This window comes from Bacillus paramobilis (genome assembly GCF_038096195.1).
Classification (GTDB): domain Bacteria; phylum Bacillota; class Bacilli; order Bacillales; family Bacillaceae_G; genus Bacillus_A; species Bacillus_A mobilis.
Map to the genome: position 1 here is coordinate 3595609 of NZ_CP151108.1, position 57671 is coordinate 3653279.

Sequence of the window (57671 nt, forward strand, 5' to 3'; positions counted from 1 at the left end):
ATACAACTTCATCATGGCTCGTTAATGCGTGGAACTTATTTGGTGCAGAAATAAATTGCTTACCTGTAAATTGGCTAATTTCCTCTGACACCATCTCACCAAATTTAGGATGAGCATTAATACCTGTTCCAACTGCAGTACCACCAATTGCAAGCTCTTTCATATATGTATTGCTCTCTGCGATCATACGCTCTGTTTTTTCAAGCATACGATGCCATCCGCTAATTTCTTGTCCTAATGTTAAAGGCGTTGCATCTTGTAAATGTGTACGACCAATTTTTATAATATGTTCAAATGCAGTTACTTTTTCTGCTAACGTTTCTTTTAATTTCGTAATTGCTGGTAAGACGTGATTTTCTACTGCGATTACACATGCTACATGAAGCGCTGTTGGAAATGTATCATTTGAACTTTGAGACATGTTCACATCATCGTTCGGATGAATATGTACGTCAGATCCCTTCTCTTTCAAAATTTGATTCCCTCGATTTGCAATTACTTCATTTACATTCATGTTTGACTGTGTACCACTACCTGTTTGCCATACGACAAGTGGAAAATGTTCATTCCATTTCCCTGCAATTACTTCGTCAGCTGCTGCCACAATTGCTTCTGCTTTTTCTTCTGATAGCTTTCCTAATTTTTGATTGCTAAGTGCTGCACTCTTTTTTAAAATCGCAAATGCTTTTACAATTTCAAGCGGCATTTGCTCTGTTCCAATCGGGAAGTTTTCTTTACTGCGTTGCGTTTGTGCTGCCCATAATTTATCAGCTGGAACTTTTATTTCTCCTATTGTATCTCTTTCAATTCTGTACTCCATTTTTTCATCCCCTTGAAAATAAAATACCTACATTTCTCATTTTAACAGACTTCCGCTCTGATGATAAGGATTCTCACTCGTATATATAAAAAAAATACCTCCTGCCATCGCAGAAGGTATTTTTTTATGATACTTGCTTTCCTTTTTCAACGTCATCTACATACCAGATGAATTTGCCTGTATATCCGTAAATAACCGCTAAAATTAAAGATACGAAGCTTAACCACATAAACGGAACGTATGAGAACGTTGCTACACCTAAAATACCAGCCATAAAAATACCATTATCCGACCATGGAACCATACCAGAAGTTAACGTTCCACCTACTTCTGAGTTACGCGCTAATACGCGGCGGTCTATTTTTAATTTATCATAGCTATCTTCCATAATTTTCGGGGTTAAAATTAGTGATACGTACATCGCACAACCAAATATATTCGCTAAAAATGCCACGATTAATGTAGACAATGTTACATTACCAGCAGAATTTAATTTCTTCTCGAATTTTGATACGATTACTTTTAAAACACCTAGTTTTTCAAGTAATCCACCAAATCCTAAACCGAAAATAATAACGGCCACTGATCCAAGCATACCGTTAATTCCACCACGGTTTAATAACTTGTCAACAAACTCAACACCAGATTGAATTGAGAATCCGTTATACGCTGTTCCAATCGCCTCTCCAAAGTTCATTCCTTGGAAAAGAGTTGCCCAAATTGCACCAATTAAAGCTCCCATTGCAATTGTTGGCATAGACGGTTTCTTCATCGCTAATAGAACAATAACAATGACCGCTGGAACAAGCATCCATATTTTAATATCAAATTGCTTTAATAAAGCTTCTTTTAAAAACTCTACTCGATTCAAATCTACATTATCGCCGCCATACATCCAACCAGCTACAGTAAACATAATGCTAGTAATAATGTAAGCCGGAACATCTAATACGAGCATAGCTCGAACGTGAGCAATAACATCTACTTTTGCCATAGAAGCTGCAAGAACTGTACTATCAGAAAGTGGTGATAATTTGTCGCCGAAATAAGCTCCTGAAAGAACTGCACCAGCAACAAGTGGAAGTGGTAATCCAAGCCCTTCACCAATCGCCATCATAGCAATACCTGCTGTTCCAACTGTTCCCCATGATGTTCCTGTCGCGATAGAAGTTATCGAACAAATAATTAATGTTGCCAGTAAGAATATGCTAGGGTGAATAAACTCTAATCCATAATAGATTAATGTTGGTACTACGCCACCAGCAATCCAAGTTCCAATTAAAGCACCTACTGCAACTAAAATCAGTATTGCTTCTAATCCGTTAGAAATCCCTTTCGTAATTGCATCTTGCAATTCTTGATAACGAAATCCTAATCTTAATCCAAGCGCAATTACTAAAAACCATGAAATAAATAGCGCTAATTGAATTGGGAGATCAAAAATCGTTTGGAAGGAAAAGACAACAGCAAGAAATAGTAATAAAAGAACTATGATTTCTAGCATCGATGGTAATCTTACACTTTTCATTTTTTTCTCTCCTTACAAGTCGATAACATGACATATGTCGTCTTACATGTATGTAATATACAATTAGCGAAGACAAAACAAAATTTTCATATTATTTCGATTTATTTTTCCAGTATAATATAACACCTTTTCTATTGTAAAAGTAGATGTTACTTTTCGCAATGGAAAATATAAAAAATGTTACATTTTTATATAGAACAATCCAAAAATAACTTTTTTAATATTTGTTATAACAAATTTTGTTACTATTATCCTCACTTTTAAGGAGTACCATTTTTTCCACAAAAAAAGCACACATCATTAAAATGATGCATGCTCCACTTTTATTTATACATATCTTGTATTTCTTCTTTATTTTTAAGTATTTCCACAAACTTATCGCTACACCCTTTCGGAAACAATACTCCGAGTCCATATGAATGCTCAAACTGAAAATGAGGGTACTTCGCCTTGACCTCATCCCAAAATTTATACACGCCGAAATTTCGACCTTTCACCTCAATATCGTGAAATAATACGATACCGTTATTCGCAAGTTTCGGTAACCATGTTTTATAGTCATGAGAAACTGCTTCATACGTATGATAGCCATCAATATGCAACAAATTTATCGTTCCATCTTGAAACTGATCCACAGCCTCGTCAAAAGTAGACCGAATTAAATTCCCTATATGGGGGTAACTCATATCCGTGTATTTACTCACTATTTGAAAAACACCTTCCCCATATGGACCTGTATGTTCATCCCCTGCCCAAGTATCTACAGCAAAGCATTTTGTAGATAAGCCTCCATCTTTTACCCCTTGGCAAAAACTGAAAAAAGAAGCTCCTAAATGTGTACCTAACTCAACTAATATTTCTGGCTTTTCAAATCGTACTAAATCATAAGCAAAGTTTAAGTGTCCCACCCACGCAGAATTCATTCGAATATATGGACTATATTGATCAAATTCAAATGTTGGTTTATGAGTAACCCAGCTCATCACATTTCTCCTTCTACACATATTTTTAACAAATCAAATTACTCTTATCTTTATTTTTTTATCCTCTTGATTATGATTTAATTTTATAATTTTACCTCGTTTTATTTAACCTACTTACTTGTATCGTAAAAATAACTGGAACTACTAAAATTCCCATCGTACAAAACAGAAATTTCAGTTTATTTTTTATGCATTTCGTGATATATTGCATATTGTATTCAAAACTTATTGTTAGAGAAAGGAAATAAAACTATATGGATCCAAATCGTTTAAAAGGAATCATTATGGTTGTAATTGGTGCTTGTTTATGGGGATTGTCCGGGACAGCTGCACAACAACTTTTCCAATATGAACACGTTTCTACTGAATGGTTAGTTACAATTCGATTGCTTATATCCGGCGTTATCTTGCTCATTATTTCGTCATTCGGAACGAGAAAAAAAGAAATATTCGGCATATGGAAACAAAAATCTGATGCTATTAAAATGATTTTGTTTGGCCTATTCGGTATGCTTGCTGTACAGTACACGTATTTTGCTTCTATTAAAGAAGGAAATGCCGCCGTCGCAACATTATTACAATATTTAGCCCCTGTATTCATCACTGTATACTTACTTTTCAAATGGAACGTTCGTCCATCAAAAATTGATTTCATTTCAATTGCCCTTTCACTAGTAGGAACTTTTCTCTTACTAACAAACGGGTCTGTTCATAACTTGGCTGTTTCTACACCAGCTATTATTTGGGGGATTTTATCTGGATTATCTCTTGCTTTTTATAGTTTATATTCAAAGGGATTACTAGAAAGATGGTCTTCCTCTGTTATCGTTGGATGGGGCATGATTATTGGGGGTATTGGTGTAACGATTGTACAATTTATTTCTACGAAAGAATTCATTTTATTATCAACTATGAAGTATGTAAAACTAAGTACCCTACCGCTTATCACATTTGTCGTCATTTTCGGGACACTTATTGCATTTTATTTATACTTAGACAGCATACGATACTTGACTCCGAAAGAAACGACACTATTCGGATGTACAGAACCACTCGCAGCTATTATTTCTTCTGTACTTATATTACACGTACCGTTTCAATCTTTTCAGCTACTAGGGGCTCTTTGTGTCATTGTAATGGTGCTTATCTTAAGCCAAAAACCAGATAAAGGGAAACCCAAATTAAAACTTATTCATGAGAAAAAGGAAAATATACAATGAAAGGATTGAATTCACTATGCCTATCCCTCAAAATTATAAAAAACAAGGAAGAGTTTCGGCAAAATCACTCGTTTTAAATCAACTACAAGATTGGATTATTGAAGGTGTATTGCAGCCTGATGAAAAAATTAATGATGGGGAATTGGCTGAAGCACTAGGCGTAAGCAGAACGCCTGTAAGAGAAGCACTTCAAATATTAGAACTTTCTGGATTAGTGGAAATGGTACCTGGGCAAAAAACAAAAATTGCTCCTATTAAGTTAGATGACATACCTATCATTTATGAAACGATGGCCGGTCTTCACTCTATTATAGGAAAGCAAGCACTTCAAAATATTACAGACGCTGATCTGAAACTACTTTCTGAAATAAATGATGATTTTCAGCACTCTATAGAGAAGAAAAACGCAAAACAAGCTTTAGAGCTAGATATACAATTTCACAATACAATTTCTTCTATTGCTAAAAACCAATATATTGAACCATTTCTAGAAAATATGCAACTTCACGTTTTACGTCTTGAATACTTGTTTTTCCAAAACTTTGTTCCAGCAAGTCAATCTATTGAAGAACATCACTCTATCATTGAAGCACTGCAGGAGCAGGACGAAAAACAAATGGAACAAATGATGTCTCAAAACTGGCTCCGTCCAATGAAAGAAATACAGAAAATAATTTCTATGAAATAAGAATAGAGCTGGTTACACAAAATCGTAACCAGCTCACCTTTTATTAATCTATATAGCTATGCCTGAATATCTGCATAATCTTCCATATCTTCGTACTCTTTTTCCAATTCCTCTAAAGACAGCTCGTATAATTGTCGGTCGCGAATTTTAAACACACCTGCTCCAATTAACTCATCGATTATATGCCTCTTACGATTTTCAACAGCAAAACGGAGTTGACTACTCATCTTTTAAAAAACTCCTTTCTACGATCATTGAAAATGATAATCTTTATCAATTACCACTTCTGATTATAAAAGATGACTCTTTATAAGTAAAGTAATTTCATGAAATATTTACCTTACAAAGTATTTGTGGCCACATTATATATATGTATGCCGTGCGAAAAATGTTATGACACATTTTCTTATCCTTTTTCTTTCATACTTTGCAAGTTGTCTCACTATGATTAAATTCACCATCTATTTCTACTTGAATGGTGACATGTTCTACATGAAACTTCTCCTTTAATACATCCGTAGCCTCTTTTAATACACTTTGCGTTTCATTATCTTTAATAATCAGATGGCAAGTTAATACTTGAAAATCAGATGTGACAGACCATATATGTAAATCATGAACTTCCTTTACAATCGTAATATTTAATAATGTAGTTTTTACCTCTTCAACATTTATGTGCTGTGGTGCACCTTCCATTAATATATGGACCGTATCACGTGTTACACGCCATCCACTAATAATGACTAAAATAGACACAAGAATACTAGCAATCGCATCTGCAGCAGTCCATCCGAAAAATTTAATACATAGCGCTGCAATAATCGCTCCGACTGATCCTAATAGATCGCCTAATACGTGTAAGAAAGCACTTCTTAAATTCAAATTACCTTTCACATCTCCGCCTCTCATTAATATCCAAGCTGATAAAATATTAACAAGCAGACCAAGTACAGCAATAATGAGCATCCCATTACTAGCAATCTCAACTGGTTCTGTAAAACGGCGAATTGCTTCAATAAAAATGTACACTGAAATGACAATAAGAACGACACCGTTACATAATGCCGCTAACATTTCGACTCGCTTATACCCGTATGTTTTCGCAGCTGTTGCTGTTTTTTCTCCAAGCTTGAACGCAAGTAAACTTAAAGCTAAAGATACCGCATCACTTAACATATGCCCCGCGTCAGATAGTAGTGCTAAGCTATTTGTTACAAATCCTCCAATTACTTCAGCAATCATAAAACTCGTTGTTAGTACGAAAGCAATTAGTAGCGCCTTTTTATTGTTAGAATGACCGTGATCATGTGAATGTCCCATACGAATACTCCTTTAAGTGCAATATCTGTATGTTAGTATGAAACAAACTCCCCATCTTTATCCCGAATTAACGCCCGATTAGTGTAAGCTAATAATCAGTGAAAATGCCCACACACACTGATTAAAGTCTCACTTTATCCCACTTCCTCTGTATACACACTTCGCTATTTTTCAAACAAGTCCTTTTTCTCAACAAAAAATAAGACTACTTCTTTTTCAGCTTCATATTGTTTACTAATGAAAGAAATTTGAGGAGGTTACTAATATGAAACGTTTATTTCTCTGTATGGAGCGTGAACTTGTTGTTGTAAAAGAACGATATGGTAACTATGAAGCATCCTATCACTTACAAAATATGCAGCCTACTTGTATTGCAGTTGATCCATTCCAACAAAACCGTGTATATTGCGGAACATTTGGACGAGGTTTATGGTTAAGCGACGATGGTGGAGATTCGTGGAGACCGATTGGAGATTCCTATCGTTACTTTGATTTCCCTAAAGAAGATGGTATTCTGCACTCCTCTATCACTTCCATAACGATAAGCTCAAATGAACAAGTTAATAGCTATGGCGTCGTTTATGTCGGCACAGAACCGAGCGCTTTATTCCGTTCAGAAAATGGTGGTGAAACGTGGACTGAACTTAAAAATATGAAATCATTATTATCTTCTTATACGTGGGCTTTTCCGCCTAGACCTTTCACCCATCACGTTCGCTGGATTACAGTTGATCCAAACACTCCAAAGACAATCCATGTTTCAATTGAAGCAGGTGCTGTTATTCAAAGTAATGATAGAGGGCATACATGGATGGATAAAAAATTCGGTGCTCCTATCGATGCGCATCAATTGCTTATGCACCCTGAAGCTCCAAATCGCCTTTATGCATCATGTGGTGATGGCTTTATGGGCGGACCTGATCGCGCATACCTTGAAAGTTATAACAGCGGAAACAGCTGGATCTCATGCAGTGAAGGACTTGAACACCATTATTTATATAGCATGGCTATCGATCCGGCTGATTGTGATACAATTCTCGTTTCTGCCGCACCGAGTGCTGACCTCGCTCATCACCGTATTCCTTATGAATCTTATATTTATCGAAAAACGAAAGATACTCCTTTCCAGCAAGTACAGCAAGGACTACCATCTGCAATCGGTACAGTCATTTCGATGTTTGCGACAAACGAAGCCGAACCACATACATTTTACACTTTAAATAACAATGGCGTGTTTCAATCCAATGATAGCGGCGAATCTTGGGAACAACTAAACATTCCGTGGAAAGATGAGTATAAAACGCAGCATCCGCATGCATTAATCGTTACTAGTTCTTAACGAAAAAAAGACTGCCTAACGGTTTTAGGCAGTCTCTCTTCTATTTCTTTAAATCAATTACGATATCATCTAGAACAATATCTTTGCTCTTCGCTTCTTTATTCGGCACTTCAATTTTCTTCTCTTTTCCATTCACATACTCCACTCCACCATGATTTTCAGGTGTATGAACTCGTAAGTGTACGCGAGGTGTAACGATAAGTTTTGTTGCATTTTCGTTTAATTTTTGGAATGTGGAACTCCAACTACTTTTATGCGGTTCTGCTACTGTACTAGTTCCGCCATTTCCTTCACCTGCATATTTATTTCCTAAATCATCTTTTATTTCTAATTCTACATCAGCGCTATCCCATATACTTCGTAATGCCTTAGATTCTTCCTGATTGTAAAAAACGATAAAGGACATAGGTGTTACTTCCATTTTGTCTATATTTACTTTTATACCTTCTTTTTCGGAAACCCCATTAACCTTTACTTCCTTACTATCCATCGCCTTTAAAGTAAGAGCAAAATTCCAATTCCCTTTTATAGATTTCTTTTCCTCATACATATTTATTGCCTCTATATCCCACCAAACATTTGCAACATCTAACCTTTCACTACCATGACCACTCATCGTAGTCATACCTACATATTTTCCCTCTCCAACTTTTGTCACGTCTGAACTACCTCCTCCGCCATTAAAGCCCATCACTTGCGGACTTCCAAATGGGAACGGTTTCTCTCCTAAATCTTTTTCGCTTTCAATAGAATATGTTATTGTAATTGTTCTACCATCGAACACAGCATCATTAATTGTAACCTTAACCCCATTACTCTCCCTCGTCATATTCAATTCAGTCGAAAACTCTTTATAATTTTCATATAACCCTGTTCTACCATCATCTAAAAATCGGAATATATCTCCTACTATAGGAAGACCTCCCGCATAGGTTGGAAAACCGATACCAAGCGTTGCAACTGATAATCCTACTAAAATAGATGCAACAGCAACGCCTTTTTTCCAACTTTTCATCTTTTTCTTCGTTCGTATCGATTGTTTTAAGTTACGCTTCACTTTTTCTTTTTCAATTTCAGAAGCCTCAATTCCCTCAAGTTCTTTCTCATCTATATCAATATCATTTAATAGTTCATAAATGTCTTTCATATGGCACTACCTCCAAAACTAATATTCGTAGCATTTTGTTGTAACTTCTTTTTCCCACGGTACACACGATTATCGATCGCTGCCCGAGTTAACCCTAACTTATCTCCTATTTCTTCTGTCTTCATACCGAGAAGATATTTCATAATGAACACCTTTTGATCTAACGGTTCTAATTGATTAATAAGCTTCAATAACTCTTCCCTATCTTCCATAACGATTAATTCATCTTCCGCTGACTTTTCCGTACTAATATGAAACTCATCTGAAATAATTTCTACTTTTCTAGTCGCTTTCCGGTAATAATCAATCGCTTTAAATTTCGCAATCGCCGCAATCCATTTTTTAAAATCACTCGGCTCTCCATGAAATTTATTTGCGTTATTCCAAATGGAAAGAAATATATCGTTTACACATTCCTCTATGAGTCCATCATTTTGAACTGGAAGAAGAACTTTGTGCGTTATTCCTTTTATGAGTGGTAAATATGTATCGACAACAAATTCTAGCGCATCTTCTTTTTGCCGTTGTAATCTTTTTATAAAATTTTTCTCATTTGATTTCATGTAGTGATTCCCCTTATTTTTTTGTAAAAGCTTTTACACCCTATATAACGTCTTACAAAAAATTTTCTCTCATCTTTTTTATTTTTTGTATGTTATGGAATACTTTCCCTAAGCCATTGTCTCACATAACTATGTATTCAAAGAAAATTTTCTCAAGTCTGCCTTTTAATTCATGTAGTACACTATTTATGTAGTAACTTTTTAACTTAGTGTACATTTTATTTCATTAATCTACTTTTCAACATTTTAAATTAGGAGATGAGATGTGTATGTGTGGAATTACAGGTTGGGTAGATTGGAAGGAAGATCTTTCAAATCAACATGTTATTTTAGAAAAGATGGCAAATAGTATTCAGCATCGTGGTCCTGATGCTGAAGGATTTTGGTTTTCACCTCGTGCGGCCTTTGCACACCGACGTTTAATTGTTATTGATCCAGAAGGCGGGACGCAGCCGAAGACATTTCGTGCTGGTGATTATACGTATGCTCTTACTTATAATGGAGAAATTTATAATTTCCGTGAACTGAGAGAGCAACTCGGGAAATGTGGTCATGCATTTGAAACGCATTCAGATACAGAAGTGTTACTACATGCTTATTTAGAGTGGAAAGAAGATTGCGTACAACATTTGAATGGAATTTTCGCTTTTGCCTTATGGGATGAGCAGAAACAACAATTATTTTTAGCGCGTGATCATTTAGGCGTAAAGCCACTTTTTTATACAGAAAGAAATGACAGCATTATTTTCGGATCTGAAATAAAAGCATTATTAGCGCATCCATCTGTCCCTGCTGAAATTGATGCGGATGGCATAAATGAAATATTTGGGTTAGGCTTATTTCGAACTCCAGGGTGTGGCGTCTTTAAACATATTCAAGAAGTGCGTGCTGGACATTGTATAACGTTTACACGTGATAAAAAAGTAGTTACGAAGTATTGGAATTTAGAAAGTAAAGCTCATACAGACTCTACTGAAGATACAGCATCACATATTTTATCTATTTTACAAGATACAGTAAAAAGACAATTAATTGCCGATGTTCCTCTCGTCTGTATGTTATCAGGAGGACTAGATTCTAGCGGGATTACTGCACTAGCGGGGAAAGAATTTGCTGCTGAAAATAAAACACTTCATACGTATTCTGTTGATTTTGTAAATAGCGCAAAAGATTTCGAGCTAACATTTGCTCGCACTGGTTTAGACGCTCCTTGGGTAAAGCGCGTTTCTAAACATGTAGGGACATCTCATCATGATATTATTGTGAATGCTGAAGAATTAGCAAATCACTTATTCGTTCCCCTCCGTGCAAAAGATTTGCCGAGTGCTGGTGAAGTGGAAACTTCACTATATTTACTATTTTGCGAAATGAAAAAAGATGCAACTGTAGCTTTATCTGGAGAATCTGCTGATGAAGTATTCGGCGGGTATCCTTGGTTTCATCAAGAAGAATTACTATATGTAGATAAGTTTCCTTGGCTAACAAATTGGAAAAATACATCTCCTCTTCTACTAAATGAAGTAAGTAACCAATGTAATCTAGAAAACTATATTGATACACGATTCCAAGAAGCGATACTTGAAGTACCTACTCTTGAAGGCGAAATTAAAAAATCTGCGAAACAACGCCAAATGTTTTATTTATTTTTAACGAGATTTCTTCCATTCTTACTTGACCGGAAAGACCGTATGAGTATGGCTGTAGGATTTGAAGTTCGTGTACCGTTTTGCGATTATCGATTAGTTGAATATTTATGGAACGTTCCTTTCAACATAAAAAGCATTGATAATATTGAAAAAGGCATTTTACGTAGAGCACTGAAATCTGCTTTGCCTGATGATGTACGGAATAGAAGAAAAAGTGCTTATCCAACTTCACAAGATCCACATTATTTACAAACAATCCGTCATTTATCACTCGACATGTGCAGTAATAAAAACAATCCTATTTTCTCACTTATTAATCATTCCACATTACTTGCCATTGCCGATCAAAGTAATAAAGACATTAACAATTTTGAAGCAAGAAGTGCTATGGAATATATGCTTCAAGTAAATGAATGGTTAAAAACGTATCACATCCATATCGCTTAACAAAAAGGAGCTCAAGGATAAAAACCTTGAACTCCTTTTCATATTAATTAGCGCATCGTTTATTTTCAGTATCGATAGACCATCCAATAATTGTGGCACAATCTCTACCTTTCCACTGCAGTACATTTGTTAATACTGGCTCAATCTGCAAACTATTTCCGTCGTGCAATATTTCTACTAAAGATTGATCATCATCAAACCTTCGTTTATCACACTCTAAAATACCGTCCGTTGCCATTACAATGTGATTTATTCCTTTTTCTAATCCTCTTACACCTGACGTAAAACAAGGGGTATTTGCTGCGAAAATATTTTTCCTACCGATATATTCGTAATTCTTCCGTTTATTTAATCGCCCTTTACCATTCTTCGTTTTCTCAGAATGGAATAAATATGCGAAGCAATCACCAACTGATAACCAATATAAAAATTCATCTTTTCGCAAACAAATTAAGCATGCAAGTTCTTCATCATCTTGATCACATTTTTCAATAAACAACTCATCTGTAAATAGCGCTAATAAGTACATATGTGTATGATGAAAAGCTAAATGTATCGGGTAGGAAAATAACTCTTTTAGTTTCTCTTTTCTTTCTGAAATGGCTTCTATTATATAATCAATATTTTTTGTTTTGTGATGTGTATCAAAAATCATAACAAATTCAAATTGCAATTCAGGATCCCACCAAGCAAGTACCGCATCTCCTCGTTCATATGCATCACTTTCTTGATTTCCCCCATATACGCCGACTGAAAGAGGACCACATTTTTCAACATGTATTTCATCTACATACATCTGTTCATGACTCATCCATTTGAATGTATTCACAGCTATCATCCTCTCTCTTGCTAAATGTATACCTTTACACATAGATTACCTTATATTTCAATAAAAATAAACTTTTTCAACATTTTCCATCCAAATAAAAGGATTTTACTTCTATACTCACGAATATATCTTATTATACGATATAAAAACAGGAGGATTTATCATTATGAAAGACATGAATCAACATTGGGAGAGTATTTATTATCACTTACGATATGAGTATGAAGACAACCTTTCTCATCAAGCTATTCGTATTTTACAACTCATTTCTCGTGAGAAAGATATAACAATTGGAAAATTGGCTACTGGGCTTAGTCTCTCCCATAACACAGCGTCTGAACACGTAAAGCGCCTTATTCAAAAAGGATTTATCATGAAAGAAAGAAATAAACAAGATGAAAGGGTTGTAAACCTTACATTAACAAAAGAAGGCATTGAAGGATTAGAAAAGCATACTTTACTAGATAAAGAAAAGATAAAAATATTAGAATCGCAGTTATCGAAAGAAGAACAACAATTAATCGAAAAAGCCTTTTCTTTATTAGCGAAGGAGGCAAAATATGCATTTCCTCGTTAAGGTAATCGTTTCCGCACTTATTATCGGCGTTATTACTGAAGTCGCTAAACATTATAGTACGATAGGTGGCTTTATCGCTGCCCTTCCACTCGTTAGTTTACTAAGCCTATTTTGGATTTCTTTCGAAGGCGGGAACAAGCAAGAATTAAGTCAATTTGCTATAGGTGTATTATATGGATTTCCTGCATCCGCACTACTATTATTTATCGTCTATATTGGGTTAAGAAACTCATTTTCACTTAGTGTATCTGTCCTGTTCGGTATAGGTGTTTGGTGTATTGTTTTTGCTTGTCAAAAATTATTTCAAGCTTAGTTAGGAGGGTTTATTATTTATAAACTTGTAGAGGTATTGGGGCAAACTATAGAAGTATATATAGCAGGAAGTAGTAAACAAACGGTAGTCATTCAAACCGGAATGGGTTGCTCATTTTATGATTGGCTCCCTATTATAGAAAAACTTTCACGACATTTTACAGTCGTTTCATACCATCGCCCAGGTTACGGAAAAAGCGAACTAGGAAATCATTCACGTACTACAAAACAAGCAACAAAAGAACTTCATATGCTACTACAAAAACTAGATATTCACGCGCCAATCATTCTAATCGGGCATTCCTATGGCGGCTTATGCGCACAGCATTTTGCGATGTTACATGAAGAGAAGCTGCAAGCACTTATTTTAGTTGATTCTACTTCTATGAACTTACAACGATTAGATGAGCTTCATTTACCAATTTCTGATCTGACTGACTCGGATGATATGTGGCTTCAAAAATATAATACATACTCCAAAATGAATGTAGACATGCTTTATAATGAACTAAAACCTATACTCGTTAACCAATCAAGACAGTACATTGAATTTTCTACCTCTCCTCTATTATATAAAGCAACAGCTTCCGAACTATGTGAGTGGAAAAATTGTGCTCGCTCAATAAAAGAGCTATATAAAACATTAAAAGTACCGTTAATCGTTATCGGTAGAGACCCTCAATTTTCTATTACTCAGTTGACTGAAGGCGGCATGCCAAAAGGGGAAGCGACGCAACTTGAATCAATGTGGCAAGAACTAATTCATGAACAATCACAACTCTCAATACATAGCCAATATATACTTGCCGAACATGCTGGTCACGGAATCGAAATTGATCGACCAGATATTATTATTGAGGCTGTTCAATCTCTATAAATAAAAAAAGGAAGCAACTAAAGCTGCTTCCTTACTTATCTATTCATAATCTTCTTCATCATCGATTTCTTCGTAATACGAATTCCCATTACTTACATATATAGGGCCATTCGCAACATCAATACGTAATACCCATGCCCATGGCACAGCTAAACGCTTATGTATTGCTCGCCAAAAGCTCATTGATTTTCTTTCGTACTCCTGGAACTCCTGAAGTAACTCTTTGTAGGAGGAACCGTCTAACTGAATATTTGCTTCTAGCAAACGAGAATGGGCATAGTACTGCAGCTCTAGTTCAGCAGCAATTTCCATTTCTTCTTCCGTTGCCATACCAATAATTGTTCCATCTGCTGGTGCAATTTCATATACGTTGTGAACTTCAATAAGCCCTTCTTTCTCTTTCTCAAACATGTAAACAGCCTCCTTTAACACATAATTTTTATGTTACAAAGTCATACTTCTACAATAACTTCTCCCTTTCCTCTTTTTTTGATAAACTTTTACAAATTATTTATCTGATGACCCGTATTCTCTATCCTTTCGGCAGAAACTAAATCTTCATTATGAAAATTCAACTTAAATATATCGGGCATACGAATTGTTTTCCAAAATTGAAAATCATATTTGGAATCAAAATAATGCATTAGTAATACCATAATATTCCCATGAGTACCTATTACAATATTCTTGCCTTTATATTTTTTTAATATACTTTGCATACATGTTACAACGCGTCTTTGTGCTACATCATTTGATTCCCCGCCTTCGTATGCATAATTCCAATCTCCCCACACTTTCTGCATAGCATCATTAAAATCCTGTACCGGCTCTGTACTTAATAACCTTTCACGTAAATCTTCTTCTATTTGTATCGATACATGATATGTATTCGCAATTCCTTGTACCGTTTGAATCGCCCTTTTATACGGACTAGAAATCACAACATCAATATGCTTATCTTTTAATAAGCGTGTTACATTCTCTACATCTAAGTACCCTTTTTCAGATAAGGGACGTACCCTTTCGTCTTTTGTATATATAGAGTGAGCATGGCGAACAAAATATATTGTCGTCATTCATTCATCCCCCTTTTCTGTTTCTATCCAAATTCAATACATTACCATCAAATCCCTTTACCTTTATAATAAGCGCTGTCAAATTTGAATGTTGATTTTCATATTAATAAAAGGGAAACACCTCTATGGTATTTCCCTCATTTAAAATAGACTACATTCAATTAAATACTTTATCAATTTTATTTCTGTCGTATTCTAATATCCAATCATTATATGTATGATAAATACCTCTAATTGCATTAGGAGAGGTAGCTAATACATCACAACCCCTATCATCATAAACGTGAAATATAGTATTCTTGTTAATATTTATGAAATACACCCTATGAAAAATACACGGTTTTATTCCCATATCTTGATTACAAATTGCTTTTAGCATAGGAATGTATTTCAAGTTTGAAACTTTACATTTCAAAGAATATCTATGAGTTTTATATACCCCGTCTTCATCGTCTTCTGGAAAAATATAAGGGATTGTATTTTTCTGTAACTTAAACAAATCGGACTTCTCTTTTACATACTTAGAAAAGATATTCAATTTGTGTTTGAAAGTTTCACCGTCTGCATAGTCATTTACATCCACTACGATATAAATATCATCTTCTGTTGCATGTAAAGACTGAAATAAAGTAATCGCTCTATTATAAACGCCTTCTAAATATGGGCAGTTTTCATAAATGTTATTGCGATCATAGTTCACACCTAATCTAAAGCGAATACCAATATCCCCATTATAAAATAGAGGTGGTCTAAGTTCTAAATTTGGAAACGTTTCAAGCATATACTCATTCAACCTCATCTCAACACCTACCTTTAATAGCATCTTGTTTACATAATAAAATTATTCTATTATAATTTATTTTTGAATTCCTCACTTGTTATAATGTCTCGAATAAAATAATCTACATTATTTCTCAGCTTTTGGTATACAACTTGATCTTCTATATCGTTAAACATAATGACAGCTTCTACCTTATTACCTTTTTTATCTGTAGTATACAAGCTTTTGGTCAATACGAATGCGGTAGAACCACCTTTTTGACCAGCATATTCGAACTTACTATTTTTAACTGTTCCTTTGAAAACATTCTCGATTTCTTCTTGCATTGGTTTTGGAAAATAATTTCTACTATTTATCTTTTCCATTATACTCATATAATCTTTAGCGTTTGCACCCACTAATCGATCTGACCAAATTCGCTGAAATTCCATATCTACTTTTAAGGGGATATCCCGTTTTTTCCATTCTTCTTCATCTTTCATCCATTCATGAATTTGTAAAACATGTTTATTATACTCATCCTTTGACATGTTACGTATCATTTCTAACGATTGATTTTCTGGCTCATGAAGCTCTTTTTCTACATACCCTCTCATATATAGTGATGCAGTATATGAAGTGAACTTGTCATGACTAATAAGCTCTAATTCTTTTAAACTATCATTTACTCTTTCTATTCCAAGCTTATCTAACAAATATGTTGTATTTGCATTAGAACTATAATGTATCATTCCTTTAGCGACTTCTTCTAAAGCAATTTGTCCATTTTTCACTAATTCTCTCGTTTTGACATCTTCTAACCAGTCAGGATGTGCTCCACCATCAGTATTTTTAACGTAATACTTTTCTAATTCATGCAATGGAATTTGTTCATCACGACTTATTTTTCCTTCTGACACTTGCTTAGCAAATTCAACTGCTATTACAATTTTGGCCATACTCGCTAATGGCAATTTTACATCTTCATTTATAGATGTTATTACGTCCCCATTTTTTCTAATTAGTAATGAACATGTTTTATCACCTTTATGTTCTTTTATGTACTGTAATACGTAATTAGGATCTTCTTTTGACAAATAGTACTTCATAATAAAAAAGAAAGCTATAACGGCTACTATAATAACTCCTGCAACAATTCCTATAATCTTTAATATGTTCACAATGTGCCCCCTTTACTAAATTCCCTTCTATATGATTATAACGAATACAATTACAAAATTATACAAACAAGAGTAACTCTTCCTAAAAAAGAAAGAGTTACTCTATTTCACATGATGTTATTTGTCCATTTAACGTAACAATTATATTTGAGTCGTCACTTTCTTTAAAACCTTTTAATCGATTAGAGTTAGGAGGACCAATTACAACTGACTCCTTAATTGGCGAAAGGTCCTTTCCTAATTTTTCCGCATTTACACCGTATGCAGCTTGGAATACTTCTGGCGGTGTTAATCTAAGTATGTCTGATCCTTCTGCTGTTTCAAACTGATCGTTATTGAAAAACAAATGTAATTGTACTTCTTCTGTTACCGCTGTGATCCAATGCCACCATCCCATTGGAATAAAGACGGTTTGCCCCGCTTTTACATGATAATTTTGCAATTGATTCGTTTCCGGATTTAAGATAGATGTAATTGCTTCTCCTGATACAACAACATCTAATTCCCACGCATTCGGATGCCAATGTGGTTCCCGCATGTGCCCTTTTGTCATAAATAAATCGACAAACGCTCCACCGATCATTGCTGGTAACTGCGTTGACGTAACTTCATAGGCAACGTTTTTCTCATCTCTTTTAAAAAAGATGTTTTTTCTCGAATCAAAGAAAAGGTTTGGAGTTCCTGAACTTTTCTTTAAATTTTTATTATCTGGAACATAACCTGAACTACTCATTTTATCCCTCTTTTCCACTCCGAACATTTCTAGTTTCACACTGTATCGTATGGAAAAAATGTATGAATGTGCCTATCATTCACATAACAAAAAAACATGCCTTCATAAGGAGAGCATGTTTTGTGATATTCTTCACATTATTTAGTTAAAAAATAAATTTTTTACTTACCATGATGTAACATTAAATCACTAAGTTCTTCTTCAATGTGATTTAATTTCGCAACGCCTTCTTTCCATTTATGAATATAACGTGAAACCCCAACGAAAAATAAAATGATAATTGTGGAAAGAATAATACCATACACGATTGTTACAGTACTCATAGTTACACTTCCTTATAATTAGTAATGTGGTTATTAGTTATATTTTTATTATAAACCTTTTTCTCTTAAAATACTTCGATTTCAACTTTTTGTAACAAAATTGATTTTTCTAATATTTCATTCGTAAAAATGGCATATTTTTCACAAATTATACAAAACTTCACCATATGTACTATTACCATATGAGTTATATTATTTAATAGGAAAAAGGGGATGATATACTATGACGACTTGGTTTATTGTTATGTTAGTTGTATTTGGAGCATTTAAAATTATCGTTTCGAGCCTTCCTAACACTGTTATTGAATCCATTATTAGCAAGTACGAAACACATCCGCAACTTGAAGAAGAGAATGCGACTGTTACAATCAATGGAAATAACTTAGAAGGCGAACAAAAATCCAAAATTATTCATGATTTTAACGAAGGTTTATTTTTAGATCGCTATTATGCACCGCCACACAATGAGGGCACGCCTTTAATTATCAATGCAAAACGTGGTAAAAAAGATTTTATCTTTTACATTTATAGTCATGAAGAGCATGTTGATGTTGTAAAGCAACATAAAAAGAAAGTAGTTGCTTATAGTTTACGCTCTAAAAACCTTCAAAATAATGATATGTTCGTGTCAGCTGATTTAGCTTAATACTCATATATTAGAAAAAGGAATCCATGGAATATGGATTCCTTTTTACTATTCACTGAAAAATAAGCTCTGTCTTCAAACTATCTTTCGGTAACAACCATCCTTTTTGTTCTAAACTCTTCATTAATAATTCTCTTTGTTTTGTTGCAATACTTTCCTCTTTTGTTTTAAACGATACTTCTATTACGAAATCATCTTCTATTTTCCCTGTATTACTTAGTGGCCAAACTTCAATATTCGTTTTAATATTTTCAAATTCAGCTGTATACCGTTTCATTAATACAGGACCGTAAATACGAGAATTGTTGAGCATTTCTTCTCCCCAATTCGTATACAACCATTTGTTCATTTTCCCTGGCAACTTTTCTATTAACATGTTTTGAGCATCTCGTTCGTTTGGTAAATCAAGTACTCCATACCCTTTAGCACTGTAGCTTTTCTTATTTGAAATACTTAACGTTTTCTTCTCAAATCCCCAATCTATTTCTGCCTCATAGTTATCAGTTTTACTATCAAATCCATCCTTTTTAGCCACTTCTAGTGCATCTTGAATTACACCATTTTGAATGGGATATCTTTTTTTATATGTTAGCTCAAAATCTTTACTAAATTCTTTCTTTCGAATTCTCGCAAACCAACCTTCATTACTTAAATTTTTATTTGCCGTATCTAAAAATTGCACTTGTATTCTTTCATAATTTGTACCAGCCTTGAAATATTCGAGTACCTCTTGATTTATCTCTTTGTTATAACCTAATACTTGTTCTGGTTTTAATAATAATTTCACTTCAAAACTAGGTGTCATCGGACTGGCAGCAAACCCTTCCTTAACGTTATAAAGGAAACAACAAAAGAAAATGCTTACGAATACAAATACTTTTTTCATATACCGATCCCCTTTACATTTTAAATGACTTCTATACGCTCCATAGTAAGTGAATACACATTTTCATACCCTGCTATGCTAAGCTTTTCCTGCAAACGATCCGTATCCTCTTTTAAAGCGTGTACTAACACCGTATGTTCTGGTAATAATGTATTTAACATCTCTTTCACATCTCTTATACTTTGGTGAACTTTATATGGAACTCGCTTCACCCTACATTCTTTACCTACACGTTCTTTCAAAACTTTGTATGCAAAACTCCCTTTAGCAATATGTCCAGTAAATATAATGGAATTTCGTTCTTCATATCGCAGTTGTTCATAATATAACTGCGCTCGTTTCGTTTGCATATTCGCATCACTCATTACAACTATTCCATAACTATTTTGCGTACCGACGTCATGATCCATAACGATTATGTTTCTTTTTAAACTCTCCATAAGCCCTTCAAGTTCTTCATTATTTTTGATCCAATCTTTATATACGAACATCTCTTGGAATCCATCCAAAATTTCTTGATCTACTATAATGGGAAGTTCTTTATATTTTTTATACAAATACAATACGATATCTTGCGCCCTACCAAGCGGTGGCAATGGCAATAATGCTATTCCTTTTTTTTGCGCAACTCGTTCAATTTCTGTACACAGTTCGTTTATTCGTTCGTGTTGCGAAACATCATCAGTATGATAAGCGGCATCTACGATTGCGACTTTTATATCGCCGCGCAACTTCTCAGGTAAATTAGCTCGTAGTATGTTAGACTCTGCTGAATAATCGCCAGAATAAAATACATATGTATGACTCATGTCCACTAAAAACCAAACAGCCCCCAATACATGCCCACTATACCCCCATTGAAAACGCAATGTAGGAGTAATCTGTATCCATTCATTTGGATTACTAATCTCATCAATATATACATAATTTAAATCTTTAACATTTTGGTCGTTATAAGGTACATTCCAACCTTGCGTCAAATTATAGTTTCTCCATTTTTCATAATAAGCGGGAAGTTGCTCCTTCGTATAACGAGTCGTCCAAATTTTTTTCTTATATCCATACTTTGCTAATAAAGGTAATCCCATCGTATGATCTTCATGAATATGTGATAAAAATACTGCATCTAAAAATGGTACAACTTCCCTCTCTATTTTTGGATAACTATCCTCATATGACCGATTAATACCACAGTCAAATACTATTTTCGTCTCTTTATTTTTTACGAAGTAGCAGGAACGACCATATTCCCCCGCTCCTCCCCATACTTCTATCCTCATCATGCTACCCCTTTTCGTTTTTGCTCCATATGTTGCAGAAGTAATAAACATACTGTTGTAAGTCCAACTGAAACGACAGCCATCGCCATCCCAATAGATACTTCTCCTTGTTCAAATTGAGCGAAAATAAATGTTGCTGACGTTTCTACTGATGGAGGTAGTACGAGAAGCGATGCTACTAACTCTCTTATCGAGATTGTAAATGTCATCGCCCATCCAGCAAGAATGCCCGGGATAATAAGAGGTAATATTATTTTTCTAAAAATATAAATATAATTCCCAGAAAAAATACTTCCTGCCTGTACAAGAGAATCATCAATTTGCCCGAGCGATGATTTTACATACTGCACCGTATAAGGTAAAAAAAGAACGACGTACGTTACGATAACCATGACGGGTGTATTGTAAATTGACAGGGGCATATAGGGTGAATTCCAAAATAAAATAAGCCCTACAACCATCACGATTCCTGGTACCATATTCGGTAACATACCGCACATATCAAGCCACTTTTCAGAGGACTTTTTCCCTTTTCGAATCATAAGCGCCAAAAAGACTCCAATAGTAGCAGCAATAATCGCTGTTATAAGTGAAAAAAGAAAACTGTTCCATAAAGCCTCTAATCCTGGAGATCCAATTGTAAACAATGCTTCATAATGGCTCGTTGTAAAGTTGTTTATATGTAAGCCGCCGCCTCTTAATTTTGACAAAGAAGCAATCAGTATAGAAAAATACGGGATCCCAATTGATACAATTAATAAACCAATTACATAAAACCATGCTACAACCCTTGTAAATATAGACAAAGTATACCTTTTAGATTTCACGCCTTTTCCACTAACCATTGCATATGAATACTTTCGATTCAATACATTTTGCATATACCAAATGAGCATACATGCACTAAGCAATAAAGAAGATAATGCTGTTGCACTACTAAAATCAATCGGCCAACTCGAAATAAATTTATGAATCTCTGATGTTAATACATGAAATCCTATTCTACGTCCGAATGTAGCCGGTGTTCCAAATTCAGCAATCGTCTTTACGAAAATAAGTAAAGCACCCATTACATAACTTGAAACTAATAATGGCAATATTATTTTTCTTAAACGGTAGAAAAAGCCTCCGCCATGAACTGCTGCAGCTTCTTCTTTACTACTCCCAATTTGAAGTAACGTGTTTTTCAACATGAAGTAAAGAAATGGGAATAAATGCAGACTCATAATTAAAACCATACCACCTAAACTGAAAAACGAAGATGAAATCGTCTTTAGCATCGGGAAAAACTGCTCGAAATAGCCGTTCGGTTGCATGAACAAAATCCAGCCCATCGATCCAATATACGGCGGTGTCATAAATGGAATCATAAAAACAATATCCAATTTACTATACTTTCCAACATCTGTTTTGCTCATAATGAACGCTAATGGAAATGCAAATATGGTTGCTCCTATTACTACGAGTACACCTAAAAGCATCGAGTTTAGAAAAATCCCAGCTAACCCACCATTCTGCATCACTTCAAAAGGCTTTAAAAAATTCCAACTACTATTTTCATATACACTAGAAAATAAAATGAGAAAAAGCGGAATGACGATTAACATCGCCACAAGTAACAGCGCTACCGTCATTCCAATTTGCCGTACTGATACGAATCGATTTACCATGTAATCACCATCTTATTGAAATACTTTCTTAAATTGTTTTCCTATTTCATCTTGTTCTTTCTCAACTGTTTTCCAATCAATATGTAATACTGGAATCTCTTCTACATTCGGTCTATTTTCAGCTTTTATATCTGTTCTGCCCGGTAATAAATACGCTTTAGACACTTGTTTTTGCACATCCTCTGATAATAAATAATCAATAAACTCTTTTGCACCTTCTACATTTTTACTATCCTTCATAATCCCTGCTGCACGCGGGCTAATAACTGTTCCGCTTTTTGGATAAACAATATCAACCGGTTCACCCTTTGCTTTTGCACTGTACGTCATATAATCAACACCAGCAATGACCATGTCTTTTGCACCTGTTACTACTGGATCTAACGCTTCTTGATTTGCCCCCGCTACTGTAACTTCATTTTTCTTAAGCTGTTCAAATAAATTCCATCCATCTTTTCCATTCTTTTTCACATATCCTGTTACAAAGTCTAAAGCTGAACCTGAAAGTGCTGGATCTGGAAGATTCACTTTTCCTTTCCATTCCGCTTTCGTTATATCACTCCAATCTTCAGGTGCTGTCTTCACATTTTTTGTGTTATACACAATTCCTAACGCTGAAGCACTATATCCGAAATAATGTCCTTTATCGTCCGACCATTCAGAACGAAGCTTATCAGCTTGTTTCGCTTCTTTATAAGCTAACGTTTGCCCATCCTTTTTTAATCCTTCCATCGCTGGTAATGAGGCAAGTACGACTACGTCAACGACTGGATTTTTCTTTTCAGCTTCCATTCTCGCTAAAATCTTACCTGTTGTTCCTTGAAACATTTCTACTTTTATACCTGTTTTCTTTTCAAAGTCCTTTTGAATCTTTTCTGCTAATCCTTTTGGTCCTGCACTATATACAACAATTTTCTTTTCATTCATATTTTTACTTTTTGCATCTGCATTTCCTGTCTTTGAACTACACCCTGTTACTACAGCTGAAAATAATAAAGTACATACAAATAAAGACTTAAGCGAACTGAATTTCTTCATACGATTCTCCCCCTATATGATGAATACATTTTTTTGGCACATATAACGATACTGGTTTACCGATGCTTAATTTACTATTGTGATAAGCTGTCCATATCCCAAGTACACCCATGTTTACTTTCATTTCATACCGTTCTCCTACATATGTAACGTGCTGAATTTCACCTGTATACATTTCGCTCACTTCATTTTTCGTCCAACTTACATGTTCTGGACGAACCATTTGTTTCCCCTCTACAAGCCAATTGGCTTTACCAACAAATTTTGCAACAAATTCATGAGATGGCTTCACATAAATGTCTTCTGGTGTTCCTTTTTGTAATACTTCTCCTTGTTTCATGACAATAATTTGGTCTGACATTGACATCGCTTCTGTTTGGTCGTGCGTGACATACAATGCCGTTAAACCGATTGAATGAACGATATCCATAAGCTCTAATCGCATTTCTTCTCTCAAAATTGCATCGAGTGCACTCAGCGGTTCATCAAACAAAATAAAATGCGGTTTTGTTACAATCGCTCTCGCAAATGCGACACGTTGCTGCTGTCCACCAGAGAGTTCATGCGGATATCTTTTCTCCATCCCTTGCAGGCGAACTCGCTTTATTGCATCTTCTACTTTTTCCCGTAATTGATTCGTTTGCTTTGTAGCCCTTAAACCAAATGCAACATTTTCAAATACAGTCATATGCGGCCATAAAGCAAAATCTTGAAATACCATCCCGATATTACGTTCATGAGGAGATGTTCTTATTTTTTTGGTTGAAGAATACATGCACGTATCTCCAAAATATATTTCACCTTTATCTGGCTCTTCAAGTCCTGCAATCATTCTAAGTAAAGTCGTTTTCCCGCATCCAGAAGGTCCTAACAGTGTGGTGAATTCACCTTGTTTCATGACAATTTGTAACGGTTTTAACGCCTGCGTTTTTCCAAACATCTTTTCTAATCCATGAATTTTAATATCCATCGTTTCACCTCTCTCCTCTCACTCTTAACCTGCTTTCATTCTATCTGGAAGATTTATACTGAATGTTAATGTACTGTAAAGATTAAATTAAAAAACTTCTAATAAACTATTTATTTCTATAGATTTTTTCTATAGTTAAAATAAAAAAGGCGGCAACTCATAATGAATCTCTTAAAATTAGAAATTGTAGTGCTTATTAAGAAGTATAAAAAACTTACGATAGTTGCAGAAAAACTTGGTGTTAAACAACCTACTATTACATTCCATATAAAAAGCTTAGAAGAGGAACTTGGTGTTCCTTTATTTGAATTACGTTCAGGAAGATATTTCTTAACAGAGGCTGGTGAGGCATTGCATCATTATGCTTGTAAAATAGATGCACTTATGAAAGAAGCTAGACGGGTCACGCAAGAGTTTAAAGATTTTCATAAAGGTGCTATAACAATTGGCGCTAGTTATGTACCAGCGACTTATCTTTTACCAGAAATTATTCACCAATTTCAATGCGAATTCCCAAATATAAAAATAACAATCATGGTAAAAACAGCTCCTGAAATTCGAACGATGCTACAAAATCATGAAATTGATCTCGGGGTAATTTCTGCGGCACCGTTTGATGAATCACTTTTAAAAGAAACAAAAATAATACCTGATACACTTGTTCTTGCTTTCTCAAAAGAACATCATTTTTCCAAAAAAGAAAATGTATCATTACAAGATATCGAAAAAGAACGTATACTATTGCATCGTAACCCATCTACAACGAGAGATTTACTTACGCAATGGATGTTAGAACATAACATTACGTTCCAATCTGAAATTGAATTAGATTCATTAGAAACGATGAAACAAATTTTAAAGTATGGTAATGGAGTTGCTTTTATTTCTAAACTCGCTATTGAACAAGAAGTACACCGAAATGAACTATGCTACATACCCATCCCTGGATTTGAGTTTCAACGTAACATTTATACGATTCATCATGAGGACAGATGGAATTCTAAAATTATTTGTTTTTTACTACATAACATCACTTCTTATGCCGCAAAAAATTAAAAGGCTGTCGTTATGCACGACAGCCTTTTAAACTATAACTCTATTTATTTTTCTTCGCTTCAATTTTTGCTTGTGCCTCTTCAGCCTTATCTAATGCTTCTGAAACTTTTTTCTCTTTTTCTTTCACATCATCTATACTATCGACAGCTTTAATGAGTTTATCGATTCCTTCTTCTTCTACTTTTCTCCGCTTTGCTACTCTTTCATTCACTTTCTCTTCTACATCTTTTGCTTTTTGAAGCATATTCTCTGCATTTGGTGTTACAGCTGTTTCAAGTGCATCATCTTTTTTCATTTGCAACACTTCATTTGCAATGTCTTTCGCTTCTAAATACTTACCATCTTTTAATGCTGTTGCTCCGTGATCCATTTTCTCGGCCATTTCTTTATATGATTTCGCTTCATTTCCTGATTTTTCTTTTTCCGCTTTATCAAACCACATCGTTGCATCACTATATTTTTCATCTTTCAATGATTGCATACCTGTATCAATATATGTGTCATAATTACTACATCCAGCCATTACGACTAACAGAAAAAGCATAACAAAACTTAATTTTTTCATGATGTTTTCTCCTTTTCTTTGCCTGCTCACTTTACTGTAACACACATGAAAAAGAGTTTCAAAAACTAAAATACTAATTCGGTCATTTTTATTATGATAAGTCAAATTTTTATTATTTTCTTGTTTTTAAGCCGACACATCTACTTGTTTTTTCGCCATATGTTGCTTTACTCCAACTAATACAACTAACAATAAACCTCCACCTATCGTCATCATAACAATACTAGTTGGCAACATATCTAATAATAATCCATATACAATCATACCGAGTGGCGCGATTGCAGTAGCAATTGTTTCAAGTAGACCAAACACACGTCCTAAGTAGCTCGGATCTGTCGTTTTTTGCATATGTACTTGCATTGGAATATTTACAATCATAATTGCTATACCCGTTAACATCATAAAAGCAATATAGTAAATAAAACTTGCCACTTTTGGAATCGTAACTAACAACGGGAAGACTGTACATAAACTTAAACCTGCAAACAAAAACAGTCCTGTATAAATAGAACGAAACGGATTATTCACTTCTTTACGCACTGATAAAGCAATCGCCCCCATTAGCATCCCGACCGCTAACATTCCCTCTACAGTACCGAGTTGCCTTGAAGATAAATGCAATGTATGGACGATAATATATGGAAGTGCAACGGTTAGCCCACACGCAAAAAAGTTTACCCACAGTGCTATTTTCATTAAACCATATATTTCATGTTGTCGTTTTACATATGAAAAACCTTCTTTTATACTCGTCAAAAAGTGCTCCTTACTTTCAACCATTTCTTTTTTATATAAATCAAATACGATAAATAATTGCAAAATAACCGCTAAAAAGAACGTAATACTATTTAATAAAAAGAACGACTTAATGGAAAAGAAACCAAATACAACTCCGCCAATAATTGGCCCTAAAATATTTGATAAAGAAGCTGCCGTTTGATTTAAAGCACTCGCTTTTTGAATACGTTCCTCATTTACTAAACTCGGAATAGACGAAGTTAATGCAACAGAATAAAAACTGGCACAAATTGATAATAATGCTGCTGAAACATAAATAAAAAGAAGTGATGGTCCAAATATAGTAGCAAGAATAAACATAATAAGCATCGTTAAGCTACTTAATAAATCAGTGCCAATAACAAGCCATTTTCGATTCACACGGTCAGCTACAGCACCCGCAATCGGACCACAGATCATCCTTGGAAGTGATCCACAAACGAGTGTAGTTGCAAACCCCATCCCTGAACCAGTAGTCTTTAAAACGTATAACCCCATGGCAAATGTATAAATTCCTGCCCCTAATAAAGACGTCATCTTTCCAATCATCATTAAAATAATATTTCTTGTTGCAAGCTTCATTCTTGTATCATGTTGTCCTATACTTACATCTCCCATAATGACTCTCTCCCCTTAAAAGTTAAATTGTGTTAAACTTATTATATAATCGACTTTCTAATTTTTACAACAAAAAGTTAAATACAATTTAACTTTTTAATTATAAAGGAGCAATAATATGGCAACTCTCGGTGAAAAAATTAAAGCGTTACGTAAAGAAAAAAAACTTACACAAACAGAGCTGGCAGGTTCGAAACTTACAAAAAGTATGCTTAGTCAAATTGAAAATGGAAAAGCTACACCTTCCATGAAAACATTACAATATATCGCTGAAAAACTTGAATGTGAAGCGAGTTTTTTATTAGAAGATGATGATGGAGAAATTGTAGAACTCATTACAAAAATGGAGCAACTCATAAAGGAAAACAAATGTGATGAAGTGTATGAGACTTTACTACCTATCGTTCAAAAAGAGCTCCCTTCTACTTTAAATACGGCTCGTATATACAAACAATTCGTAACTGCTGCGGTGATTATAAAAGATTACAACATTGAATCTTACGTAAAAAAAGCTGTTTCTATTTTCGAAAAATATAAGTTATACCGCGACAGTACGGAAACAAAATTAAAATTATCTTTTGCGATATTCACACGTAAAAAGTATGCAGAATGTTTACAACTTATATCTAATATTAGAAATGATTATGAAGAGAAACATTTAGAAATGGATCTTATTATACATATTGATTTATGTTTATATGAAGCCATCATATTACTAGCATGTGGCGATTATGAAAAATGTGAAGAAACGATATTAGAGACACTCGCATTTTCAAAAAAACATCAAGTGTATTATAAAACAGATGTATTTTACCGGATTTTATCTTACCAAAAAGTCATTACAGTTGATAAAGAGCGTTATTTATATTACATAAAAAAATCTGAGCAATTTGCCACTTTTACAGAAGATACTCTATCCATTGCGATGACGAATATTTTAAAAGCCTACTACTACAACACGATTACTAATGAATATACAATCGCATTAAAACATCTAGAACAATATCGAGAAAAACTAAAAGATCAGCCCATTTTTCAAGACGACGGATTGTATTATCTTGAAAAAGGAAAATCTTTATACGGATTAAAACGTTACGAAGAAGCTTTAGAAGCATTGGAACGTGGTATTATACCAGATTATATGAACCATCCATTGGATCAATCGTGGCTTACAACAGCAGGTGCATATCGTGCACTTTGTTACGTCAAACTGAATGATAAAAAAAGAGCTCTTGAAGAAGCAACAAAAGCAAATGAAATGATACAATCGTATCCGGATTCTATATTCTCTTCATTTATTAAAGAAACATTACAAATAATACAAAAACTTTAAGAATGTCTCGAAATGGTATATTATTCCTCTTTTTTAGCAAAGATAATAATGATGGGAGGAATATAAATGAATATTCAACGTGCAAAAGAGCTTTCTGTGTCATCAGAACAAGCACATGTCAGTTTTCAAGGCATGCCTGTTACAATTCAACACGTCGACGAAAGCAACGAAACCGCCCGCATATATGAAGTTAAAAATCCAGGACGCGAATTAACGGTTCCAGTTAATAGCTTAGAGGAAATATAAAAAATGCCACTTCATTTTTTTGAAGTGGCATTTTTCTTATATTATATATTTCATCACTAGTTTTTCTTTTTTAATAAACCGTACAGCCCTATACAAATTACAATGAGACCTACTATGCCAAAAACCAGTTTCTCAAATAAATCCCTTGCTTCATGACCCCTAACTTCTACTACACTTTTGTAATCATGTCCATTTTGATTTGTTTCTACCCTCTCACCATATATTAACAATCGATATTTACTAGATGTATATGGCTCACATGTAAGTAATGTAACTCTATCTTGTCCTTTTGTTACACTCAATTTCTCAACTTGATTTGGATTAATGATTTCACGTCCACTTACTTTATAAACAAGTTGTTTTCCAAGTACATTGACATAGAATATATCGCCATCAGCCAATTGATCCAGGTGCCGAAACATCTTCGCACCATGATAGCCTCGATGCCCTGCCAATACAGTATGTGTATCTTTTCCACCAATTGGTAAAGAAGTCCCTTCAATTTGGCCTATTCCTTTACTTAAGTTTTCTTGATTTGCACCTAAGTAAATTGGCAACTCCTCATTTATTTTTGGAATTGAAATCGTACCAAACATCTCGTTTTTGTTTATAAAGTCTAACTGCTCATTCTCTACTTCAATATCATGAACAAATGGATCATTCATTTTAAAAGTAGTTTTTCCTAGCAAACGATTATATGTTTCCATCTTCCGAAATTTCTCATTGGCATCTTCTGCTTTTAAATTATCTACCATCTTTTCGTAACGAATCACTCTTGTTTTATATACATAATTGTTTATATAATCAGCAAGCAATGGATATAGAAATAGTGATAACCCTGTAAGGAACAATACTAAACTTATTAAGCCCCTTCTCACACACACACCACACAATACATATTATTTTCGTTTTTTCAAATAAATCATTAGAAGGATGATACAAATAAGAACAATAGGAAGAACAATCATCCAATCTTCTATAATAAAAGATTTTGGAATCATTTCTTTTTCTCCAGCATCATATGGAACTCGGTGCCCTCTCACTAGTAATCTGTGCGTATTTACTCCATAAGGAGTGCATGTAATTAACGTTGCATAATCTTCTCCTTGTACTACTAATAAATCTTTCGTTTCATTTGGTAATACAACTTTTATTTGGTCTACCTGATAAGCAAGTATCTTATCTAATGAATGAATATAAAATATATCACTCTTTTCAATTTTGTCTAAACTGGTAAACATAAGTGCCGATGGTAAACCACGATGCCCCGTTAAAACTGTATGCGTACTTTCTCCCCCTATTGGTAATGAAGATTCGTTCAGTTGCCCTACTCCACGGGTTAGCACTTCTTCAGTCGTTCCTTGATAAATAGGAAGGTTTACATCAATTTTCGGAATTTCGACATACCCCATAACATCACCAATATTTAACATATCTACAGTCGAACTTTTATGTTCATCATCCTTTTCACGAAAAGGATCTGAAAATGTTTGCGTCGTATTTTGGACCTTCTTATTATATTCTTGTGCCTCTGCTTCTTTACGAACAATCTCTTCTTTTTCCAACCTTTTTACCGCTTCATCATACATACTTACTTCAGAATAATGCGTTCTTGTTGCAAACCAATTACTTACAGTTGGATAGAGAAATATACTTAATCCTAGTAAAAAAATACTTCCAAAAATAATATTTCGTTTCATAACAGCCTCTTTCACTACGGATAAAATGTAGAAAAGAGGAAAGCTTATACCTTTCCTCTTTTCCATACTCAAATATTATAAACATATGAATTAAGAATTCTTTTCGGGTTTCTTTCTAAAGAAAATAAACATTGCTGTCACCATTAGCATAAGACCAACTACTGTGAAGAGAATTGTACCCATACCACCTGTTGCTGGAATAATCCAACCGCTCTTATTATTCTCAACTTGCAGCTCAATTACTTTATGATCTTTATCAATTTTAATATCAATCGGATCTCTTAATTTTTGATATTGTTCTACTGCACCGTCTTCATCTTTGTACTTTGGTGCTACTGTTTCAACAATTTGATATTCACCATACGGGATTTCATTCCATGTAATAATACCATTTGCATCGGTGATATCATCCATTTTTTTCTTATTTACTGTTACAACATTTCCCTTTTTATCTCGTAATTCGAATCTCGCACCTTCTAATTTCAGAGACTTATCTTTACCATCTACTTTTTCAATTTTAATATTTCCCATAGTTGGTGTAACCACTACTTCATTAGATGGCTTTCCATCTTTTTCTGATGAAACATCATCTTTGTTTACAAAATCTAGTACTGCTTTATTTGGAATTTCTACTCCAGCTTGAACATCACTTTTAATTTTCGCAGTAATTTGTAAATGAAGCTCTTTTCCATTTATTTTTGAAAAATCTTCAATCGTAGCAGTTACTTTTTGGCCTTCTACAACTACTTTTACAATACCATCTTCAACTTTCTTTCCATCAACCATAGCAATTGGTTGACCTTTTATTTCCAAACGATCATCTAAAATATCTGTTACGACATATTTTTTATATGATTTAATATCTTCTGGAAGTAATGTTTTAACATCATACGTATAATCTGTCTCTTTATTAATTCCAGCTACTTTTGAACCGTTATTTATACTTTTAGTAATGGTAGGTTCTTTATAGTTCTTTATATCGTCCAGCTTAACTACTTCACCAGATTCATTAATAGAGAAAGGACGCTCCTCTTTACTAGTTAAATAACCTGTTGGAGCCTTATGCTCAATAAAATAATAATAATCTCCATATTCTAGCGAATCAACACGAACTTTACCATCTTCCCCTGTTACTAATGAACTCGGTGTCTTAACTTGTGTACTTGTCCCATCTTTATTCTTTTTAAATAAATGGAACTCTGCATCTTTTAATACTTGACCGGCTTCACCTTTTTTTACGAATTCTACTGAACCTCGTTTTGTTTCATTTTTAGGGTAAATATGAACATCGTAATTTAAACCTTTACCGTCTGCACTTGTCATTGGAATATCGACAATAAAAGTAGTCTTATCCAATGCAATATGATTTGGGCCTTCAATTGCTTTTACTTCATAACGCCCTAGCGGAAGATCTTTAAAAACAGCTTCCCCTTTCGCATCTGTTACCTTTGTAATTGTAGCGTCTTTTACTGGTTTTGCTTCTTCTTTTATCACAGTTCCATCATTTGAAATTTTTTCAAATGACTCAATTCGTTTAATTTCAAAAGTTACACCTTCTAAAGGTTTTGCATCTTTTGGAACAGTTTGTCCTTCTTTTCCATTACCTTCTGTAGTTGTTTTAGAACCTTTACTTTGTTCAAACTTGTGAATCGTTAAAGTACCTGTACTTTTTGATTCAGCACTAACCGTCATATTCATTAATGCCGAAAAAGCTAATACACATATTAATAATAAGCTAAAAATCCTTTTCATTATTCGTCACTCCCCTATTGTGTCTACCTTTGTTGCAAACTACTAATCTATTTCATAATCTTTCTTTTTCTAAAGAAGAAGAAAGATGTAATGAACATCAATATTCCACCAATTACATAAAAGACAATTATTCCTATGCCACCTGTTTCAGGGATAATCCACTCATTTTTATGATTTACTATTTTCATTTTTTTAGTAGATACATCGCTAGCCACATGAATTTCAATTGGCTCTTTCATAAGCATATATCCTACTGGTGCTTGTACTTCTTTTAACATATATTTTCCAACTAGCAATGGATTAGAAATAGCTACACCATTTTTATCCGTTGTTAATTCAGATACTACTTTTCCATCTTTATTAATCACTTGAAATACCGCGCCTTCTAATTTGAGATTTTCATCGTTCGCATCTACTTTTTCAATCTCAAACTTCCCTAATGTTGGTGGTACTACGAATACTTCATTTGACACGGATTTTTTCTGATCAAACAGTAATTCCGCTTTATTTGGAATACCATCATTCTCATTGTATTTCGTTAGTATATCTGCATCTACATTATCGTTTAGTCTTGACTTAATATGCATTGTATACGATTGATTCGCAAGATAAGTATAATTTCCATCCCGCTTCGGTAACTCAATACTTACTTTCTTTAATTGTTCATCTATTTGCGGTATAACTTCTATTTCTTCTCCATCGCTGTTTACAAGTTTTACTTGTAAGATAGTTAAAATATCTTCTAAGTCATCCTGCAATATTACTTTTTCAAGGTTCATAACATCATTACCAAAATTATAGTTTACATGCCATGTAAACTCTTCATCTATACTTTGTAATGTCGCTTTTTCCACTTCTTTTTCATCTGCATCCGAAACCATCTTTCTTACTTTAGGTTCCTTTGCTTCCACATTCGTTTTTACATTCGGTTTTTGTGGTGGTAAATCTTCATCATCTGGCGTTTTCCCCTCAACAACCGCTATGTTCTCAATTTCTTTCGTTTTTAATGCGTCTTGCCTAACTTTCACTTTAAAAGTTACCGTTCTTTCTTCTGTATCAAGCACGTCACCAAAGTTTACTTTGATTGTGTTATCCTCATAAGATCCTTCATCTTCGTCAACTGCATCTGTCAATAAATTCCCATTCAATTTCATACTACCAGCTATATACTCTATACCTTCAGGAAGTTTATCTATTAGACGCATATCTTTAATAAGCCCATTTTCCACCTTATTTCGAGCTTTAATTTGATACTCAAATTCATCATTGACATGAAATTTTTCTTGCTTTATGCCAATAATCTCTTTCTTCGATTCTAGTTGTCCAGACAACGGATCAACTGGCGTTTCAACATCTGGTTTCTCCTTATCTTTCGAGCTATCAGTCTCAACTATTGCTATGTTTTTTATTTTTTTATTTGCCATCTCCGATTTTACAACCACTTCAAACGTGATTGCTTTCTCTTCCTCACCTTTAAGGTCGCCGAGATGAGCATAAATCGTTCCATCTTTTATATGTGCATGATCTTCATCTTCAACATCCGTTTGTTCCTTCCCGTTTATCTTTAACGTATTTGGAACATATTCTACTCCTTCAGGAAGTTTATCCGTAATTTTAACAGATTTTAAGAGAGAATCTGGCACACTATTTTTAGTATGAATTGTATATTCTAGTTTGTCGCCAACTTTCAGCGTACCACCGTTTATATCCTTAGCTAGTTTAGTAGCTACTAACTTCCCGGGTTTCTCCTCTCGTTCGGGTAATACTTTCACTACTACTTTATTAGAAGAGTTATCCTCAACTTTACTTCCTGTTAACTCATCAATCCCTTGAACAACGGCAGTATTAGGAACTTCAGTTTCTACCTTTTCTCCCTTTAACTTCGCTTTAAATTCAACCGTTGTCTCCGGTGTTTTATCCGTATAGTTTCCACCTTTAGAAGCATTTGCTCCTTCACCAATTCTTATTGTTAACTTTCTTGTCTTTACGTCATAGTCAACCTGTTCTGTTTGATTTCCAGCATTCGGACCAGAAATGATTTTCACCGAATTCGGAACAAATTCTAGACGTGAATCTAAAACATCTTCAATTTTTGTATCAACAGAACTCGAATTCGGTTCAATGTTTTTCACCCGTAAACGATATGTAACTTCATCACCTGGCTCGTATTTTTCTTTTGCATCTACTACTTCCTTATCGATTACAAGCTCTGGCGCTGTTGCATTTACAGCAAAGGCTAATGTGTTTAATACGTAGTCGTCTTTTGTTGTATATGCTTTTAACTTTATTTCTCGTTGACCTGGCTTAATATATCCTGCTGGTAACCTAATTAAATCTGCATCAATTCCTAAATTATTTTTATAATCGGGATTAAAAGTACCTGGATACTTATCTCTCATATGTTCTTCATATTCAGAAATAGTGGAATTAAATATATTACCTGTTGGATTCAGCTTATCCGTAACTTCCTTCCAGGTATTATCTGTATGAACAGAAAGTTTATCACCTTGCCAATATCTATCACCTTGGACAGCGAAAACAGAAACTTTTGGATCTAAATCTCCATTTTTTGAAGCAAGAAAGTTTTTCACAGTAAATTCTTTTTCACCAGACCCAGTAGCTCTTTTCAATCCGCCATCATAAACAGTAAATGCTTTTCTTGTTTTTGACTTATCTTTCGTGATCACTAACATGTACCAGCCAGCAAAAGAATAATATCCATAATTATATGCAAGGTTTGTATTTGGATAAGGAATATTTGCTACAGTATAGCTTCCTCCTTTTGAATTAGAGGACTGTAAAGGCTTTGTAACATCTGCATAGTTAGAATAATAAGTACCATCAATACCAAAACCATAAAGCAAGCCACTACCGTAATACGTATTACTTGGTTTTACTTGAAAGCTCTTCCCTACCGGAGTAGTAAACTTTATTGGTGCTACATACTGTTGCTGCGTTAATTCATAACGTGTTGAGCTCCAATATAGCCCAGCCCATTCAATTTCAGCATCTTCTGGAACAGGAATATATGCCTTAGATGAATTTGTAGTTGTTGGATCATCATCTACATCAATGAGTTCACGTGTATAGCCATTCGGTGTTGTCGCGTAAGTATACGTTATATCTGAATACAATGCTGTTTTCTTCTGAGCTTCAGTAGCTTTAATACCTAAATTCACATTCCCAGTAGAATACATATCACCTTTATGAATAGATTGATAAGTAGGGTTATCGAATCCCTCATCATCTGTTACCGCTGCACTCACCTTACCAATCGAACTTAAAAACTGGTATTGAGATAACAGCAAGAATAAACTCATAACAACTATAAATACATTTAATATTTTTTTATTTTCTTTTATCCTACTGTGCAAAGAGGTCACCTCCTTCAATAAATTTTACTAACATATTATATATATATACTTTATATGTATTATTCTAATATAAATCATAAGATTTGTTAACAAAATATGTGATTTATTACTATTTTATACATTTTAATATAGAGATTTTAAGATTAATAATAGTATCTAATAATAATTAAGCTTTGAATATAAATAATATAGAAACTTCTTACTTTAAACCTATTTTATGGTATTCTATATAATGGTAATTACAGAATCTTTATAACCAAATATAAAAGTTTTATAATTCCATACCCTATTAATAAAGGAGGCTTTTCATGAACCTTTCTATATACGAAGGTTTAGGTATTATTTTTTTCATAATCATTATTACTTACGCTCTCGCCCACAAATATTTATGGTCAAAAAAATTACTTATTATTCTATTTCTCGTTAGTAATGCCATTTATCTTATTTGGCGAACTTTTTATTCGTTACCAACTATTAATCTCATAAGTATTATCGCGGGTATTATATTGTTAGTTACAGAGTGGGCTGGTTATTTACAATCTATCGTTTTTAGCATCATTTCATGGAAACCGTATAAACGGAAAGAAGTACCGTTATCTACTTTCGAAACATTACCTACTGTCGATATTTTTATCGCAACCTACAATGAGCCACTCGATTTATTAAAACGAACTGTCGCTGGTTGTACAATGATAACTTATCCGAAAGAGTTGCTCAATATTTACATTTGTGATGATGGTCGACGCGAAAGTGTTAAAAATCTTGCTAGTGAATTTTCTGTTCACTATATGACTCGTACTGAAAACAAGCATGCAAAAGCAGGAAACTTAAATCATGCCATGACCCATTCGGCAGGTGATATTATCATTACAATGGATGCTGATATGGTACCAAGAGCTAACTTTTTAGAGCGAACGATTGGTTATTTTTCTAAAAATAATGTTGTATTTGTTCAAGCACCACAAGTGTTTTATAATGCTGATCCGTTTCAATATAATTTATTTTTTGAAGATAATATCGCCAATGAACAAGGTTTCTTTATGCGTCAATTAGAAGAAGGAAAAGATCGTTTTAACGCTACGATGTATGTTGGTAGTAACGCTCTATTTCGCCGTACTGCGCTAGAAGAAATTGGAGGATTTGCAACTGGAGTTATTACTGAGGATATGGCAACTGGTATGCTACTACAAGCAAACAAATGGGAAACTATATTTGTCAATGAAACACTCGCTGTTGGATTATCTCCAGAAACATTTAGTGATTTATTGAAACAGCGTGATCGCTGGTGTAGAGGAAACATTCAAGTCGTAAAAAAATGGAATCCTTTCACTATAAAAGGATTATCTTTTATGCAGCGTCTTTTATATGCAGATGGAATCCATTATTGGTTTTTCGGCGTTTATAAAATGGTATTTTTACTAGCACCACTATTATTTTTAGTATTCGATATTTATAGTTTAGAAATTAATTTTATGCACTTATTTATGTTTTGGGCACCTGCCTTTTTAACATCACAGCTTATTTTCAAAGCTGTTTCGAATAAAAAACGAACGACAACGTGGAGTCATGTATATGAAGTTGCAATGGCTCCTTATATGGGATTTGCTATTTTATCAGAAACGTTCTTACGGAAAAAGTTTCAATTTCATGTAACGAGAAAAGGCGTCCAAAATAATACGAGACATTTTTTATGGATTGCAAGTGTCCCTCACCTCGTATTACTCATTTTAACAGTAATTGCACTTATAAGAGCTACACTTATGCTCTTATACCCTGAACAATATCATATTGAAAGAGAAAGTTTATATATTAATATTTTCTGGGTACTTTACAACGGAATAGCTATTGTCACTTCACTATTTGTAGCATTTGAAAGACCGCGTTTCCGAAACTCAGAACGTTTCGTAGTAAATTTACCAGGTACTTTATATACTAAGGATATGACCATTTCTTGCCACGTCCTTGATATTAGTGAAACTGGTGCACGTTTTGAGGTAGATTCCTCCATCCCATTTGAAACTTTATCAAGTCTATCTTCCTATATATTATCTTTTGGAGAGGTAAAAAAGATTAGTAGTACGAAAAAATGGATCCGGAGACAAGAAAATTCTGTGCAAGTTGGCGTGTCATTTGATGATGTATCCCATGAGCAATATTGTAAACTCATTCTTCATCTATTTAGTAAACCTGTTAATGACCGGGTGGAAAAGGTGTACGATAAGGCATTTCTTACACTAGCAATTGCATCTTTCATAAAAAACACAAAGAAATCACCAAGGCAATTTCGCAGGCAACATATACGTGAAGAACTTATGGCTCCTGGAACATTACATATGAACGGGATGCCAATTGAAGCGACCATTATCGACTATAGTACCGGTGGGTGTCAAATACAAACGAACACCCCACTCGCCATTGATCAATTTATACACGTAACAATGAATGAGCGTAATATTCAAAAGAAAAAAGCTCAAGTATGTTGGATTCAAAAAAAGGGTCGTAAAATATATGCGGGATTAAAATTTACAGCGTAAAAAAAGAAAAGAAGCCTCGTGCTTCTTTTCTTTTTTTACCCGCTATTTGCTAGGCAGTAAGACCCCCGCCTCAAAGTCCAGTGAAGGCAATGAAGTTAGGTGGGGTCAAGCTGCCTGTAAAAGTCCGATTAGTTGAACATTATATGCTACAATATTTATAAAAAAGGAGGGGAAATCCTATGGAAAATGCTCCACAAAAAGCAAATCATTATTATGCAGTTATATTCACTTCTCATTTATCAACTGATACGACAGATTATAGTAGCGTTGCCGACAAAATGGAGGAGCTTGCAAAACAGCAACCTGGATTTTTAGGTGTAGAAAGTGCACGTGATCATGCAGGACTCGGAATCACCATTTCTTATTGGGAATCACTTGAAGCAATTGAAAATTGGAAACAAAACGCCTTACATAAAGAAGCGAAAAAAAGAGGCCGTGAGCAATGGTATGAAGACTTCCACCTGCGTATATGCCTTGTTGAGAAAGAATTTAAGTTTCATAGAGGTACATTGTAACGATGAAGAAAAAATTAGCTCTCGTTGCTGTTCATGAAATATATGGTGTGAACGACCATATGCATCACGTTATCCACCACTTCACTTCATCTCATATAGATGTATTCTGTCCTAATCTTCTACAAGCGCAACCTGCATTTCATTACAGTGATGAAGAAAAAGCATATCATTTTTTTATGAATCATATTGGATTTGATAATGGAAAAGAGCAAATTGAAGAATTTATTACTCATCTTTCTAGTCGTTACACACATATTGGACTTATCGGCTTTAGTGTTGGTGCTACCATCTCATGGCTATGTAGTAACAATCCGAAAATAGATTTTATTATCGGATGTTACGGCTCTCGTATACGCGACTATATTCACATGAAGCCTACATGCGCTACATTGCTTATATTCCCTGAAAAAGAAGCTAGTTTTTCAGTATCCTCTTTAATCCAAACATTGCAGCAACAAAAAAATCCTTTATTAGAAATACAACAACTACACGGTGAACATGGTTTTCTAAATCCGTACACTGAAAAATATAACGAGCACTCTACAAAGCAAGCATACAATTTAATAGATTCATTTCTTGCAAAAACAATCTTATAAAGGAGACTCAAATGACGCTTACATTACTCTTACTTATTTTCATACTCATTGCCTTTATGTCAGCGCTAACTATCATTTTTGTAACAGTAAAAAAAGGGGAGTTTTTCAAACGCCCCTACTTACAATCTATTATCGTTTGCATTTTATTTTTTACAAATTGGATCTTATATGTAACAACTTTTTATGGTTTACTTCCTGAGAAAGTTAGCGAATTCATATTCCTGCCCATTTGGTTTTTCCTTTGTATTTTAGGTTTTATCGTTTTCTGGCGCGAATGGAGAAACAATCGTGTGTTCTCCATATGTATCGGTTTTCTTTCCTTTATTAGTTTTCTCTTTGGTTTATTGTTGTTACTTCTTTCGGGGATGTAGTTGTTGTAAAGAGGATAACATACCTCTTTACAACAACTTTTTTCGTTCCATGACGAAAGGAATCAGTAAATATAAAGCATACGCAATAACCATCCAAATGGTAAATGATATGATTTGCTGCGAGGATAATTGTGAGAATATATTAGAGGAATTATATAAGATGTAAGAATCTAAAATTAAACCTATGGCTGTACCACATATACCTAACTTAATAACTGCATATTTCGTAGTATCTAGTTTTTTGTATAACCACATTACAAAGTATAAAGCTATAGCTGTTCCTAATTCAAGAAACGTCATGTGTAGAAAAAAGCTATTTGAAGTGTATTCTAATAAAACGGAAGAACCGAAAAGAATGAAGAATGTTGAGGCAAAAAGCCAAACGCCAATAGAAAATAAAATAGTGAGCCAAAGTTTATTATTCACTACCATCTCCTCCCTTTTGTAACACTGTAAACTTTTCCAAGAGCATATACAAATCACCATATACTTTATCTTTCGAAAAAGATGGATTGAATAATGCTTGCAATGCCAATCCGTCAATTAATGCATTACATAAAATGCTCCACGTTTCAGTTGAAATTTGAGATGTCATTGTATCTCCTATTTTTTTATGTAACACTCTTGTTAATTCTTGATTTTCATAATGTAACAGTTCACCAATTTTATCTTTCATTGCATCATTTTGTAATCCACTAGCTACTAATTGAAAAAATAAATGATGATACATTGAATCTTTCACACATCTACTTTCAGCAGACTGTAAAGCCTTTTCTAACTGTACATCCTTTCCTATTTGTTCCCACGACGCTTTACAAAACGATTCGGTCACTTCAAGTAATAATTGATCCTTCGTTTTAAAATGATAATATACGGTACCTTGTGTAACTTGAGCACTCTCTGCAACTGCTTTTAATGTCAACTTTTCCATCCCGTGCTGTGCAATCATTTCTTTTGCTGCTTCTAGTAACTTCTCTTTATTAACAACGTTCGGTTTTGCCACTTCTATGACCACCTTTTAAGTTAGTTGGATAACTAACTTAAATTATACAGAAAAATCAGATAAAAAGAAAGGAAGAAAAGCCAACATTCAACTTTTCTTCCTTCTATGTTTACCTTTATTCTTCACTGTCACTGATTCACAAGGTGTGTAATATATTTGAGGTGTCGCCTTATCAACAAACATCATAAACGTAATGAAGCCAATAATAAAGAAAATAAACAACGTTAACAAAATTGCGCCTATCGTTAAAAGTATCATAACACCACCCCTATATCGTTCATATTATTACACTTTTCGCTATTATATGAGCGTAATCCTTTTTAGAAAAAGAAACGTAACAAAATAATCACAATCACTCCGGTTAATACTGTACCTAATAAACTACGAGTATATATCGCTACAAGAAATGTTGGAATTGCTGCGATAAGGTAATCCCATTGCATCGTCTCATGCATAAATAATACTTGTGCTAAAAGTGCTGCTAATATCGCAATTGGTATGTAATTTAACCATTTTAAACCCCAGTCTGGAATTTGTAGTTTGCTAAATACGAGTAGAGGTAAAATACGTGGCACGAGTGTGACAGCTCCAGCTGCTAGTAAAAGTAATAGTACGTCCAATCTCATTTCCATTTTTCAATCACAACTCCAATCGTCGCAGCTAGTAATGTTGCGATAATAACCGCTATACTATCTGGCATAAATAAGTGTGAAACGTATGCGATTATAATCGCTACAATTGCAACAGTAAGATGAATTGCTAGTTTTGGTTTACTACTGATGAGCTGAAGGACAAATAACCCGATAAACATTGCTGGTAATGCATAATCCATCCCGTACGTATGCGGATCAGGTATCCACTCACCAAACAACCCGCCAATAATAGTAGCAAGAATCCAATTTAAATATGCTGTTACATTTAACCCCATCATCCATCTGTCGCCTACATATCCTTTTTGCGCTGCGTGCTGTACTGCAACGCCGAATGTTTCATCTGTAATTTGAGAACCGATCATTACATTTTTTAGTAGAGGAAGTTTCGTAAAGTACGGCGCGAGCGCAGCACTCATTAGAAGGTGGCGTAAATTAACAAAAAAGACGGTGAAAATGATTGCTGAAGCAGGAGCACCAGCTGCATACATACCAGCTAATATAAATTGGGCAGAACCTGCATAAATTAAAGTGGACATAAACGCAATTTCAATGATGGAGAAACCTGCTGTTTTTGCAATTACACCAGCTGCTATACCTATGCTCAAATAACCAAATACAGTCGGTAAACAATCTTTTACTCCTTGCTGAAATGTATCATCGCTCTGCAAAGCTACATGTGCCTGAGCTTTACTCATCCATATCATCCCCCATTCCTTCCATCGTTCGTTTTCCTGTTACGACATGAACTAAATCTATATTTTCACGCCATAACGTATCTAGCTTATCAGCTCCAAATTCCTTCGTGATTTCTTCAACCATAATATCGTGCCGCACATACTCTGTAGCAACGAGAACTAGCGCTGGGTCATACGTTGTAACGGCCCATGAAGTACTATCATTTGAGAAGTTGGCAATTAATACTTCCTCTCCATCACGAGCAATAACAGTTAAATGACCACCCATTCTCTTTTCAACAACGTGGGGCGTCATATAATTATGGTGAAACGTCGCGCCTATTTTTGTATTTGGAGCGCCAAATAAGATTGAAAATATATGTACACCTTCCTCTTCCTTTTGACGAATATATGGCTCGATTTCATGCACTTGATCTTCCCAAACAGAAATCCATAGCTCTTCCTTCGCCCTATTAATTATATTGCATATTTCTTTTACAACACGATCATTGGAGCGAATATGCGAAATTACATCTATTTGTCGCTCTTGTTCTAAACAATTTAATTTCCGGTCTAAAAATTCAAAGGACTTTTCAAAATCTTTTCGCATTCGATCCATTAACTCCGTAGCTGGTACTGGTACATATTTCACTGGTTCAGTAGGAACGATATGCACTGCTCCTTTATCCATCAATTTACCGAGCACTTCATAAATCATCGAACGAGGTACTCCTGTCTGTTTACTCACTTCATACCCAGTTACTGGGGAATGTTTTAATAATCCAATATACGCTTTACATTCGTACTGGGAAAAACCTAACTTTTGTAATTCCTTTATAATTTCATCCATCGGTAATCCCTCACATTCTATATAACTCTCATCTCAAAACGATACAAATATGTTAGTAGTTATTGGTATACCTACTAATATAAAAAAACAGACCCACAAAGTCAATTGATAATTCTGAAATTTTAACCAAAAATAAAAAGCCTTCTTATGAAAGGCTTTTTTATACGTAATCTTTCTGTTATTTTAACTGCAAAGGTTTTGATAACTTTCCCCCTAAATGCTCCCGTAAAGTAGAACCTGTATACTCTTCCCTAAATACACCAGCTTTCACGAATAGAGGAATAACTTCACTAAAAAATAGATCTAGTGACTTTGGAGGTCCTCCTGGAATGGCGATAAATCCATCTAACGCTCCTGCCTCAAACCTATCTATAACTTGCTTCGCAACATCTTGCGCTGTACCAACCGCAACCCAATGAGCCGAGCCAACAACTTCTGGTCGTTCTAGTATTTGTTCAAGTGTTGGTTCATTTTTAATAATGTAGTTGCGTAATAATTCTGCGTGTGTTTTACTGCGAACAGTTTGATCACGATTTGGCAACATCTCTTCCGTAATCTTACTTTCTAGCGGAATCCCTCTCGCGTCTAGTCCAAGAACCATTTCGAGTAACGAGTATCTCTTCTCTTTTGTGAGATGTTGATGTGCTTGCCTATGCATTTCTAACGCTTCTTCATATGTATCACCTATAAAGAAATATAACCCAGGCAATACACGTATATCATCTTGCTTTCGGCCATGCTGCTTTGCTCTTCTTCTTAAATCTTGACGCAGTTCTATTCCTGATTCTACATCTGGCGTTGCAGCAAAAATTGCATCCGCAACAGAAGCAGCAAAATTCCGTCCTGACTCTGAAGCACCAGCTTGAAATAATGGCATTTCCCCTGAAATATGCTGCGGAATATTAAGTGGACCTTTCACCTTAAAGTATTCACCATTATGCTCAATAGGCTTTACCATCTCTCTAATCACATCAGGATTATCTACTTTCAAAACTTCATTAGGATGACTTCCCCAAAGTTTTCTTACTAACGCTGTACATTCTGCCGCTTTCGCATACCGTTCCTCAGATGATGGCATTCCTTCCTCACCAAAGTTTTCAGCACCGTCAATGGATGTGACAATATTCCATCCTACTCGGCCGTTACTAATCCAGTGTAAAGATTGTAATTGCCTCGCTAATATATACGGTGGATAAAACGAAGTTGAAGCAGTCGTAACGACTCCAATTTTTTCTGTTGCATACGCAATAGCAGTAAACAGTAACGTCGGATCTAAAATGACATTCCCCTTATTACGAGCAATTAAATCTGGGTGCGCCACTAAATAATCTGCTTTAAAAACAAAATCTAACTTCGATTTTTCTGCTTGTTTCGCTAGCTCTACTTGCTCTTCAATTCCCGAATTAAACTCACTCTCTTGCTCTTTCTTTCTAGAAATTAAACATAATCCAATACACAGTTGTTTCTTTGTAGACATACACACCATCCCCTTATTTTTAATTTACCTAGTTAAGCAATGTTGCTATCATTATAAAATTCCATTCTTATGAAAATAGATAAAATGATATTGATAATCATTATCATTTTATGATGTAACTGTAATAAATGCAATATAAAAAAAGACTTCCGCTATGGGAAGTCTCTTATCTCAATATTTCATTCGCTTCTTTTTCATAAATTTTATCAAATGAAGTCATAACGCGTTGTGACGCTGAAATCATTTTTTGATCCGTCATAAGATCAGCCATCTCTTTCGTCATATCTACATTTGAATTTTCTAGCATATGGTTTTTTACTGCCCCTGTTCCGTTCGGTAAATCAGCAATGTTCCCTTCTGCTAGTGTAAAGCTTTTATTCTCTCTTTGTACGAGACGATTATTCGCTTCTGCACCTACTGTTTTTGTTTGCAGGCGGGCAATATTATTTTGTGTTACTGCATCATATAACGTACCGTCTGCTTGTACAGCTACCGTCGCTCCTTCTGGAATACGAATACGTTCATTATTCTCTCCCATTACGAAAGCACCTGAAGATGTTTGTAAATAACGATCACTATTTACTGTAAAACTACCATCTCTCGTTAAAAACGTTTCATCATTTTTAGATGTCACGAAAAATGATGATGTGCCGGCCGCACCGTCATCTAAAAAGAAATCCGTAGCACTATTTGTCATTTGTATATTTCCTTGTACTAAGTTCACATGCGTTGCGGCTGGTACTACAGCGTAATCAGTCGAACCAATATTTGTCACAGCTCCATCTCCGCGGCGATATGTGTCTTGTACATCGAATACTTTAGAAGTCATATTTTCTGCTTTAAATCCTGTCGTTTGAGCATTTGCAACGTTATTCGAATGAACATTAATACGCTGCATGTAATTCATCATACCCATAGAACCTATATAAAGACCGTTCATACTCGTTTGAATAAGGCAGTTGCCTTATCCTTCACCTCTTTTCTATGATGTTTGCAACATTTGTTTCGCTAAATGTTCAGCTGTAGCGATATGTATATGTTGCTTCACGTCTTGTCCGTCTGTCATTAATACAATTGGAGCCGATGATACTGCTGGAATTTTCAATAATTCACCACTACTTGCTGTTTCATCAAATTTCGTAAATACGATACCATCAATATGAATATCTTTAAAATTCGTAATGATTTCAATCATATCTTTACTTTTCATCGACGCCGATAACGTTAAACAAATATAATCTGGCTCTACTTGTCCCATCGTTTCAATCATTTCTTCCACTGTTTCTGACGCACGATAATTTTTTCCGGCTGTATCAATTAAAATATAATCGACACGCGCTTCTTCTTTAAAATACGTAAGCGCTCTTGTCATTGCAGCTTCATCACGTACAGCGATTACTTCAAATCCCATTGTTTTTACGTAATCTTGCAGCTGTTGCACTGTTCCAATGCGTGAATGGTCTGTCGTAATAAAACCGACCGTTTTTTTCTTACCGTGAAACTGCCATGCCATTTTCGCAAGCGTCGTCGTTTTTCCAACTCCGGTTGGACCGATTAATGCAATTGTTTGTACTTCTTTTTCAAAAACGTTTTCTGTGTTGAAATGAGATCTCATATCTTCTAATATATATCCGATCACTTCTTCTTCTGTAATCATCGTTGCATTCTCAAACTTCACTTTTAACTTTTCAGCATATGCATGAATGAAGTATTGTTCTACATCGTTTTGCTCTAGCATACGAATTACCTTTTGAATAATAAACGGTACAGATTCTTGCTTTTCTTTTTTTACAACAACTTCTTCTTTCTTGACGGGAACGACTTTTTTCACAGTTTTTTTCTTTTTCGTTACTTTCGTTTCTTCCGTCTGTTTCACAACGACGATACCTTTTTCAAACAACTTTAATAGTTTCTCTTTCTTTCTTGCCCATTCTTCACTATTTCCTGTTTGCATCGCCGCGTATGACATAGAAGTCGTCACGTTTTCTAAATTGTGCAGTACCGATTGAATTCCGTTCGCCTTCACAATTTGTTCTGAAGGATCATTCACAACATCCATTAATTGTTCATGAAATTGAGCTGTACCTTCATTCACTTCTTCTTGTTTATCCTCTGGAAAAGCAACTAACATTTCATAATTCTTTTTCCAAAAAAACGGGATATTTCTTTTTACACTTTCATCGACAACGTAATAATAATCTGTACCATATTGGTCAAATAACTTTCGATACAATTCATTTTTCGAAGCTGCTTTTATTCGCATTAACGCTTCTTTCTTTTCTGTATTTTCCATTACTTCACCCCCTATTATTCAATGTAAGCAATTTGGTCTACAACAATTTCTGGAGCTAATTCACTAATACAAAGTACTTGTGCCTCTATTTGATAACGCTCTAGCAGTCTTACAATCGCAAATCTGAAATCTTTTCTACGCGTTAATAATACTGGTTCTCTTCCCATTAAGCGGGCTTGTTTAAATACGCGCTGTACTTGCTCAACGACTCGTGATTCTAAATCTAAATCCCAGTTTAATAAATAACCTTGATAAGAATTGTTCACAACATCCGCATCTAACTCGATTGAATCTGAGAAGAGCGCCGCATAAATTTTACCGTCAGGATTTTTCGCATTTTCACAAATAACTTTTGAAATACATTCACGGACGAATGACGTTACACCGTCAACATGGTTTTGATAAATTTCTTTTCCGTCAATAATACCTTCAATAATGGTTGGCAAATCACGAATAGAAATACCTTCTTTTAAAAGTTGTTTAATAACATTTTGAACGAGTGATAAGTCGATTTCTTTCTTCTTAATCTCTTCTAATAAAACGCCGTTATCATTTTCAAGCGAGTTAATTAAGTCTTTTACATGTTGACGCTGAATTAACTCATGAAGATTACGTCTCACGACAACATCTAAATGTGTAATTAATATGCTAAGTGGCTCTAATACTTGATAGCCTTTCATTTGTGCATCTTGTACCATATGCTCTAAAATCCAATATCCATCTTCACCGAAAATCGGATCTTTCGCTGGTTCTGCATCTAAATCGGCCATTACATTCGGTGTTTTCAGTGCTAATAAGTACCCTGATTTTAAAACTCCTTCAGCTGCCTTCGCACCTTTAATACGAATAATGTAACGTCCGCGTGGTCTAAAACTCGTATTATCTTTAAAGTTAATGCCAGGAACGTTAATACCAAGGTCGGTAATAATTGACTTCCTCATGAGAACAACTTTATCACGAGCTGTTTCCCCGTTAATCTTCTGCTTTACAAGTGCTGCTAAATCTAAACCGAGTTCTACTATAATTGGATATTTATCTGTAAATACTCCGAATGAATCTTCCACTTGTTGCAGTTGTTCATCTTCGCCCTGAATCATTTCTAATTCTTTTTGAAGCTCGTCTTCTTTTTCTTTCTTTATTCGGTTTTTATTCCGAATTCCTAAGAAGATAATTGTTCCACCAACGAGTGCGAATGGTAGAAATGGTAACGGAGTAAAAATACCCATTGCTATAAATAAACCACCAAGCGCATATACAACGACTTCATGCGCTAATAACTCTTTAAAGATTCCTTCTGTTACTGTATCCGGTGAACCGTCAAATACACGCGTTACGATAATACCAGTTGAAATCGCAAGCATTAACGAACCAATTTGGTTTACGATTCCGTCACCGACAGTTAACTGTGTATAGTGAATAGCTGCTTCTGCAAAGCTCATGCCCTGCTGCATCATGCCAACAATTAAACCGAAAATAATGTTTACGAATAAAATGACAATCCCGAAAATAACGTCCCCTTTAATGAACTTCCCGGCACCATCCATCGCCCCGTAAAACTCTGTTTCCATATTTAACTTTTTTCGTTTTGCCTGTGCATCTTTTTCAGTAATAATACGCTGGTTTAAATCTGCATCGATTGACATTTGTTTCCCGGGTAAAGAATCAAGTGTAAAACGAGCTGCAACTTCAGCTGTACGAGACGCACCGTTTGCAACGATAAACTGGAATATGATTAATACTATGAAAATAACGATACCAATTAATAAGTTCCCGCCAATTACAAACTGACCGAACTCTTCAATAACATGCCCCGCATTTCCGTCTGTCAAAATCGCTCGCGTCGTCGATACGTTAATCGATACGCGGAAAATCCCGATTAATAACAACATCGTCGGAAATGACTTTAATTCATCCCACTCGTTAATACTTGTTGCTCGCATATAAATAAGCACTGACATACTTAGTAGAAAAACGATAACGATATCAAGTATAAATGGTGGAAGTGGAATTAAGAGCGCCACTACGAATGACGCTGCTAAAAAGATAGAAAAATAGGTTCTTGCAGAATCTATCTTAAACACAAGAGATCTCCTCCAACCGCGCTATTATACTTCAAGTTCATTCGTTTGAATTAAATAGCGCATAACTTCAATTACAGCTACGTATAAATCTTCTGGAATTGTCTCATCTTCCTCGACTTGATAATATAAAGAACGAGCAAGCGGACGGTTTTCCACCATTGGTATTTCTTGTTCACGGGCAAGCGTTCGTATATATAATGCGAGCTCATCTTCCCCTTTTGCAACGACAATTGGCGCCGCATCAACCTGTTTATTGTACCGAAGTACGACCGAAATATGAGTCGGGTTGTTTACAATAAACGTTGCGCCATCCATTTTCTTCGCAATTGTCCCTTGCAAGATGGCATGCATAAAGTTTTTTCGTTTCCCCTTTACTTGCGGGTCCCCTTCATTATCTTTATGCTCTTGTTTTACTTCTTCTTTTTTCATCTTAATATCTTGTTCGTATTCCCACTTTTGATAAATAAAATCAATAATAGAAAGAACGATTAAAATAATTAAAATAGCTAAAAAGATAAATTTAATTTGCCTTATAATTTCAGAAAGTGACGCAGTCCAGTTAAATCCAATCATACTCACGATTTTCTCTAAATTCTTTTTAAAGAGAACGTAAGCGACGTAACCAATTAACCCCATATAAAATAGTGATTTCAAAATATCTACTAAACTTTTACGACTAAACAATCTCGTAAAATAGTTTTTCGGGTTAATACGTGACGCTTTCGGCTTAATGACTTTAGAAGAAAATAAGAAACCGACTTGAATCATATAATTAAATAAATGAAAAGCGTATACGAGTATTAATATTGGCGCTGATACTTTTAGTAATAAAATCCCCATTAAATAAAAATACTCGGTTGAATCTGTATTTTTTCCAATTTGATCAAACAGCACCGCTACAGAATTTGCAATCTCAAACCCTAGCCAATCTCCGAAAAAGTAAACGACAACTGCTAATACAAGTATGGAAAATAAATTATTTAAATCTTTACTCCGGGCAATATTCCCTTCTTCACGCGATTTCTTACGCTTCTGCGGGGTGGCCTTTTCTGTTTTATTATCCTTTGCCATGCGCGTCCCCCTACTTCGTTAAGAAAAAGTTAAATAGTTTCGTATATTCCTCAAGCAATACGTCCGTCATATTTTTAAACACATAACCGAGCATTGGTACACTCATCGCAATAAACAAAATACCACATGTGATTTTAATGACATACGCATTCATAAAAACGTTTAATTGCGGAGCGTTTTTTGCGATTAAAATTAAAACAAAGTTAATGATGAACAAACTTCCCATTAGCGGAAGAGCAATTTCAACCGCTGATGTAATCGCAAATAATAACGTTGCGAGTAGACTATCTAGAAAACTAGTCGTCAGCAATTTTGAAATCGCCTCTGTATATTGAAACGACTTTAAAATCGTGGCAACGAAATAATTAATGCCGCCAAGTGAAATAAAAATAATGAGAAAAAATATATCAAAAATGGTTGATAATAAAGTAGACTGTGATCCTGCATTTACATCAAACAAACTTGCCTGTGATAAACCGATATCAAAGTCTAAAATATGCCCTGCCATTTTTGGAATATTCCACAGCATTTCTACAATTTTTGAAAGTGATAATCCAATTACAATTTGCGTACCTGCATAAGCTGCAACGTCCCAAGTTGTCTTTATGTGAGAGACATCAACTTGATCGGCAACTGTGATCGAAAGAGCAAGTCCAACTGTAACCTTCGCCATTGCTGGAATGGATCGACCTGAGAAAAACGGTAAAAAATATAAAAATGAAGTAATGCGGCAAAACGCAAAAAACGTCGCCGCCCATAATTCCATATTCATTTCAGTTCACCTATCTTAGTACGAACGCAATAGCGATGGGATTTTATCAAATAAATCTAAAATAAGCGTCGTTAACTCTTGAAACATCCACGGACCTAAAATGATAATAACGAGTACAATACTCGCCATTTTCGGTAAAAACGTCAGCGTTTGCTCTTGAATTTGCATCATCGCCATAATGACAGCGATGATAATAACGACAATCATACTTACGCCGGCAACCGGCATTAAAATCATAACCCCTTTATAAAAAAAGGTTTGAAAAATATCTATAATTGGTGACGTATTCATTTATATGACTCCTATCACATAGCATCAAACGCTTCAGGCGACCGTTTTAAACATAATGTCGACGATTTTTGTATATCCACCTAAATATACGAAAACGAGTATTTTAAATGGTAAACTTAAAATCATCGGCGGTACCATCATCATCCCGAGGTACATTAAAAGTGTACTAATAATCAAATCTATAAATACAAACGCTAAATAAATGAACATCCCCGTTAACAATCCTTTTTGAATTTGCGTTAACGTAAAGGATGGTACGAGTGTAAATAAAGAAAGATCTTTCAAATCTTTCGGCAACTCTTCTCCGCGCACTTTCAGCATCATCTTTAAATCATGCTTATACGTATGCTTTGACATATACTCTTTCATAATCGGAGCTGTCGTCTCCGCAGCTTGACTTACTGTTATTTTCTCTTTCGTCATCGGATCCCACACATCACTCTTCAGCTGCCCAAGTACAGGCTGCATCGTAAAGAGTGATAAAAATAAAGCAAGTCCAACGAGCACTTGGTTCGGCGGTAAATTCATTACCCCAAGTCCTTGACGTGTAATCCCAAGAACGATCATAAAATAAGTAAAATGTGTAAATAATAGAACGATAGAAGAAGATAATGATAAAAGGGTAACGAGCGCAAATAACTGTACACTTGAATTACTCGTAAACTCTTTTCCATTTTCGAAATTAATAAAACCGTTTTGGGCCGCATACGCTGGATTTACAAAAATAATTGAAAAAACGATAGAAAATACGAAAATAACGGCTAATAATGATAACTGTTTCTTTATTCTCATGATGGATCCTCTACTTTTTTCGTTTCACTCTTCACCGCGTCTTCTAGCGCTTGTTGAAACTGATTTCCTGTTCCTGTTAATTGCACAGATTGCACACCATTATTACTAATAACAGTGAACACTTGCTTGCCGTCTACTTCAAATAAAAAGGCGCTCGTTTGATGATTTAAATACACGCCGTCCTTCACTTGAATATGGCCATTTTCACCTTGTTTAAAAAACTGCTGTTTGCGCGTCTTTTTCGTCATATAATATGCACCGTAGCCGAGCGCACCAAACAGTAAAACGACTTGAAATAAGGTCGTCATATACGACATATGACTCCTCCTCTACTCTTTATCTAGCATTTGACTTTGCGCTTTCATAAGCGCAGCTTGCTTCTTGTCAGCTTCAATTTCAGAAATGATAATACCGAACTTCTCGTCCATTACGATCGCTTCCCCAATGCCGACTTTCATATTACTTAAATACACATCTACTTTATGTCCTAAGTTTTTCTCTACTTCAAGAACATCGCCCACTTTTAACTCTTTCACATCACCGAGCGTAATAGATGACTTTCCAAGCTTTACACCAAGTTCAATCGAAATATCCGAAACAGTATCAATATGTGCTTTACCCGCTTCATTTCGCTTTCCTGCAAATTCTTCTAATCCCATTAATGACACAGGAGATACTTCATGCTTCATATGGATCCTCCTACTCTACAAAACTTTTAAATAGGAGCGCCTTACGCGTTCCATCTTTTCCAATAAAACAATTAAATTTATGTTTTCCATCTACAAAACCAAGCAATTCATCCGAAACTTTCGTATGAAGCGGAATAATATCGCCTTCTTCAATTTGTTCAATCTCACCCATTGTCATCTTTTGCTCACCAATTGCAACGTGAACAGGTTTATACACTTGATTTACTTTCGCTTCTACTTCAGACGTATACTTTTTACGCTTATCCGAAGAATGTTCGACAATATTTTCAGACGTTAACTTATCCATAATTTCTTCAACAGATAAGAACGGAATACCGATACGCACTGTCGTATTCCAAAAATCCGTTTTCATATTTACATTCAGTAATGAAATGATATCACTCGCTGTCGTAATCTTTAATGCATTCGGATCTGTCTCCGTCGTTACAAATTTCGGTTCAATCGCCACAACACTTTCAAATGATTGCTCTAAATTTTTACATAGAAGTGCAAAGATATTATCAAGCGTTAAAAACTCAAACGCTGTTAACGGTCTACGCATCGTAAAATTACGTTTACTATCTCCGCCCAGCCAGCACTCATGAATGTAAATAACAAATGCTAAATCAATCTCAATAACAATTTCTCCAAGCTCTGGAAGTCCGAGATCAATGACGCAATATAAATAATAATCTTTCGGCATTTTCTCTACATACTCACTCGTAAATGGAACTTGCTCCACTGTCGAAGGCTCTAGTTCAATCGGAATACGCATACGCGCTGACAACGTCTGTGACGTCTGTTTACCAAACGTAGAAGCAATCGCTTGCAAACTACGTAAATGTTCCACACCGAACTTCTCCGGTCTATTAAAATCATACTCTTGAAATTTATCTTGCTTCCCTGCTTCTTGTGCGAAAGCTGGCATTTCCTCGCCTTCATTTACCGCCTTCAGCAGGGCATCAATTTGCTCTTGGCTTAATTTATCGCCACTCATGAAAATCCCCTTCCCTACCTTTTCAATTCAACGATTTCAACGTACATCTTTCCATTCTTCGTCAAAATCTTTCCGGTTCCAATCTCTTCATTCTCAAGCATAAGACGCACCGTATTTTTCGTTGAATTTTCAAGACGATACAATGTACCTTTCGTAATATGAAGCAGATCTTCAATCTTCTTTTTCGTATTTCCGATTTCAAAATAAATTGTTAACGGAATATCATCTTGTAATTTCAAATCCAGCCCACTCCCATATCATGTTCACGAAAATTTCATGTTCTCTCTATATAATGAAATCTCTTATTTTGAAACGTCGATATTTAATATTTTTTTAATATATCCTTGCGTTTCTTTAAATGGAGGTACGCCTCCGTACTTTCTCACATTACCAGGCCCAGCATTATAAGAAGCAAGCGCTAATACTAAGTCGCCATTATTTTTCTTTAAATAACCGCTTAACTCTTTCACGCCGCCTTCAATACTTTCAGCTGGTGAAAATGGATTTTTTATACCCATCTCTTTCACATTCGCAGGCATAAGCTGCATAAGCCCCATCGCACCTGCATGCGACACCGTTTTCGGATTAAAATTAGACTCTACTTCAATCATTTTTTGAATTAACGTTTTCGGAATTCCGTATGAACGGCTCACACGATCAATAATATCCTCATACTTCCCTTCATTTGAAGAACGTATTTTTTGAATATTATACTTCTTCGTTAACCCCCACATATCAACAGCCTCATTTTTCGTTTCCGGGAAACGTCGTTCGAACTCTTTTTGTGCAACTTTCACTTCATCGACTTTCTTCGTTTCAGGCTTTTCTTCCGGCTTACTTACTTCCTCTACTTTACTAGAATCACCTTTATTAACGAGCGTTTCTATTTTCGTAGATTGTACCGGCTGACTCATATCCTCTACTTTTGCCGGCTGCGCCGTAGCCTTCGTTTCCTTCATAGGATCACTTTGCAACTTCTCCTGAAACCTACTACTAACAAAAGCCTGCGGACTACTTAACTTTTGCTGAAACTGTCCTTTTTTATATGCAAGTACTTCTTTTACTATATTTCCAACTACCATAATATCACCTTTTCGGTAAACAAAGATAATCTAATATTAGAGTTTTTTCGTAAAGTTTGCAATAATCCTTTGCAATTATATTGTAATAAAAAAACGACTAAATTGTTAAACTGTTATTTTTTTATATTTATTAATTCAAATTTTCAGTTGACACCCATTATAGCAAGGCTTACAATAAATTCGAAATCGATTTTTTCGCATATTACCGTTTTTCAATTTGCAGAAAAGTCAATATAAAAAAATGGGGGTTCTTTTACATGAGAATTAATACAAACATTAATAGCATGCGTACACAAGAATACATGCGTCAAAACCAAGCAAAAATGAGCACTGCTATGGACCGTTTATCAAGCGGTAAACGTATCAACAACGCTTCTGACGATGCAGCAGGTCTTGCAATCGCAACTCGTATGCGTGCACGTGAAAGCGGATTAGGTGTTGCTGCTAACAATACACAAGACGGTATTTCTTTAATCCGTACAGCTGATTCAGCAATGAACTCAGTATCTAACATCTTACTTCGTATGCGTGACCTTGCAAACCAATCTGCAAACGGCACAAATACAGACAAAAACCAAACAGCATTAGATAAGGAATTTGCTGCTTTAAAAGAACAAATCGATTACATCTCTAAAAACACAGAATTCAATGATAAAAAATTACTAAACGGTCAAAATTCTACAATTGCAATCCAAACATTAGACAGCTCTGAAACAAACAAACAAATTAACATTAATTTATCTGATATTTCTACTGGCGCATTAAACATTAATAACTTAAGTATCGCTTCAGCTGGAACAAACGCTCCTCTAAAAGGTTCTTTAGACCAAGCTATTACAGATGCATCTTCTCTAGGAGCTACATTAAAAGATTTATCCGATGCTACTGGTGAAGATGGTGAAACTGAACAAGGACGAATAACTGCTGTTAAAAATTTCAAAGATAAATTTGACGCTATTAAAGATAGTTTGAATCCCGCTGATGTATCTAAAATCACAGAAGCTATCGATACATTCAATGGTGATAAAAGTATTGACAATGCCAATGCTATTGGAACATTATATGCAGGTATGAAACCAGCTAAGGATACAGACGTTGACGCAGCTAAAACTAAAGCCACTAATTTAACTGATTTAGACGGTTTTACTACTGGAAAAGGAAAAACTGCACAAGAAAGAACTGATGCGGTAAATGCCTTCAAACAAGAGTTCACTAAGATTCAAGGTGGAATGAGCAAAGAAAATGTAGATAAAATTAATGCCGCAATTGCTAATTTCGAAAAAGCTGACGGAACTGGAAATACTTTAGAAAACGCTCAAGCAATTGGTACATTATTTACGCAAACAGCAGCTGGCACATCATACAATGCATCTAATGCTATTAAAGCAATTGATGAAGCTCTTACAAAAGTAGCTGACAATCGCGCAACTCTAGGTGCTACATTAAACCGTTTAGACTTTAACGTAAACAACCTAAAGAGCCAAGCATCAAGTATGGCATCTGCTGCTTCTCAAGTAGAAGACGCTGACATGGCGAAAGAAATGTCTGAAATGACTAAGTTCAAAATCTTGAACGAAGCTGGTATCAGCATGCTTTCTCAAGCAAACCAAACTCCACAAATGGTTTCTAAATTATTACAATAATCCATTTGAGTTAGTTTCATGAATAAACCTCTCTGTTTGCAGAGAGGTTTATTTTTTCTATATAGATAGATTAAAAACTATCTTTTTAGCCTGGAGAGAAGTCCCAGCCATATATAGAAGCGGTCAGTACCCATCTTGATCCCCTCTTATGTTAAAACACAAATAGCAAATAAGCATAAGCCCTTTATCCTTCCATAACCGTTTATTAGATTTAGAGTTACCGACTATATCAATCTATAAGGAGTGTCTATAATGCGTATTGGTACGAATGTTTTAAGTATGAATGCTAGGCAGTCGTTGTATGAGAATGAGAAGCGTATGAATGTTGCGATGGAGCATTTGGCGACTGGTAAGAAATTAAATAACGCTTCTGATAATCCCGCTAATATTGCGATTGTGACTCGTATGCATGCGAGAGCGAGTGGTATGCGTGTTGCGATTCGTAATAATGAGGATGCGATATCGATGCTACGTACTGCGGAAGCAGCACTTCAAACTGTGACAAATATTTTACAGCGTATGCGTGATTTGGCTGTTCAATCTGCAAGTGGCACAAATTCAAATAAAAACCGTGATTCACTAAATAAAGAGTTCCAATCTTTAACAGAACAAATTGGCTATATTGATGAGACGACTGAGTTTAATGATTTATCCGTATTTGATGGACAAAACCGTCCTGTTACGTTAGATGATATTGGTCATACAGTAAATATAACGAAACATATTCCCCCTTCCCCTACACAACATGACATCAACATTTCAACAGAACAAGAAGCAAGAGCGGCGATTCGTAAAATTGAAGAAGCTTTACATAATGTATCACTTCATCGTGCTGATCTTGGAGCTATGATGAATCGTTTACAATTTAATATTGAAAATTTAAACAGCCAAAGTATGGCCCTAACAGATACTACTTCCCGAATTGAGGATGCGGATATGGCGCAGGAGATGAGTGACTTTTTAAAATTTAAATTGTTAACTGAGGTTGCACTTAGCATGGTTTCACA

Annotated in this window: 62 protein-coding genes (2 of these 62 only partly in view); 17 read left to right on the top strand and 45 right to left on the bottom strand. The window is 34.9% G+C overall.

Annotated features, from left to right (window positions below; genetic code table 11):
- The 3 genes from fumC to AABL52_RS18295 form a co-directional block, all read right to left on the bottom strand.
- A protein-coding gene (fumC, locus tag AABL52_RS18285; RefSeq protein ID WP_242242984.1) for a class II fumarate hydratase crosses the window boundary here: on the bottom strand, positions 1-820 show its 5' portion. It extends 569 nt beyond the left edge of the window; the window shows 820 of its 1389 coding nt (coding positions 1-820); its start codon is at positions 818-820; its stop codon lies beyond the left edge, outside the window.
- 124 nt (positions 821-944) lie between these two features.
- The gene (gene nhaC / locus AABL52_RS18290; protein ID WP_063263642.1) at positions 945-2348 is read right to left on the bottom strand and encodes a Na+/H+ antiporter NhaC; all 1404 of its coding nucleotides are present in this window, start codon (positions 2346-2348) and stop codon (positions 945-947) included.
- 323 nt (positions 2349-2671) lie between these two features.
- Positions 2672-3331, bottom strand: a complete 660-nt coding sequence (locus AABL52_RS18295) for a class I SAM-dependent methyltransferase (RefSeq protein ID WP_341518141.1) — start codon at positions 3329-3331, stop codon at positions 2672-2674.
- Positions 3332-3585: 254 nt separating this feature from the next.
- Between AABL52_RS18295 and AABL52_RS18300 the strand changes: the two genes are divergently transcribed.
- Both AABL52_RS18300 and AABL52_RS18305 read left to right on the top strand, forming a co-directional pair.
- On the top strand, positions 3586-4551 hold the full coding sequence (locus AABL52_RS18300; protein ID WP_341518142.1) for a DMT family transporter: 966 nt from the start codon (positions 3586-3588) through the stop codon (positions 4549-4551).
- A 16-nt stretch (positions 4552-4567) separates the two neighbouring features.
- The gene (locus tag AABL52_RS18305; RefSeq protein ID WP_341518143.1) at positions 4568-5239 is read left to right on the top strand and encodes a GntR family transcriptional regulator; all 672 of its coding nucleotides are present in this window, start codon (positions 4568-4570) and stop codon (positions 5237-5239) included.
- Between the two features lie 56 nt (positions 5240-5295).
- On the opposite strand, the gene fbpA is transcribed toward AABL52_RS18305, so the two are convergent.
- On the bottom strand, positions 5296-5466 hold the full coding sequence (gene fbpA / locus AABL52_RS18310) for a Fur-regulated basic protein FbpA (protein ID WP_073517893.1): 171 nt from the start codon (positions 5464-5466) through the stop codon (positions 5296-5298).
- A gap of 193 nt (positions 5467-5659) precedes the next feature.
- Positions 5660-6559 (bottom strand): cation diffusion facilitator family transporter, encoded by a 900-nt coding sequence (locus tag AABL52_RS18315; RefSeq protein ID WP_341518144.1) that lies wholly within the window; start codon positions 6557-6559, stop codon positions 5660-5662.
- 265 nt (positions 6560-6824) lie between these two features.
- Between AABL52_RS18315 and AABL52_RS18320 the strand changes: the two genes are divergently transcribed.
- On the top strand, positions 6825-7898 hold the full coding sequence (locus tag AABL52_RS18320) for a glycosyl hydrolase (protein ID WP_341518145.1): 1074 nt from the start codon (positions 6825-6827) through the stop codon (positions 7896-7898).
- Between the two features lie 40 nt (positions 7899-7938).
- Here AABL52_RS18320 and AABL52_RS18325 read toward each other — a convergent pair whose 3' ends face one another.
- Both AABL52_RS18325 and AABL52_RS18330 read right to left on the bottom strand, forming a co-directional pair.
- Entirely contained in the window at positions 7939-9045 is a 1107-nt protein-coding gene (locus AABL52_RS18325; RefSeq protein ID WP_341518146.1) for a DUF4179 domain-containing protein, read from the bottom strand.
- On the bottom strand, positions 9042-9608 hold the full coding sequence (locus tag AABL52_RS18330) for a sigma-70 family RNA polymerase sigma factor (RefSeq protein ID WP_000840022.1): 567 nt from the start codon (positions 9606-9608) through the stop codon (positions 9042-9044). The genes AABL52_RS18325 and AABL52_RS18330 overlap by 4 nt, the downstream gene beginning before the upstream one ends.
- Positions 9609-9877: 269 nt before the next feature.
- On the opposite strand from AABL52_RS18330, the gene asnB reads away from it, so the two are divergent.
- Positions 9878-11701: an asparagine synthase (glutamine-hydrolyzing) gene (gene asnB, locus AABL52_RS18335; RefSeq protein ID WP_341518147.1), complete on the top strand. Its 1824-nt coding sequence runs from the start codon at positions 9878-9880 to the stop codon at positions 11699-11701.
- A gap of 43 nt (positions 11702-11744) precedes the next feature.
- Here asnB and AABL52_RS18340 read toward each other — a convergent pair whose 3' ends face one another.
- Complete coding sequence (locus tag AABL52_RS18340) at positions 11745-12572, bottom strand: protein phosphatase 2C domain-containing protein (RefSeq protein WP_097843278.1); 828 nt, start codon at positions 12570-12572, stop codon at positions 11745-11747.
- 124 nt (positions 12573-12696) lie between these two features.
- Between AABL52_RS18340 and AABL52_RS18345 the strand changes: the two genes are divergently transcribed.
- From AABL52_RS18345 to AABL52_RS18355, 3 genes are read left to right on the top strand one after another with little or no spacing between them, the layout of a single operon-like run.
- Positions 12697-13107, top strand: a complete 411-nt coding sequence (locus AABL52_RS18345; protein ID WP_341518148.1) for a MarR family winged helix-turn-helix transcriptional regulator — start codon at positions 12697-12699, stop codon at positions 13105-13107.
- Complete coding sequence (locus AABL52_RS18350; protein ID WP_144564686.1) at positions 13091-13420, top strand: DUF3147 family protein; 330 nt, start codon at positions 13091-13093, stop codon at positions 13418-13420. Before AABL52_RS18345 ends, AABL52_RS18350 begins: the two co-directional genes overlap by 17 nt.
- Before the next feature lie 36 nt (positions 13421-13456).
- Positions 13457-14296 (top strand): alpha/beta fold hydrolase, encoded by an 840-nt coding sequence (locus AABL52_RS18355; protein ID WP_000531691.1) that lies wholly within the window; start codon positions 13457-13459, stop codon positions 14294-14296.
- Positions 14297-14335: 39 nt separating this feature from the next.
- On the opposite strand, the gene AABL52_RS18360 is transcribed toward AABL52_RS18355, so the two are convergent.
- The 7 genes from AABL52_RS18360 to AABL52_RS18390 form a co-directional block, all read right to left on the bottom strand.
- Complete coding sequence (locus AABL52_RS18360) at positions 14336-14707, bottom strand: hypothetical protein (protein ID WP_000461767.1); 372 nt, start codon at positions 14705-14707, stop codon at positions 14336-14338.
- 89 nt (positions 14708-14796) lie between these two features.
- A complete protein-coding gene (locus AABL52_RS18365; RefSeq protein ID WP_097843281.1) occupies positions 14797-15372 on the bottom strand; it encodes a histidine phosphatase family protein in 576 nt (191 codons plus the stop codon).
- Positions 15373-15529: 157 nt separating this feature from the next.
- Positions 15530-16171 (bottom strand): DUF3885 domain-containing protein, encoded by a 642-nt coding sequence (locus tag AABL52_RS18370; protein WP_341518149.1) that lies wholly within the window; start codon positions 16169-16171, stop codon positions 15530-15532.
- A gap of 50 nt (positions 16172-16221) precedes the next feature.
- On the bottom strand, positions 16222-17313 hold the full coding sequence (locus AABL52_RS18375; RefSeq protein WP_341518150.1) for a serine hydrolase: 1092 nt from the start codon (positions 17311-17313) through the stop codon (positions 16222-16224).
- A gap of 97 nt (positions 17314-17410) precedes the next feature.
- Positions 17411-18046: a cupin domain-containing protein gene (locus AABL52_RS18380; protein WP_341518151.1), complete on the bottom strand. Its 636-nt coding sequence runs from the start codon at positions 18044-18046 to the stop codon at positions 17411-17413.
- Positions 18047-18207: 161 nt separating this feature from the next.
- Positions 18208-18369 (bottom strand): hypothetical protein, encoded by a 162-nt coding sequence (locus AABL52_RS18385; protein WP_000109005.1) that lies wholly within the window; start codon positions 18367-18369, stop codon positions 18208-18210.
- A gap of 65 nt (positions 18370-18434) precedes the next feature.
- Positions 18435-18551, bottom strand: coding sequence for a hypothetical protein (locus AABL52_RS18390; protein ID WP_002011946.1), 117 nt, complete (start codon positions 18549-18551; stop codon positions 18435-18437).
- Positions 18552-18592: 41 nt separating this feature from the next.
- Between AABL52_RS18390 and AABL52_RS18395 the strand changes: the two genes are divergently transcribed.
- Entirely contained in the window at positions 18593-19015 is a 423-nt protein-coding gene (locus AABL52_RS18395) for a YfmQ family protein (protein ID WP_097843285.1), read from the top strand.
- A 52-nt stretch (positions 19016-19067) separates the two neighbouring features.
- On the opposite strand, the gene AABL52_RS18400 is transcribed toward AABL52_RS18395, so the two are convergent.
- Genes AABL52_RS18400 through AABL52_RS18420 form a run of 5 tightly spaced genes read right to left on the bottom strand, consistent with a single transcriptional unit; the run spans position 19068 to position 24859 of the window.
- Complete coding sequence (locus tag AABL52_RS18400) at positions 19068-19901, bottom strand: hypothetical protein (RefSeq protein ID WP_000755323.1); 834 nt, start codon at positions 19899-19901, stop codon at positions 19068-19070.
- Positions 19902-19921: 20 nt separating this feature from the next.
- On the bottom strand, positions 19922-21184 hold the full coding sequence (locus AABL52_RS18405; RefSeq protein ID WP_033656023.1) for an MBL fold metallo-hydrolase: 1263 nt from the start codon (positions 21182-21184) through the stop codon (positions 19922-19924).
- A complete protein-coding gene (locus AABL52_RS18410) occupies positions 21181-22851 on the bottom strand; it encodes an ABC transporter permease (protein WP_000248141.1) in 1671 nt (556 codons plus the stop codon). Before AABL52_RS18410 ends, AABL52_RS18405 begins: the two co-directional genes overlap by 4 nt.
- A gap of 12 nt (positions 22852-22863) precedes the next feature.
- Positions 22864-23889 (bottom strand): ABC transporter substrate-binding protein, encoded by a 1026-nt coding sequence (locus AABL52_RS18415; RefSeq protein WP_341518153.1) that lies wholly within the window; start codon positions 23887-23889, stop codon positions 22864-22866.
- A complete protein-coding gene (locus tag AABL52_RS18420; RefSeq protein ID WP_000351782.1) occupies positions 23867-24859 on the bottom strand; it encodes an ABC transporter ATP-binding protein in 993 nt (330 codons plus the stop codon). Before AABL52_RS18420 ends, AABL52_RS18415 begins: the two co-directional genes overlap by 23 nt.
- Positions 24860-25021: 162 nt before the next feature.
- Here AABL52_RS18420 and AABL52_RS18425 point away from each other — a divergent pair, with 162 nt between their 5' ends.
- Positions 25022-25915: a LysR family transcriptional regulator gene (locus AABL52_RS18425; protein ID WP_341518154.1), complete on the top strand. Its 894-nt coding sequence runs from the start codon at positions 25022-25024 to the stop codon at positions 25913-25915.
- Positions 25916-25955: 40 nt separating this feature from the next.
- Here AABL52_RS18425 and AABL52_RS18430 read toward each other — a convergent pair whose 3' ends face one another.
- Positions 25956-26480, bottom strand: coding sequence for a DUF4398 domain-containing protein (locus AABL52_RS18430; RefSeq protein WP_000736422.1), 525 nt, complete (start codon positions 26478-26480; stop codon positions 25956-25958).
- 126 nt (positions 26481-26606) lie between these two features.
- The gene (locus tag AABL52_RS18435; RefSeq protein WP_000503117.1) at positions 26607-27875 is read right to left on the bottom strand and encodes an MFS transporter; all 1269 of its coding nucleotides are present in this window, start codon (positions 27873-27875) and stop codon (positions 26607-26609) included.
- A gap of 118 nt (positions 27876-27993) precedes the next feature.
- On the opposite strand from AABL52_RS18435, the gene AABL52_RS18440 reads away from it, so the two are divergent.
- A complete protein-coding gene (locus AABL52_RS18440) occupies positions 27994-29208 on the top strand; it encodes a helix-turn-helix transcriptional regulator (RefSeq protein ID WP_341518155.1) in 1215 nt (404 codons plus the stop codon).
- A gap of 66 nt (positions 29209-29274) precedes the next feature.
- Positions 29275-29454 carry an H-type small acid-soluble spore protein gene (locus AABL52_RS18445; RefSeq protein WP_001025745.1) on the top strand — a complete coding sequence of 60 codons (180 nt, stop codon included), beginning with the start codon at positions 29275-29277 and terminating at the stop codon, positions 29452-29454.
- Positions 29455-29510: 56 nt separating this feature from the next.
- On the opposite strand, the gene AABL52_RS18450 is transcribed toward AABL52_RS18445, so the two are convergent.
- The 4 genes from AABL52_RS18450 to AABL52_RS18465 form a co-directional block, all read right to left on the bottom strand.
- The gene (locus AABL52_RS18450; protein ID WP_341518156.1) at positions 29511-30332 is read right to left on the bottom strand and encodes a class C sortase; all 822 of its coding nucleotides are present in this window, start codon (positions 30330-30332) and stop codon (positions 29511-29513) included.
- Between the two features lie 21 nt (positions 30333-30353).
- Positions 30354-31154: a class C sortase gene (locus AABL52_RS18455; protein WP_341518157.1), complete on the bottom strand. Its 801-nt coding sequence runs from the start codon at positions 31152-31154 to the stop codon at positions 30354-30356.
- Between the two features lie 90 nt (positions 31155-31244).
- Complete coding sequence (locus tag AABL52_RS18460) at positions 31245-32906, bottom strand: SpaH/EbpB family LPXTG-anchored major pilin (protein ID WP_341518158.1); 1662 nt, start codon at positions 32904-32906, stop codon at positions 31245-31247.
- A gap of 47 nt (positions 32907-32953) precedes the next feature.
- Positions 32954-36289 (bottom strand): isopeptide-forming domain-containing fimbrial protein, encoded by a 3336-nt coding sequence (locus AABL52_RS18465; RefSeq protein ID WP_341518159.1) that lies wholly within the window; start codon positions 36287-36289, stop codon positions 32954-32956.
- 299 nt (positions 36290-36588) lie between these two features.
- On the opposite strand from AABL52_RS18465, the gene AABL52_RS18470 reads away from it, so the two are divergent.
- The 4 genes from AABL52_RS18470 (at position 36589) to AABL52_RS18485 (ending at position 40296) form a co-directional block, all read left to right on the top strand.
- A complete protein-coding gene (locus AABL52_RS18470; protein ID WP_341518160.1) occupies positions 36589-38814 on the top strand; it encodes a glycosyltransferase in 2226 nt (741 codons plus the stop codon).
- Between the two features lie 179 nt (positions 38815-38993).
- Entirely contained in the window at positions 38994-39329 is a 336-nt protein-coding gene (locus AABL52_RS18475) for an antibiotic biosynthesis monooxygenase family protein (protein ID WP_000426492.1), read from the top strand.
- A 2-nt stretch (positions 39330-39331) separates the two neighbouring features.
- Positions 39332-39925 carry a dienelactone hydrolase family protein gene (locus tag AABL52_RS18480; RefSeq protein WP_341518161.1) on the top strand — a complete coding sequence of 198 codons (594 nt, stop codon included), beginning with the start codon at positions 39332-39334 and terminating at the stop codon, positions 39923-39925.
- Positions 39926-39936: 11 nt separating this feature from the next.
- Positions 39937-40296 carry a hypothetical protein gene (locus tag AABL52_RS18485; RefSeq protein ID WP_016088505.1) on the top strand — a complete coding sequence of 120 codons (360 nt, stop codon included), beginning with the start codon at positions 39937-39939 and terminating at the stop codon, positions 40294-40296.
- A 27-nt stretch (positions 40297-40323) separates the two neighbouring features.
- Here the strand turns inward: AABL52_RS18485 and AABL52_RS18490 are convergent, their stop codons facing one another.
- The 19 genes from AABL52_RS18490 to AABL52_RS18580 form a co-directional block, all read right to left on the bottom strand.
- A complete protein-coding gene (locus AABL52_RS18490) occupies positions 40324-40722 on the bottom strand; it encodes a DUF5367 family protein (RefSeq protein WP_341518162.1) in 399 nt (132 codons plus the stop codon).
- Positions 40715-41299, bottom strand: a complete 585-nt coding sequence (locus AABL52_RS18495) for a TetR/AcrR family transcriptional regulator (RefSeq protein ID WP_341518163.1) — start codon at positions 41297-41299, stop codon at positions 40715-40717. The genes AABL52_RS18490 and AABL52_RS18495 overlap by 8 nt, the downstream gene beginning before the upstream one ends.
- Positions 41300-41386: 87 nt before the next feature.
- Positions 41387-41557: a DUF3951 domain-containing protein gene (locus AABL52_RS18500; RefSeq protein WP_061680565.1), complete on the bottom strand. Its 171-nt coding sequence runs from the start codon at positions 41555-41557 to the stop codon at positions 41387-41389.
- 62 nt (positions 41558-41619) lie between these two features.
- A complete protein-coding gene (locus AABL52_RS18505; protein WP_000425942.1) occupies positions 41620-41931 on the bottom strand; it encodes an AzlD domain-containing protein in 312 nt (103 codons plus the stop codon).
- Positions 41922-42647: an AzlC family ABC transporter permease gene (locus AABL52_RS18510; protein ID WP_000030496.1), complete on the bottom strand. Its 726-nt coding sequence runs from the start codon at positions 42645-42647 to the stop codon at positions 41922-41924. The genes AABL52_RS18505 and AABL52_RS18510 overlap by 10 nt, the downstream gene beginning before the upstream one ends.
- Positions 42640-43476, bottom strand: coding sequence for a TrmB family transcriptional regulator (locus AABL52_RS18515; protein WP_341518164.1), 837 nt, complete (start codon positions 43474-43476; stop codon positions 42640-42642). The genes AABL52_RS18510 and AABL52_RS18515 overlap by 8 nt, the downstream gene beginning before the upstream one ends.
- 178 nt (positions 43477-43654) lie before the next feature.
- A complete protein-coding gene (locus AABL52_RS18520) occupies positions 43655-44953 on the bottom strand; it encodes an NtaA/DmoA family FMN-dependent monooxygenase (RefSeq protein WP_341518165.1) in 1299 nt (432 codons plus the stop codon).
- A gap of 166 nt (positions 44954-45119) precedes the next feature.
- Positions 45120-45893, bottom strand: a complete 774-nt coding sequence (locus tag AABL52_RS18525; protein WP_341518166.1) for a flagellar basal-body rod protein FlgG — start codon at positions 45891-45893, stop codon at positions 45120-45122.
- Positions 45894-45935: 42 nt separating this feature from the next.
- A complete protein-coding gene (gene flhF / locus AABL52_RS18530; protein ID WP_144564715.1) occupies positions 45936-47246 on the bottom strand; it encodes a flagellar biosynthesis protein FlhF in 1311 nt (436 codons plus the stop codon).
- A 14-nt stretch (positions 47247-47260) separates the two neighbouring features.
- Positions 47261-49327, bottom strand: a complete 2067-nt coding sequence (flhA, locus tag AABL52_RS18535; RefSeq protein ID WP_097843303.1) for a flagellar biosynthesis protein FlhA — start codon at positions 49325-49327, stop codon at positions 47261-47263.
- Positions 49328-49351: 24 nt separating this feature from the next.
- Complete coding sequence (gene flhB / locus AABL52_RS18540; protein ID WP_341518167.1) at positions 49352-50398, bottom strand: flagellar type III secretion system protein FlhB; 1047 nt, start codon at positions 50396-50398, stop codon at positions 49352-49354.
- A gap of 10 nt (positions 50399-50408) precedes the next feature.
- Positions 50409-51170 (bottom strand): flagellar biosynthetic protein FliR, encoded by a 762-nt coding sequence (locus AABL52_RS18545; RefSeq protein WP_001055716.1) that lies wholly within the window; start codon positions 51168-51170, stop codon positions 50409-50411.
- A 15-nt stretch (positions 51171-51185) separates the two neighbouring features.
- On the bottom strand, positions 51186-51461 hold the full coding sequence (locus AABL52_RS18550) for a flagellar biosynthetic protein FliQ (RefSeq protein WP_001098085.1): 276 nt from the start codon (positions 51459-51461) through the stop codon (positions 51186-51188).
- 33 nt (positions 51462-51494) lie between these two features.
- Positions 51495-52253, bottom strand: coding sequence for a flagellar type III secretion system pore protein FliP (locus AABL52_RS18555; RefSeq protein ID WP_001220586.1), 759 nt, complete (start codon positions 52251-52253; stop codon positions 51495-51497).
- Complete coding sequence (locus AABL52_RS18560) at positions 52250-52570, bottom strand: hypothetical protein (RefSeq protein WP_000121176.1); 321 nt, start codon at positions 52568-52570, stop codon at positions 52250-52252. Before AABL52_RS18560 ends, AABL52_RS18555 begins: the two co-directional genes overlap by 4 nt.
- Before the next feature lie 12 nt (positions 52571-52582).
- Complete coding sequence (gene fliN / locus AABL52_RS18565) at positions 52583-52942, bottom strand: flagellar motor switch protein FliN (protein WP_000680019.1); 360 nt, start codon at positions 52940-52942, stop codon at positions 52583-52585.
- A 10-nt stretch (positions 52943-52952) separates the two neighbouring features.
- On the bottom strand, positions 52953-53939 hold the full coding sequence (gene fliM / locus AABL52_RS18570) for a flagellar motor switch protein FliM (RefSeq protein ID WP_098237489.1): 987 nt from the start codon (positions 53937-53939) through the stop codon (positions 52953-52955).
- Between the two features lie 14 nt (positions 53940-53953).
- Positions 53954-54178, bottom strand: coding sequence for a flagellar motor switch protein FliN (locus AABL52_RS18575; protein ID WP_000775712.1), 225 nt, complete (start codon positions 54176-54178; stop codon positions 53954-53956).
- Positions 54179-54241: 63 nt separating this feature from the next.
- A complete protein-coding gene (locus AABL52_RS18580; protein WP_341518168.1) occupies positions 54242-55021 on the bottom strand; it encodes a lytic transglycosylase domain-containing protein in 780 nt (259 codons plus the stop codon).
- Between the two features lie 257 nt (positions 55022-55278).
- On the opposite strand from AABL52_RS18580, the gene AABL52_RS18585 reads away from it, so the two are divergent.
- Both AABL52_RS18585 and AABL52_RS18590 read left to right on the top strand, forming a co-directional pair.
- Positions 55279-56664: a flagellin gene (locus tag AABL52_RS18585; RefSeq protein WP_341518169.1), complete on the top strand. Its 1386-nt coding sequence runs from the start codon at positions 55279-55281 to the stop codon at positions 56662-56664.
- A 252-nt stretch (positions 56665-56916) separates the two neighbouring features.
- Positions 56917-57671, top strand: the 5' portion of a protein-coding gene (locus AABL52_RS18590; RefSeq protein ID WP_341518170.1) for a flagellin. 46 nt of this gene lie beyond the right edge of the window; only the first 755 of its 801 coding nucleotides appear in the window; its start codon is at positions 56917-56919; its stop codon lies off the right edge, out of view.

Excerpts from the sequence above, each read along its gene's own strand:
- nhaC (WP_063263642.1), bottom strand. The coding sequence starts at position 2,348 with ATGAAAAGTGTAAGATTACCATCGATGCTAGAAATCATAGTTCTTTTA.
- AABL52_RS18295 (WP_341518141.1), bottom strand. The coding sequence starts at position 3,331 with ATGAGCTGGGTTACTCATAAACCAACATTTGAATTTGATCAATATAGT.
- AABL52_RS18300 (WP_341518142.1), top strand. The coding sequence starts at position 3,586 with ATGGATCCAAATCGTTTAAAAGGAATCATTATGGTTGTAATTGGTGCT.
- AABL52_RS18305 (WP_341518143.1), top strand. The coding sequence starts at position 4,568 with ATGCCTATCCCTCAAAATTATAAAAAACAAGGAAGAGTTTCGGCAAAA.
- fbpA (WP_073517893.1), bottom strand. The coding sequence starts at position 5,466 with ATGAGTAGTCAACTCCGTTTTGCTGTTGAAAATCGTAAGAGGCATATA.
- AABL52_RS18315 (WP_341518144.1), bottom strand. The coding sequence starts at position 6,559 with ATGGGACATTCACATGATCACGGTCATTCTAACAATAAAAAGGCGCTA.
- AABL52_RS18320 (WP_341518145.1), top strand. The coding sequence starts at position 6,825 with ATGAAACGTTTATTTCTCTGTATGGAGCGTGAACTTGTTGTTGTAAAA.
- AABL52_RS18325 (WP_341518146.1), bottom strand. The coding sequence starts at position 9,045 with ATGAAAGACATTTATGAACTATTAAATGATATTGATATAGATGAGAAA.
- AABL52_RS18330 (WP_000840022.1), bottom strand. The coding sequence starts at position 9,608 with ATGAAATCAAATGAGAAAAATTTTATAAAAAGATTACAACGGCAAAAA.
- asnB (WP_341518147.1), top strand. The coding sequence starts at position 9,878 with ATGTGTGGAATTACAGGTTGGGTAGATTGGAAGGAAGATCTTTCAAAT.
- AABL52_RS18340 (WP_097843278.1), bottom strand. The coding sequence starts at position 12,572 with ATGTGTAAAGGTATACATTTAGCAAGAGAGAGGATGATAGCTGTGAAT.
- AABL52_RS18345 (WP_341518148.1), top strand. The coding sequence starts at position 12,697 with ATGAAAGACATGAATCAACATTGGGAGAGTATTTATTATCACTTACGA.
- AABL52_RS18350 (WP_144564686.1), top strand. The coding sequence starts at position 13,091 with ATGCATTTCCTCGTTAAGGTAATCGTTTCCGCACTTATTATCGGCGTT.
- AABL52_RS18360 (WP_000461767.1), bottom strand. The coding sequence starts at position 14,707 with ATGTTTGAGAAAGAGAAAGAAGGGCTTATTGAAGTTCACAACGTATAT.
- AABL52_RS18365 (WP_097843281.1), bottom strand. The coding sequence starts at position 15,372 with ATGACGACAATATATTTTGTTCGCCATGCTCACTCTATATATACAAAA.
- AABL52_RS18370 (WP_341518149.1), bottom strand. The coding sequence starts at position 16,171 with ATGAGGTTGAATGAGTATATGCTTGAAACGTTTCCAAATTTAGAACTT.
- AABL52_RS18380 (WP_341518151.1), bottom strand. The coding sequence starts at position 18,046 with ATGAGTAGTTCAGGTTATGTTCCAGATAATAAAAATTTAAAGAAAAGT.
- AABL52_RS18385 (WP_000109005.1), bottom strand. The coding sequence starts at position 18,369 with ATGAGTACTGTAACAATCGTGTATGGTATTATTCTTTCCACAATTATC.
- AABL52_RS18390 (WP_002011946.1), bottom strand. The coding sequence starts at position 18,551 with ATGGTAATAGTACATATGGTGAAGTTTTGTATAATTTGTGAAAAATAT.
- AABL52_RS18395 (WP_097843285.1), top strand. The coding sequence starts at position 18,593 with ATGACGACTTGGTTTATTGTTATGTTAGTTGTATTTGGAGCATTTAAA.
- AABL52_RS18400 (WP_000755323.1), bottom strand. The coding sequence starts at position 19,901 with ATGAAAAAAGTATTTGTATTCGTAAGCATTTTCTTTTGTTGTTTCCTT.
- AABL52_RS18405 (WP_033656023.1), bottom strand. The coding sequence starts at position 21,184 with ATGATGAGGATAGAAGTATGGGGAGGAGCGGGGGAATATGGTCGTTCC.
- AABL52_RS18410 (WP_000248141.1), bottom strand. The coding sequence starts at position 22,851 with ATGGTAAATCGATTCGTATCAGTACGGCAAATTGGAATGACGGTAGCG.
- AABL52_RS18415 (WP_341518153.1), bottom strand. The coding sequence starts at position 23,889 with ATGAAGAAATTCAGTTCGCTTAAGTCTTTATTTGTATGTACTTTATTA.
- AABL52_RS18420 (WP_000351782.1), bottom strand. The coding sequence starts at position 24,859 with ATGGATATTAAAATTCATGGATTAGAAAAGATGTTTGGAAAAACGCAG.
- AABL52_RS18425 (WP_341518154.1), top strand. The coding sequence starts at position 25,022 with ATGAATCTCTTAAAATTAGAAATTGTAGTGCTTATTAAGAAGTATAAA.
- AABL52_RS18430 (WP_000736422.1), bottom strand. The coding sequence starts at position 26,480 with ATGAAAAAATTAAGTTTTGTTATGCTTTTTCTGTTAGTCGTAATGGCT.
- AABL52_RS18435 (WP_000503117.1), bottom strand. The coding sequence starts at position 27,875 with ATGGGAGATGTAAGTATAGGACAACATGATACAAGAATGAAGCTTGCA.
- AABL52_RS18440 (WP_341518155.1), top strand. The coding sequence starts at position 27,994 with ATGGCAACTCTCGGTGAAAAAATTAAAGCGTTACGTAAAGAAAAAAAA.
- AABL52_RS18445 (WP_001025745.1), top strand. The coding sequence starts at position 29,275 with ATGAATATTCAACGTGCAAAAGAGCTTTCTGTGTCATCAGAACAAGCA.
- AABL52_RS18455 (WP_341518157.1), bottom strand. The coding sequence starts at position 31,154 with ATGAAACGAAATATTATTTTTGGAAGTATTTTTTTACTAGGATTAAGT.
- AABL52_RS18460 (WP_341518158.1), bottom strand. The coding sequence starts at position 32,906 with ATGAAAAGGATTTTTAGCTTATTATTAATATGTGTATTAGCTTTTTCG.
- AABL52_RS18470 (WP_341518160.1), top strand. The coding sequence starts at position 36,589 with ATGAACCTTTCTATATACGAAGGTTTAGGTATTATTTTTTTCATAATC.
- AABL52_RS18475 (WP_000426492.1), top strand. The coding sequence starts at position 38,994 with ATGGAAAATGCTCCACAAAAAGCAAATCATTATTATGCAGTTATATTC.
- AABL52_RS18480 (WP_341518161.1), top strand. The coding sequence starts at position 39,332 with ATGAAGAAAAAATTAGCTCTCGTTGCTGTTCATGAAATATATGGTGTG.
- AABL52_RS18485 (WP_016088505.1), top strand. The coding sequence starts at position 39,937 with ATGACGCTTACATTACTCTTACTTATTTTCATACTCATTGCCTTTATG.
- AABL52_RS18500 (WP_061680565.1), bottom strand. The coding sequence starts at position 41,557 with ATGATACTTTTAACGATAGGCGCAATTTTGTTAACGTTGTTTATTTTC.
- AABL52_RS18505 (WP_000425942.1), bottom strand. The coding sequence starts at position 41,931 with ATGGAAATGAGATTGGACGTACTATTACTTTTACTAGCAGCTGGAGCT.
- AABL52_RS18510 (WP_000030496.1), bottom strand. The coding sequence starts at position 42,647 with ATGAGTAAAGCTCAGGCACATGTAGCTTTGCAGAGCGATGATACATTT.
- AABL52_RS18515 (WP_341518164.1), bottom strand. The coding sequence starts at position 43,476 with ATGGATGAAATTATAAAGGAATTACAAAAGTTAGGTTTTTCCCAGTAC.
- AABL52_RS18520 (WP_341518165.1), bottom strand. The coding sequence starts at position 44,953 with ATGTCTACAAAGAAACAACTGTGTATTGGATTATGTTTAATTTCTAGA.
- AABL52_RS18525 (WP_341518166.1), bottom strand. The coding sequence starts at position 45,893 with ATGAACGGTCTTTATATAGGTTCTATGGGTATGATGAATTACATGCAG.
- flhF (WP_144564715.1), bottom strand. The coding sequence starts at position 47,246 with ATGGAAAATACAGAAAAGAAAGAAGCGTTAATGCGAATAAAAGCAGCT.
- flhB (WP_341518167.1), bottom strand. The coding sequence starts at position 50,398 with ATGGCAAAGGATAATAAAACAGAAAAGGCCACCCCGCAGAAGCGTAAG.
- AABL52_RS18545 (WP_001055716.1), bottom strand. The coding sequence starts at position 51,170 with ATGAATATGGAATTATGGGCGGCGACGTTTTTTGCGTTTTGCCGCATT.
- AABL52_RS18550 (WP_001098085.1), bottom strand. The coding sequence starts at position 51,461 with ATGAATACGTCACCAATTATAGATATTTTTCAAACCTTTTTTTATAAA.
- AABL52_RS18555 (WP_001220586.1), bottom strand. The coding sequence starts at position 52,253 with ATGAGAATAAAGAAACAGTTATCATTATTAGCCGTTATTTTCGTATTT.
- AABL52_RS18560 (WP_000121176.1), bottom strand. The coding sequence starts at position 52,570 with ATGTCGTATATGACGACCTTATTTCAAGTCGTTTTACTGTTTGGTGCG.
- fliN (WP_000680019.1), bottom strand. The coding sequence starts at position 52,942 with ATGAAGCATGAAGTATCTCCTGTGTCATTAATGGGATTAGAAGAATTT.
- fliM (WP_098237489.1), bottom strand. The coding sequence starts at position 53,939 with ATGAGTGGCGATAAATTAAGCCAAGAGCAAATTGATGCCCTGCTGAAG.
- AABL52_RS18580 (WP_341518168.1), bottom strand. The coding sequence starts at position 55,021 with ATGGTAGTTGGAAATATAGTAAAAGAAGTACTTGCATATAAAAAAGGA.
- AABL52_RS18585 (WP_341518169.1), top strand. The coding sequence starts at position 55,279 with ATGAGAATTAATACAAACATTAATAGCATGCGTACACAAGAATACATG.